Origin of the sequence: Actinomyces bowdenii (genome assembly GCF_017592395.1) — a bacterium.
In the GTDB taxonomy this organism is placed as follows: domain Bacteria; phylum Actinomycetota; class Actinomycetes; order Actinomycetales; family Actinomycetaceae; genus Actinomyces; species Actinomyces bowdenii.
Window position 1 is genome coordinate 57,672 of the sequence record NZ_JAGFOU010000006.1, and the last position, 56,944, is coordinate 114,615.

Here is a 56,944-nt window from a genome sequence, read left to right on the forward strand (position 1 = left end):
GCGGGGATGAGGCTGCGCTTGGGCACCGATCCACCAAGGATCCGCCCCCGGCACTCCCTCACAACGCCCCTGCCCCTGCGATCGTCGCCCTCGGAGCCCGGCTCGCAGCCCGACGGCGCCCCACCACGCGCCCACGGCCCCTCCGCCAGGAGCGGGAGGCGGCCAGCCGGCGCAGGCCCGCCAGCCCGGGCGCGGACCACCTACTCCACCCGGGCACCCACCGCGACAGCCCCAGGTCGATGAGCCCGTTGACGGCGGTGGCCGGCTTGAGCAGGAGCCGCTCCCCGAAGCGGTAGTCCTCGCCGCGCACCAGCCGCATCGCCAGGTCGGGGCGCTGTGAGGCCAGGAAGCGGCGGGCCTTGAGGGCGTGCACGGGATCCGAGACGATGATGATCCGCCCCGCATCCTCGATGAGCGGGGTGATCCCCACGATGTTCTCCCAGGTGGAGCGGCTGGCGGTCTCCATGAGCACCGGGCCGCGGTAGCCCAGCCCGCGGGCATGGCGGCGCATGAGCTCGGCCTCGGGCACGGGCCCCGCCACCGCGCCGCCGGCCAGGACGAGCACCGGCTCCCCCCGGACACCGGCGGGGCCATCGTGCCCCGTCCGGCGCAGGCTGCGCAGCCCGGCCCGCACCCGCGCCCGGTTCTCCCTGCCCGCCCGCGGCCCGGCGTCGGCGCGGCCCAGGACGATGACGGCCGTCGGCCCGTCCGCCATCGCCTCGCCCCCGGGCGCGCCTCCCGCCGCTGCTCCCGTGGCCGGCGCCCCCTGCGCTGATGGCCGATCGAGGGGCCCCAGCCCGGACCGGCTCGCCCACCAGTGCGCCAGCTCACCCGCGCCGAGCACGCCGCCGCACACCAGGGCCCCGCCCAGGATCACCCGGCGGCTGCGCCCCGCCCGGGGACGCCCGGCCCGGCCACGTGCTGACCAGCGCCGCACCGCCGGGCCCCTCAGCGCGGAGCCCCGCGCCGTCCGGCGCCGCGACCCCCGGCCCTGCGCGCGCCCACCGGTCATCCGGAGCCACTGGAGCCATCCGGGCATGCCCCGCACCCACTCCCCCACCATTGTCCCTGTCATCTTCCCTGTCATCGTGGCGCACCCCGCGTGGCACTCCACCGCGCAGGGTATCGCTTGGAGGCTCCCGCTCATCCGGCCAGGGTCGCCGCCGCCGTGGCGGCGCACACGCCCAGGAGCAGCAGGCCGAGCAGAATGGTCAGGATGTCGCCGGGCACTCTCCGCGTGAGGGAGCCGCCGAGCACTCCACCGCCCATGGAGGCCCCGGCGAAGAGCAGGACCACCGGCCAGTCAACAGCCACTCCCGTGCCCACCCGGGCAAGGAGCCCGGCACCGGCGGAGATCACCATGACCAGCAGGGAGGTCCCTGCCGCCTCCTTGATCGGGAAGTCCAGGGCCAGCGCGAGCATCGGCACCACAATGAACCCTCCCCCCACCCCGAAGAAGCCGGTGAGCAGGCCCGTGGTGGTCGCGGCCAGGGTGATAGCGAGCAGCCCGCGCCTCCTGCGCTCCTCCCGCACAGCCGCAGTGGCGGCCCCGTCGCCCGCCGCCCCGCCACCGGTCCCCAGGGCCCGCCGCGCAGCCACGCCTCGTCGAAGCATGATGAGGCCCACCACGCCCAGCAGGGCGCAGAACAGGCGCATGAGGAGCAGCTCGTCGAGCCGTACCGAGGTCCGCGCTCCCAGGACGGAGCCGGCGATGCTCAGCGCGCCGAACAGCAGGCCCTCGCGCCAGTGCACGCGGCGGTCCCGCGCGGCCGAGCGCAGGGCGGCCAGGGCGGTCAGTCCCACGATCAGCAGGCTGCCGGCGGCCGCATCATGCGCAGGCTGGCCCAGGACATAGGTGAGCACGGGCACGGAGAGCACCCCTCCACCTGCACCCAGTGCTCCGACGACCACGCCGATGAGCAGGCCCGCGACCGCGGAGGCGAGGAGCGTCATGGCAGTGTGACTCGGGGCCGTGCCGCAGCCCTGGGAGCGGGGCCCATGATCTCAGCAGGAGCCCGTCCGGCCCTGATGAGGCGCGCCATCGCCATGAGATCGGGCAGGGCGTGGGCGTAGAAGGCCTCGTACCCGGGGCACAGGTAGTTGTGCCCCGGCTCTCCGTCCACGGAGGAGGCGAAGCGGTCCTTGGGGCAGCCTCCCCAGCACAGGCCCAGCACGGGGCAGCGACGGCACTGGGCGGTCAGCTCGCGGTTCTTCTTCGCCGAGAAGCGCTGCATCGTCGGGGTCTCCACCAGGTCGGCGAAGCCGGCCTCGGCGATGCTGCCCAGCCGCCACGACGGCTCCACCCAGTGGTCGCAGGCGAAGACGTCCCCGTTGAACTCCATGGCCAGGTTGTTGCCGCACTCGGGGGCGTGGACGCATGCCGCATGGATGCCGAACAGGGAGGACAGGGCCGTATCGAAGTCCTGGACGAAGACCGTCGCGACATCGTGGTGGATCCACTCCTCGAAGACCTCGATGAGGAAGGCGCCGTAGTGCTCGGGGCCGACCGAGCGGGAGGTGGTGGCATCGCCCTGCTGGCGGTAGAGCAGGCGGCGCCCCCCGCCGGTCCTCCACCCGCTCTCGGCGGTGGGCAGGTCCGCGGCCCGCACCCGCTCGACGACGGGGATGAACTGGAGGAAGCGGGCCCCCAGCTCATCGCGGAAGTACCGGTAGACCTCCGCGCCCCGGTGCTGGTTGGCCGCGTTGACGGTGCACAGGATGTTCGTCCTGACCCCGGCGCCCTGGAGGTGGCCCCACCCGCGCAGCACCATGGCGTGGGTCCCCCGCCCGCCCCGGTTGACCCGGTAGGCGTCGTGCAGCTCCTCCGGCCCGTCCATGGACACGCCCACGAGCACGTCGTGCTCGGCCAGGAAGGCCGCCCACCCCTCATCGATGAGGGTGGCGTTGGTCTGGAGCGCATGGGTCACGACCTGCGTGGGCCGCCGGTAGCGCTCGCACAGGTCCATGGCGGCGGCGAAGAAGTCGATGCCGCGCAGCGTGGGCTCCCCGCCCTGCCACAGCACCGTCACCTCGCCGTCAGGGCTCGCCGCCAGGTACTGGGCCACAAAGGTCTCCAGTGTCTCGCGGCTCATCAGCTGGCGCGGGACGTCGTAGAGCAGCTCCTTGGACAGGAAGAAGCAGTACTGGCAGTCCAGGTTGCATCCCGCCCCCGTCGGCTTGGCGACGACGCTCAGGGGCAGGCGGCGCCGCGTCCCGGACGCCGTGGCCCGGCTCATCGCGCAGCAGGGGTCGGGGGGTGGGGGCGGGTGAGCACGGGGGTGGGCGGGCGGCCCGCCACGAGAGCGCCGTCGACGACGAAGCCCTCCTCGCGCCCCTCCAGCTCGGCCACGAGTGCCTGGCGCCCGTGAGCCAGCGCCTCGGCGTAGCGCTCCTGGCCGGCGCAGTCGATGAGCTCATCGGGATCCTCGCCCAGATCGAAGAGCTGCTCGCGGCCGGTGCCCGACCACCACACGTACTTCATCTGGCCACCGGGCCCCTGGGCGCCGTCGTGGCCGAAGCGGATCCACTGCAGGGACTGGCCCAGGACGAGATGCTCGCCATGGAGGTAGTCGCGCCACGGCTCCCCCGGCTCCTCACGGCCGCCGCGCAGCCGGGAGGCCAGGGAGCGGCCCTCGACGCCGTCGGGGACGGGCAGGCCGACCAGCTCCAGCAGTGTGGGCATGAGGTCGCGCAGCTCGACGATCTCCTCGCGGCGCGTGCCCGGCTCGATGCCCGGGCCGGAGATGATGAGCGGCACCCGTGAGGACCCCTCGTAGGGGTAGCCCTTGCGCCACAGGTCGTGGTCGCCCATCATGTCGCCGTGGTCGGAGACGAACACGATGTAGGTGTTCTCCAGGGCCCCGAACTCCCCCAGCGCCTGGAGGATGCGCGAGACCTGGCCATCGATGTGGGTCATGTGCCCGTAGTAGCCGGCGCGGGCCCGCTGGGCGTCCCGCTCCCGGTAGCGCGCCACGTGGCTGGTGGGGTCGTGGTCGCGGCGCAGCCCGCCCAGCGCCTCCTCCTCCCACTGGCCCACTCGGGGGCCGGCCAGGCCGCCGTGGTCGTAGCGCTCGAAGGCCCACCGGGGCGGGTCGTAGGGCGCATGGGGCCGGTGGAAGGACAGGTAGAGGAGGAAGGGGACGGTCGGGTCCCGGCGGTAGAGCCAGCGGATCGCCTGCGCGGCCACCCACGTCGTGGGGTGCAGGCGCTCGGGCTTGTCCCACGGGCGGGCGACGACGGAGTTGCACTCCAGGCCGGAGTCCAGGTAGTCCTCCACCGCCGTCGCCCCGGCCTGCTCGCGCAGCCAGCTCAAGTAGTCGTCGTAGAGCGCGGGGTCGCGCTGCCGGTCCCGCGAGTAGTGAAGGTAGCCGTCGTGGAGGATGACGTCATCGAAGCCGATGCGCACCCGCTCGGGCCAGTAGTGCATCTTCCCGATGGCCTGGGTGTGGTAGCCCGCCTCCCGGAAGGCGCGGGGCAGGGTGCTGGCCACATCGAAGTCGACGCCGTCCCTGTAGCCGACCCTCCTGTGGGAGCCCGGGCTCAACCCGGTCATGAGGCTCATGCGCGCGGGCACGCAGGTGGGTGCGGCCGAGTAGGCCTGGCCCATGAGCGCGCCCTGATCGGCCACCTGGTCCAGGTAGGGCGTCTCGACATCCGGGTGCCCCAGGATGGACAGGCAGTCACCACGCCACTGATCCGCGCAGATGAGCACGACATTGGGACGCGGGTCGGCCGGTTCCCTGCCCACCCCGGGGCCATGTGTCTCAGAGCTGTGCACGGCCCCTCCCCTACTTGATCCCGGTCATCGCGATGCCCTGGACGATATGCCTCTGGGTGAGCACGAACAGCAGGCACACCGGGATGAACAGCATGAGGGAGCCCATGGCCGTGAGGTTCCACAGGGTGAAGCTCTCCCGGTTGAACAGGGACAGCCCGATGGGGATGGTGCGCATGGCATTGGACTTGGTGACGATGAGGGGCCAGAGGAACTCATTCATCTGGAACACGAAGGTGAACAACCCCAGGACCACCAGGGCGGGCTTGGTCTGCGGCAGGACGATGGAGCGGTAGATGCGCAGCTCGCCGGCACCGTCGACCCGCCCGGCCTCGATGAGCTCATTGGGCACCCCGGTGATGAACTGGCGCATGAGGAAGATCGAGAAGGCGCTCATGAGGAAGGGCGTCACCAGGCCCTGATAGGTGTCCAGCCACCCGATCTGGCTGAACCAGACGTACAGCGGGATCATGCGCACGAAGAAGGGGATCATCATCGTGGACAGGATGAGGATGAACATGAGGCTCTTGCCGGGGAAGTCGAACTTCGCGAAGGCGTAGGCCACCACCGGCGCCAGGAGCAGGTGGGAGCAGGTGATGAGCCCCGCCACCAGCACCGAGTTGAGGAAGAAGCGTCCGAAGGGGGCGGCCTGGAACAGGCGGGCGATGTTGCCCCACTGGATCTCCTCGGGCCACAGCACGGCCCGCCCACCCGCGACCTCGGCGTCGGATTGGAAGGCCAGGGAGACCATGTAGACCAGCGGCGCCACGGCGATGAGTGCCGCCAGGGCCACGATGATGAGCGAGACCACGCGCGCCCCGGGGAACAGCTCCTCCTGCGTGAGCCTGCGGCGGGATGCGGCTTTTGCGGGTGCGGGCATCACAGTGCCTCCTTCCTGCGGCCCACGAGGAGCTGGATCATGGAGAGGATGAGGATGACCACGAGCAGGAGGAAGGACATCGCCGAGGCGTATCCCAGGTTCCCGCTGGTGAAGGTCTCCTGGTAGACCTGGTAGACGTACAGGGAGGTCGCGTTGCCGGGGCCGCCATTGGTCACGATGTAGGGCAGGCCGAACTGCTGCAGGGTGCTGGTCATCCCGATGAGCATGACGAACAGGGTGGTGGGCGCCAGCAGGGGCAGGGTGATGGACCGGAACCGCCGCCACACCGAGGCCCCGTCGAGCCGCGCCGCCTCATAGAGCTGCTGGTCGATGCCCTGGAGCCCGGCCAGGAAGAGCAGCATGACGTATCCCGACTCCTGCCACACGGTGATGCCCACGAGGGTGGCCAGGGGGTGGGTCGCCAGCCATTGCTGCTCGGGCAGGCCGACGGCCGACAGCACGGCATTGAGCACACCGGTGGTGGGGTCGAGCATGTTGCGCCACATGAGGCCGATGATGGCGATCGAGGTCATGTAGGGGGTGAGGATCATCGTGCGAACCACGGTGCGCCCCCGGAACTCCTGGTTGAGGATGAGGGCAAGGAGCAGGCCGATCACTGTGGACAGGGCCAGGCAGGCGAAGGCGTAGACCAGGGTGATGAGGAAGGCGTGTCGCACCACCGGGTCGTTGATGATCTGGGTGTAGTTGGCCGCTCCCACGGGCGTGAGCGTGGTGAATCCCCGGGTGAAGGAGAGCTGGAACTCACTGGCGATGGGCCAGAAGAAGAAGATCCCGAAGTACAGGACGGCGGGGAGCAGGAAGAGGTAGGCGGTCAGGCACTGTCTGCGCCGCATCCCCGTGCCCCGCCCGCCGAGGGCGGGCAGGGCACGGGAGCCTAGCGCACCGCGCCGGGCTGGGAGGCTCATCGCTCAGGCCTCCAGCAGCGGCTTGACCGTGGCCTGGTAGGTGGAGACGGCTGCGGCCGCGTCGCTGCCGTTGAGGATGACCTCCTCGTACATGACCTTCTCGGCGTCAGAGATCTTCGCAGTGCTGGTCGAGCCCCAGAAGGCCCGGTCCGGGGCGACGGCCACGTCGCGGGCCTTGGCCACCACCGAGAGGTTGGCGTCGTCCTTGACCGTCGCGGACTGCGCCCAGGACTTGCGCGAGCAGGCCATGCCCACGGACTTGGTGATCTCCTCCTGGACCTCGGTCTGGGTCATCGCCTTGATCAGCTCCCAGGCCAGGGCCGCGTTCTGGGACTTGGCGGGGATCATGAGGCCCGAGCCGGCAATGGTCGTGCTCTGCCCTGCCGCTCCGGTCAGGGGCATGCCGATGGTCAGGGGGAAGCCCGGGTCCTCGGTCCTGATCGGGCTGATGTCCCACGGGCCGGTGATGATCAGGCCCGCGCGACCGGTGGTGAAGGCCTTGCGTGGAGCGGAGTACTCGTTGGATGCCACTGGGACGGGGGCCAGGGAGTCGGTGTAGATGAGGTCCTTCTGGAAGTTCAGGGCCTGCTCCAGGGCGCTGGAGGGCGCCATGGGCTCCTCCCCCTCGCTGGTCCACTTCACCCCGTTCTGGAGGTACCACGGCCGGCCATAGGCCGAGTCGTTGTTCAGGGCGCAGCCGTACTCCACCCCGGAGTCCTTGATGGCCTGGGCGGCGGCCTTGAACTCCTCCCAGGTGGTGGGCATCTTCACGCCTGCGGCGTCGAGCATGCTCTGGTTGGCGAAGACCAGCCCGCCCATGGTCACGTGCAGGGGGATGCCGTAGGTCCTGCCGCCCTCCTGGCGCAGCGTCAGACCGGACTCGACGAAGTCATCGAGGAAGCCGTCCTCCTCCTCGGCGATGAAGTCGTCCAGGGACATGATGTTGCCGTCAGCGCCCCAGCGGGTCGACCACCAGCTGCCGTTCTCCTCGACCAGGTCCGGGGTCTGGCCGGACAGGAAGTCGGCGGTGAGCTTCTGCTGGAGGTCGGCCCACTGGAAGGTCTGGACAGTGACAGTGACGCCGTGCTCCTTCTCGAAGTCGGAGATGACGTCGAGGTAGGGCTGGTAGTCGTGGCCGGCCGAGAGGTAGAACTGGAGCTCCTTGCCGGTGCGCTCGCCCTCGATACCGCCACCGGAGGCGGTGGCCTGGCTATCAGGGGAGCCCACGCCCTGCGGGCTGGAGCAGGCCGCCAGGGTGGCGGCGGCCAGGGCGGCGCCACCAGTGAGGAAGGTGCGGCGGGGCATGGAGGGTAGGGATCGGGTACGCATCGTTGCGCCTCCTGATAGGGGTTGCTTTTTGATCGTGTGGTCGTCACCGCGTCGTGCGACGCGGGAACAGCCGCCATCTGCCGGTGATGACGGAAGCCGGTGGTGCTGGATCTGCCAGCCGTGCGATGAGTGCGTTGAGCACGGCGTCGATGGACTCGTCGCTGAGTCCCACACTGGTCAGGGGCTGCTCAAGCCTCAGGGCGTCGGAGGAGTTCCCCGTCCCCAGGATGCTGAGCTCCTCGGGCACCTCGATGCCCAGCTGGCCGGCCGCCATGGCCAGGCCGATGGCCACACGGTCAGACCCGCAGTAGACCGTGTCGGGCATCTGACCGCGGGCCCGGAGCTCGGGCAGGAGGCGGACTGCCTGCTCAAAGGCGCTGGGGATGGAGGCATCAACATGCATGAGCAGGATGGGCTCGGCCCCGCGACGGCGCTGGAAGTCCTCATAGGCGCGCCAGCGCACCGAGCGGCGGGCCTGGACCGGGTCCGCCTCCTGGGCGGCCATGGCGATGACACGCGAGCCGCGGTCGACCAGGACGGCCAGGGCCTCGATGACGGCGTCGTACTCCTCGTAGTGGACCTGGTCGTACCCGGTGGGATCGCCCTTCTCGGCACCGAGGACGACGGTGGGCAGTGGCGGGGTGGGCAGTGCCTCGAAGAGCCGGGCGAGCTGGTCCCGGGAGATGCTCACGATCCCGCCATCGCAGACGCCTGAGCGCAGGGCGTCGGTGATGATCCTGATGTCGCCGTCGATGACGGGCAGCGCGAGGATCTGGAGGCCGTGGCGCTGGAGCATCCTCGCCGCCCGCAGCAGGTAGCGCTCGACGAAGCGGTTCATAGGGGGCTCGTAGAACAGGACGACCGTGCTGGTCCGCCCCCGCCGCAGCGCCCGGGCGCTGCGGTTGCGGACATAACCCAGGTCGTTGGCGACGGCGCTGACCTTCTCGACGGTCTCCTCGCTCAGTCCACGCTCGGAGGCCTTGCCCGCCAGGACGTAGGACACGGTGGAGGCCGACACGCCGCAGGCGGCGGCGATATCGGTCAGGCGCACTCGGGTCGGGGTCACAGCATCCATGATGCATGGTGCCTCACGACACGACAAACGTTAATCTCAATCGTTTCGCGTGACTTGCGACACTAGATGAGTGGCACTATGCGCTGCATTGGCACGCGGAGCCCCCTCTGGAACCCTCCCGGGGCCCTGGCCGCCGCCCGGGGAACCGGGCACCCTGGGACCTGGGCGCCCCGGGAGTGCTGGGATCACTGGAGGCACGGCTCCATCCGGGCCAGCGCCTCATGACGGAGCCCATCGCGCGCCGACTCCTGGCCGCGCCGCCGACCCGCGGTGGACCCGGCCGGACTCGAACCGACGACCAACGCGGTGTAAGCGCGTTGCTCTACCAACTGAGCTACAGGTCCCTGGGCCGGCGCCCCCCCCCACAGCCCATCAGCCGCAGGGCCGCCGACCCGGAGCAGGCTACCGCACCGGCTGGCGCGCGCATATCCGCGCCCGCCGGCTCCGGCTCGCGCCCGCCGGCGCTCAGCGCTTGCGGGAGGAGACCCTGGTCCCGCTCCAGTGCTCGCCCAGGGACGCCGTCGAGGTCGCGTGCATCCCCGCCGTGGCCGCGGCCTCCTCCACCTCAGCGGAGGGCACGGCACCGGTGGTGCGGGCCCTGGGCGTGAGCACCCAGATGGTGCCGGCGCCATCGAGGTTGGCCTGGGCGTCCACGAGAAGGTCGGTGAGGTCGTCCACATCCCCGTCCTCGGCGCGCCACCACACGATGGCCGAATCCGCGACGTCCTCATAGTCCTCATCGACCAGCTCGGTGCCGGTCTCGGCCTCAACAGCCTGCCGCAGGGCGGGCTCGACGTCGTCGTCGTACCCGAACTCCTGGATGATGAGGCCCGAGGAGAAGCCGAAGGCCCCACCCGCTGTGCTCGCCACTTGTCCACACCGTCCTTCCGGGCCCTGGCCCGTCTGCCCGTCGTCAGGGCGCCCGCGGTCGGGCCCCGTGGCACTAGCCCACCGCACCAGCCGTCCGCGCGCAAGTGAGAACGCTCGCCCCGACGCCGGATCGGGCCGCTTCCTCATCCCGGGCCGATCACCCGGCGACACATCAGTGATCCACCACACACGTGACATGGGACCTTTTTCCTTCACCGGTGCATCCCTGAGACCACTGAGAACGTAGATTAGGATCGTCAATCACTGCGGCCTGACTCACCGGGCCCGCCACCGACGACGGGTCGGGGCGGGCCATGGCGAGCCGGTCCCCACCGCACGGACGCGAGGAAGAAGGAACCCGTGAGCCCCACCAGTGACTCCACTCCGCTCATCGACGGCCTCCTGACCAAGGTCACGGACAACGATCCCGAGGAGACCAGGGAGTGGCGCGAGTCCCTCAACGCCCTCATCGAGGAGAAGGGCGGCCCGCGGGCCCGCTTCATCCTGCTGTCGATGCTCGCCGAGGCCCGCCAGAAGAACGTCTCGGTGCCGGCCCAGCTGACCAGCCCCTACATCAACACCATCGACGTCGCCGATGAGCCCTACTTCCCCGGAGACGAGGACGCCGAGCGCACCTACCGCCGCTGGCTGCGGTGGAACGCCGCCGTCATGGTCACCCGCGCCCAGCGCCCCGGCGTCGGCGTGGGCGGGCACATCTCCTCCTACGCCTCCACCGCCACCCTCTACGAGGTGGGCTTCAACCACTTCTTCCGCGGCAAGGACCACCCCGGCGGCGGGGACCACCTGTTCTTCCAGGGCCACGCCTCCCCCGGCAACTACGCCCGGGCCTTCATCGAGGGCCGCCTGAGCGAGGCCGACCTCGACGGCTTCCGCCAGGAGGTCTCCCACCCCGCCCGCGGCGAGGGCCGGGGCCTGCCCTCCTACCCCCACCCGCGCCGCATGGAGGACTTCTGGGAGTTCCCCACCGTGTCCATGGGCCTGGGCCCCGCCGAGGCCATCTACCAGGCCTGGTTCGACAAGTACCTCACCGGCTCCGGCATCAAGGACACCTCCCAGCAGCACACCTGGGCCTTCCTGGGCGACGGGGAGATGGACGAGCCCGAGTCCCGCGGCATGCTCCAGCTCGCCGCGGGCCAGCAGCTGGACAACCTCACCTTCGTGGTCAACTGCAACCTCCAGCGCCTCGACGGCCCCGTGCGCGGCAACGGCAAGATCATCCAGGAGCTCGAGGCCTTCTTCAAGGGCGCCGGATGGAACGTCATCAAAGTGATCTGGGGCCGCGGCTGGGACCAGCTCCTGGCGGCGGACAAGGACCACGCCCTGGAGCACCTGATGATGGAGACCCTCGACGGGGACTACCAGACCTTCAAGGCCAACGACGGCGCCTATGTGCGCAAGCACTTCTTCGGCCGCGACCCGCGCACCGCCGCCCTGGTCAAGGACTGGAGCGATGACCAGATCTGGGCCCTGCAGCGCGGCGGCAACGACTACCGCAAGATGTACGCCGCCTACAAGGCCGCCATGGAGCACAAGGGCCAGCCCACGGTCATCCTGGCCCACACCGTCAAGGGCTACCTGCTGGGCGAGCACTTCGCCGGGCGCAACGCCACCCACCAGATGAAGAAGCTGGGCCTGGAGGACCTCAAGGCCCTGCGCGACCGCCTCCACATCCCGATCACCGACGCCCAGCTCGAGGCCGACCCCAAGCGCCCGCCGTACTACCGCCCCGCCGACGACGACCCGGCCCTGCTCTACATGCTGGAGCGGCGCCGCCAGCTCGGCGGCTTCCTGCCCGAGCGGCGCGACAGCGGCAAGCAGCTCGAGCTGCCCGGGGACAAGGCCTACGACATCCTCAAGTCCGGCTCGGGCAAGCAGGAGGTCGCCTCCACCATGGCCTTCGTGCGCCTGCTCAAGGAGCTGCTCAAGGACAAGGGCATCGGACGGCGCATCGTGCCCATCGTCCCCGACGAGTCGCGCACCTTCGGCCTGGAGTCCCTCTTCCCCACCAAGAAGATCTTCAACACCCAGGGGCAGAACTACACCCCGGTGGATGCCGACATGATGCTGTCCTACCGCGAGTCCGACTCCGGCCAGCTCATGCACACCGGCATCAACGAGGCCGGATCGGCGGCCCTGTTCCAGGTGGCCGGCACCAGTTACGCCACCCATGGCGAGCCCATGATCCCGGTTTACATCTTCTACTCGATGTTCGGCTTCCAGCGCACCGGCGACCAGTTCTGGGCCGCCGGGGACCAGCTGGCGCGCGGCTTCATCATCGGGGCCACTGCGGGGCGCACCACCCTGACCGGCGAGGGCACCCAGCACATGGACGGCCACTCCCCGATCATCTCGGCGACCAATGACGCCGTCATCACCTACGACCCCGGCTACGCCTACGAGATGCGGCACATCGTGCGCGACGCCCTGGAGCGCTGGTACGGCCCCGACTCGGGCCGCAACCGCGACGTCATGTACTACCTGACGGTCTACAACGAGCCGATCCACCAGCCGGCCGAGCCCGAGGGCGTCGACGTCGAGGGCATCATCCGCGGCCTGCACCAGCTGCAGGGCGCGCCCGAGGGCGATGGCCCCGAGGTCCAGCTGCTGGCCTCGGGCGTGGGCCTGCCGTGGATCCAGGAGGCACGTGACCTGCTCCAGCAGGACTGGGGCGTGCGCGCCTCGACCTGGTCGGTCACCAGCTGGAACGAGCTGCGGCGCGAGGCACTGGAGGCCGAGAGGCACAACCTCCTCCACCCCCAGGACGAGCCGCGCGTGCCCTACCTGACCGCCAAGCTGTCCCAGGCCCAGGGGCCCTTCATCGCCACCAGCGACTACGACCACCTGGTGCCCGACCAGATCCGCGCCTGGGTGCCCGGCGACTACCACACCCTGGGCGCCGACGGCTTCGGGTTCTCCGACACCCGCGCCGCCGCGCGCCGCCACTACCTCATCGACGCCCAGAGCGTGGTGGTCAAGGCCCTCCAGGCCCTCGCCGAGCAGGGCGCCATGGACCGCTCGGTCCTCGCCGAGGCCGTGGCCCGTTACGACCTGTCCAACGTCAACGCGGGCACCTCCGGCGGCCAGGGCGGGGAGGCCTGAGGGATGATCCGTCCTGTTCCCGGCCCGGCGCTCTGGCGCCGGGCCGTGGTGAGCGGCGCGTGCCTCATGAGCCTGGCCGCCTGCGGCCTCCTGCCGCAGGCGGGGGGCTCGGCGCCCGCCGCCCAGGCCCCTGAGGCACCGGCCGACCAGGCGGCGCAGGAGGCCGCGGAGCCGGACGGCTCGGTGGAGCAGGAGGGCTCCACCGGGCTCGACCCCCTGGAGTACGGCAACTGCACCTCCCTGGACATCGCCGATGCCGAGGGCCAGACCCCCGACCCGGAGGACCTGGACATCAGCAACGACCGCGCCAGCGCCCAGGCCGAGGTCGATCACACCGTGGCCGGCGCCGAGACCCTCACCATCCCGGTCGAGGCCGAGGAGTACGCCAGCGTGGTGTCGATCGGGCCCGGGACCCGAGACGCGGTCATCGAGGCCTCCCACCTCACCTACATCATCGACAGCGAGCTGGAGACCCTGACCATCCGGGGCAGCGGCAACATCGTGTGGGTGAACTCGGTGCGCAATGTCGTCTTCGAGAAGGGAACCGTCGTCAAGCACGGCCTCGTCGAGCTCGACTCGGGCTACTACAACCAGGTGTTCTGGCGGGACTCGGTGCCGCTGTCCGAGCAGGACGGCACCGACTCCAACGTGGTGGCCAGGGACTCGCTGGCCCACCTCGTCGCCTCCTGCTCCCCCGCGTCCTAGGGCCCGCGCCGTGCCCGTCGGCGCGCACCGCCGCGCCCCAGTGCCCGCCCCAGCGGCCGGGCACTGGTGGCCTGACGGTGCGGGGCCCCTAGAAGCTGTGGGAGCCCGCGGCGTCGGGAGCCGTGGGGATCGTGGGCGGGGTTGAGGGGTCGGTCCCGGTGTAGGTGGTCATGTCGCGGTAGTGGGGCCGCAGCAGGTTCTCCGGGCTCAGCAGCTCATCGAGGACCCTCTCCTCCAGCAGGCCCATCTCCAGGACGACCTCGCGCACGCTGCGCCCCGACCTCGCGCACTCGCGCCCGACCCGATCCCCATTGTGGTGGCCGATGACCGGGTTGAGATAGGTGACGATCCCGATGGACTCCAGCACGTTGCGGCGGCACACCTCCTCATTGGCCTCGATGCCGCTGATGCACAGCTCGCGCAACGAGGACATCGCGCGGGTGAGCAGATTGAGGGACTCGAAACTGGCCTGGGCGATGACCGGCTCCATGACGTTGAGCTGGAGCTGGCCGGCCTCAGCGGCGAAGGTCAGCGCCACATCATTGCCGAACACCTTGAAGCACACCTGGTTGACCACCTCGGGGATCACCGGGTTGACCTTCGCCGGCATGATCGAGGACCCGGCCTGCCGCTCCGGCAGCCGGATCTCCCCCAGGCCGGCGCGCGGCCCGGAGGACAGCAGGCGCAGATCGTTGCAGATCTTGGAGAGCTTGACCGCCAGGCGCTTGATCGCGGCATGCATGGAGACGTAGGCCCCGGTGTCACTGGTGGCCTCCAGCAGATCCTTGGCGCCGCGGATGTTGAGGCCGGTGATGGCCCTGAGATGGCGGACCACCGTGTCCTGGTAGGCGGGCGGGGTGTTCAGGCCGGTGCCGATCGCGGTCGCCCCGAGGTTGACCTCCAGCAGCAGCGCCGAGTTGTTGCGCAGGCGGGGCACCTCCTCCTCCAGGAGCACCGCGAAGGCCTCGAACTCCTGGCCCAGGCTCATGGGGACCGCGTCCTGGAGCTGGGTGCGCCCCATCTTCAGCACAGTGTCGAATTGCCGGCCCTTGGCGCGCATCGCCCCGATGAGACGGTCGAGCTCCTCGATGAGCCGCTCGACCAGGGCATACAGCCCCAGGCGAAACCCTGTCGGGTAGGCGTCATTAGTCGACTGCGACTTATTGACGTGATCATTGGGGTTGATGACGTCATATCGACCCTTGGGGTAGCCCAGGTGCTCCAGCGCCAGGTTGGCCACCACCTCATTGGTGTTCATGTTGACGCTTGTACCAGCACCGCCCTGGAACTGGTCGACCGGGAACTGGTCGAGGCACCGGCTCGACGTGAGGATCTGTCGGCACGCCCAGATGATCGCCTGCGCAATACCATCATCGAGGGTGCCCAGTTCCGCATTCGCCTGCGCCGACGCCTGCTTGACCTGCACCATCCCGTGCACGAAGGCCGTCTCATCGCCGACGCAGGAGCCCGAGAGGCGGAAGTTCTCCATGGCCCGCAGGGTGTGGATTCCCCAGTAGGCCTCACGCGGCACCTCCCGCGTCCCCAGCAGATCCTCCTCGGTTCGGGTGGCCTGTGACATCACTGCTCCTCCGGTAGTCCGCGCGAGCCTATAGTTGACAGGTACACAATAGGCCATGACAGGCCCGATCGCCCATTCATCCGGTATGAACCCACAATAAGGTCACAACTTAGTCACATGTAGCGCCGCGCCCGCCGGGCCGATCCCACGCCAGTTCCCCAGATTCAGCGGCAAACCCGTGTCGGATCACACGCCATGCCCAACGAGACGCTCCTGTGATTGAGGTTTTCCAGTATGTACCATCCCAGTCATGGACGAGTTGAGCACTCCGGGAGTGACTGCGCTGCGAGACGCGCAGGACACGATTATTGAGCACTCACTGGACCGCATCAGTTCGGCCCACGATTTCTACCGCACGCTGCCCGAGGGCGATCGGGAGCAAATTGCAGCGGTGGCACGCCTGGGCGTGACCATGTTCGTGGACTCCGCGGAGAACCCCGGGCAGTCCCTGTCCCCCTCCCAGATCTTCTCCGTGGCCCCGGCGGCCCTCACCGGCGTCATCACCCTGGAGCAGACACTGGCCCTGGTGCGCACCGTCCTGGATGTCGTGGTCGACGAGGCCCCCAAGGCGGTGCCCGACGAGGACCACGACGCCGTGCGCATCCTCGTGCTCACCTTCGGCCGGGACGTGGGCTTCGCGGCCGCCGAGGTCTACGCGCGCGCCGCCGAGGCCCGCGGCGCCTGGGACGCCCGCCTGGAGTCGGTGGCCGTGGACGCCATGCTCCACGACAGCCCCGAGGACGCCACCACCAGGGCCGGCTCCGCGGGATGGCGCGGGATCGGGCCCGTCGTCGGCATCGCGGCCAGGGCCTCCCTCGATGCCCTGGGCGTCTCCCGCCTGCGCCACGAGTGCCGCACCCTGGCCACCGACTGCCTGGTCTCCGTGCGCGGGGACTCCGTGCTCATCGTGCTGGGAGGCTCCCCCGAGTCCGACCACAGCACCGCCGCCTCGAAGTCCGAGCCCGCCGAGCGCGCCGTGGACAACGCGGCCATGCAGATCGCCGGGGGCCTGGGCGGCTCGGCCGTCGTCGGCCCCGTGGTCTCCGGCGTCTCCCAAGCAGGCCGGTCCCTGCGCTCGGCCCTGGCCGGCCTGCGGGCCATCCCCGGCTGGCAGGAGGCCCCCAACCCGGTCCACGCCGACGACCTCCTGCCCGAGCGCCTCCTGGCCGGCGACGAGCTCGCCGGCGAGCAGATCCTGTCCCTGGTGCACGCCCCCCTCCACGCCATGGGCGATCCCTTCGAGAGCACGGTGGCCACCTACCTCGCCCTGGGCGGAAGCCTGGAGGCCACCGCCCGCAGCCTCTTCGTCCACGCCAACACCGTGCGCTACCGCCTGGGGCGGGTCAGCGAGCAGGTCGGCTGGGATGCCACCAACGCCCGCGACGGCCTCATGCTCCACATGGCGATCATCGCCGGGCGCCTGGCCGCCGGGCGCGAGGAGTAGGACGCGGAGCAGGAGGAGTAGCCTTCCGGGAGTGCGCGCGGCGCCCCACGCTCCAGCGCCGCCCAGCCGCCCCCGCCACAGCGATAAGGAGATCGCCATGACCCAGAGCACCGAGGTCCTTGAGACCATCACCCGGATCGTCGCCGAGGAGGCGGGGGTGGAGGCCTCCTCCATCACCCGGGACAGCCGCTTCGCCCAGGACCTGGACATCGACTCCCTGGGTCTGCTGACCATCGCCACGCAGGTCGAGGAGCGCTTCTCCGTCACCCTGGACGACTCCCTCATCCCCACTCTGCCCACCGTGGGCTCCCTGGTGGACCTGGTCACCGCGCAGCAGGCCTGACCATGGCCGCCCCCGCACGGGGCGAGGGCCGCGCCGCACCGGGACCCGACTGCCGCCGGGTCGTCGTCACCGGCATGGGGACCGTCAACCCTCTGGGCGCGGACCTGCCCACCACCTGGCAGGGCCTGCGGCAGGGGCGCTGCGCGGTGACCGCGCTGGCCCCGGATCTGGTGGCCGGGCACAGCCTCCCCGTCTCCATCGCCGCGCCCCTGGCCCTCGACCCCGACGAGCTGCTGGCCCCCAGGCTCATGCGGCGCCTGGACCGGGCCTCCCAGTGCGCGCTCCTGGCCGCCAGGCAGGCCTGGGCGCAAGCCGGCGAGCCCGAGGTCGACGGCGACGCGCTGGCCGTGTCCCTCTCCCCCGGCATGGGCCCGGTGCTGTCGGTCATGGAGGCCTGGGACACCCTGCGCGACCGGGGCCCGAGGCGAGTCCTGCCCACCTCCATCCCGGCGCTCATGCCCAATGCCCCGGCGGCGGCCGTCGGCATCGAGCTGGGGGCGCGCGCAGGCATCCACGCCCCCGTCTCCGCCTGCGCCTCGGGTGCCGAGGCCATTGCCTATGGCGCGGACCTCATCGCCCTGGGCCGGGCCGAGGTGGTGGTGGCCGGAGGCACCGATGCGGCCCTCCACCCCATGACGATCGCCGCCTTCGCGGCGATGCGCGCCCTGTCCACCCGCGGCGAGGAGCCCGCCACCGCCTCCCGCCCCTTCGCCCCCGACCGCGACGGCTTCGTCCTGGGCGAGGGTGCCGGCGTCGTCGTCCTGGAGTCCGCCGAGCACGCCCGGGCCCGGGGAGCCCAGGCGCTGGCGGTCCTCGCCGGTGCCGCGGTGACGGCCGACGCCTACGACGTGGCCCGCCCCGAGCCCAGCGGCGCGCAGCAGGCCAGGGCCCTGCGCCTGGCCCTGGATCGCGCCGGCCTGGAGGCCGGCAAGGTGGGGCACGTCAATGCCCACGCCACCTCCACCCCGGCCGGTGATGCCGTCGAGGCCGCCATGCTCGCCGCCACCGTCCCCCAGGCCGCCGTGAGCGCCACCAAGTCGGCCACCGGCCACCTCCTGGGCGGCGCGGGCGGGCTGGAGGCGATCCTGGCCATCCAGGCGCTCCGGGACCAGTGGGCCCCGCCGACGCTCCTGCCCGCCGGGGTGGACCCCGGCATCGCCGCCCTGGGGCTCGACGTCGTCGGCCCCCAGGGCCGGGAGCTGGCGGGCCTGGAGGTGGCGGTGAGCACCTCCTTCGGCTTCGGCGGGCACAATGCCGCCCTCGTCCTCACCCGCCCGTAGATGAGCCCGCCGCCCTCGGCGACGGGAGGCACTGGGAGCCCGCAGCGCCGGAGCCGGTAGCCTGCCACCATGCCGATCCTCCGCCGCCGCGCCGCCGCCCGGCCCCCTGCCGACCTGCTCGCGCTCGTCGAGGAGCGCGTCCTGGGCGCCGTCCCACTCGCCCAGGACGACTCCTCCTGGGCCGTGGCCACCGCCCACCACCTGGTGGTCCTCAGCCGCGGCGCCGGCGCCGGGCGCGAGGACGATGCCCCCGGCCCCGGAGCCATCGGCCCCGGGCCCTACGCCGAGCGCCACGGCTGGGATGAGGTGGAGCACGGCTCCTGGGACGCCGGGGAGCGCGCCTTCACCCTGCGGTGGACGCGGATGGAGCGCCCCGATCTGGTGCTCCGCGTGCCCGCGGGGGTGCGGCGGGAGACCGGCTACGTGGACTGCGATGTCGAGCCCTTCGCCAGGGCCCTGCGCCAGCGGGTGGAGGCCGCCATCATCCACAGCGCCACCACCACCCTGCCCAGCGGCGCACCCGCCTCGGCCAGCATCCGGCGCGACGCCCGGGGGCGCCTGTACTCCATCACCCGACCCGCGCACTGCCCCGATGAGGCCGACGCCGCCGCGCTGCGGGAGCTGGAGAAACGGGCCGCCGACGGTGTGGGCCTGCCCACAGCCTGACCTTCGCGCGTCATTTCAAGGTTCTCCTGGGACGCGACGATTCGACGATCACACGGAATCGTTGCTACAGTTCAACCCGCACAACGCGCATTCCTGCGTAGCTCAATGGCAGAGCATCCGACTGTTAATCGGACGGTTGCTGGTTCGAGTCCAGCCGCAGGAGCCCCTCGGAAGCCCCGGCCCCCACGGCCGGGGCTCCGTCGTTCCCCGGACCGGTCGGGCTGCCACCAGTCACGAGTCAGGGAATGCCACGTGTGCGGGTTAGCGACATGGGCCCTGACACGGCTGTAGTGCCGACAGTCCAGGAGGCCTCGGACCTATCCGGGACGGCCTCAACCACCCGCCATAGCGCGGTGGAGGCCGGCCCTTGTCATGCTCTCTCAGGCGCGGACAGCGCGGCCCAGTGATACCGCAACCACCCTCTTGAACTCCCTGTCGAAGTCCGACTGCGTCCGGTAGGCCAGGACCTGTCCGACCTCTCGGAGATCCGCCAGGACGGTGCTGTCCCAATCCTCGGTGCTCTCCACGACCGCGTACCTGCGCTCCTGGTCGATCTGCGCCCGGCTGAACATCGTGAAGCAGCGCTCGAAGGCCCGCTCGCGCGCAGTGTCGTCACGACCGCCCACTGCCTGCAGAACGGCCAGCGTGCTCCCGTTGCGCTCGATGGAGGCGGTGACCCGCTTGGAGCGGCCCGACTGCAGGGTCAGGCTCCGCCCCCTGGTCAACCCGCGATCGACTAGTTCTGCGCTGTTGAGAAGGAACCCGATGCGCTTGCCGATCTTGGTCGCGAAGCGCTCTCCACCTTCGCGCTCGCGGATGAAGGCCAGGCCCTCGGCGCGCACGGCGGCCAGCGCGACGAGGTTGAGGGCGTCACCCAGACTGGTGTCGGTGGCCCATGCGGTGATCTCGCCATCCTCAGGCCCCTGATCCCCAGGGATGAAGTCCCCTGCGGGCCGTGCGAGCTTCCGCCAGGCCTCGGCGAACGTCGGGCTCTCGATGGCGGCGCCCTGGGTGTGGAGGTTGGACATGGTCGAACCGTCGTCGGTGATCATCCAGCCCCCGGCGGCACGGCGCACAGACAGGACCACTCCATCGCCGTCGCTGTAGTAGGCGGGCATCCACACGATGAACCCGTCGGGGGTCTGAAGGGCTTCGACCCCATCGTTGATGGCTGAGAGGTACTTGCTGGTCAGTGTCTTGACATCCATAGGGATCACCTCATCTCCTCCTTGGGTGGGTCGACCCATGTCAGTCCGCTGGCGTCCACGTGGCACAGATCGGCGAACGCTAGGAACATCTTGCACCGCTCATCGTTGGTCACGCTAGAGGAGATCCGGCACTCCGGGAACCCCTCCGCCGCCACGCACCGCTCTGACCCGTCAGCAGGCTGGTAGGTGTGCATATGGGTGCACCTGCCCAGGCCGTGTCCGTTGCCGTGGACGCAGACCCGCCGAATGGGGACCGCGGATCCCAGGTAGATCAGGCGGACCGCCCAGGGGCGCGGTGTGTTGTACTGCATCTGCAGGTAGGCCCCTTCCACCTCGATCGTGCCGGTGATGACCTCGACGTGGTTGCGCACGTCCTTGGGCTTGCTGGAGGTCCAGGTCATCATTCCCTCAGTACGGGCGGCGGAGCCGTCCCCCAGCAGGTGGGCCATGACCCCAGGCGGGATGACTCCAGCCGCATGCCTCGCACGTTCTCGTCGCACCACGTCTGCCTCCCACATCTCCCGCAGGTAAGAAGTTGGGTCCGTCACCGTAGAACGATCATAGGGCCGCAGGAGCCCCTCGGAAGCCCCGGTCCCCACGGCCGGGGCTCTGTCGTTCCCCGGGGCCCTCCGAGCCTCGTCGTGCGCCGGCCCGGCACCGGGGCCGGGCCGAGGCCGCATCCCCCAGCATCACCCCGCACCAGTCCCGCGCCGTGGTCGGGCCCCGCCCTCAGCCATGGGAGGATGGGCCCATGGCTTACCGCGACATCCGCATTATCGGCGACCCGGTGCTGCGCACCGAGTGCGACTGGATCACTGATATCGACGACTCCGTGAAGTCCCTGGTCGAGGACCTCCTGGAGACGGTGGACGAGGACGGCCGCGCCGGCCTGGCCGCCAACCAGATCGGGGTCAGCCTGCGCGCCTTCTCCTGGAACATCGACGGCGAGATCGGCTACATCCTCAACCCCAGGCTCGTGGAGGCCTCCACCGAGGAGTACCAGGACGGCGACGAGGGCTGCCTGTCCGTGCCGGGGCTGTGGTTCCCCACCCAGCGCGCCTGGTACGCCCGGGCCGAGGGCATCGACCTGGACGGCCGCAAGGTCGTCGTCGAGGGCGAGGAGCTCATGGGCCGCTGCATCCAGCACGAGCTCGACCACCTCGACGGCCACCTCTACCTCGACCGCCTGGACCGCAAGAACCGCGCCCAGGCCATGAAGGAGCTGCGCGCCCAGGGCCTGTAGCGGCAGGGCCCCACCGCCACGGGGCCCGACTCCTCAGCCGACCCGGTGGAGCCAGCGCACGGGGGCGCCCGCGCCCGCGTAGCGGAAGGGCTCGAGCTCGTCGTCCCAGGCCTGGCCCACGGCCAGGTCCAGCTCGCGGCGCATCCGATCGGGGTCGGCCGAGTGCATGAGCGCGGCTCGGATGCGGTCCTCGGGCACGACGACATTGCCGTGGACGTCGGTCTGGGCGTGGAAGATCCCCAGGTCGGGGGTGTGGGACCAGCGCCCGCCGTCGGTGCCGGCGCTGGCCTCCTCCGTGACCTCGTAGCGCAGGTTGGCCCAACCTCGCAGTGCGGAGGTCAGGGTGGCCCCCGTTCCGGCGGGGCCCACCCAGCTGGTCTCGGCGCGCATCATGCCGGGCGCGGCGGGCTGGTCGATCCAGTCCAGGTGGACGCGCGAGCCCAGCACCTCGGCGGCCGCCCACTCGACGTGGGGGCACAGCGCCCGGGGTGCAGAGTGCACGAAGATGACACCGCGGGTGTAGGCACCGATCATGACTATCGCCTCCTGATGTGGTTCGAGATTCGCCTTCCCCAACGGTCTCGATCCTCAGGATGCCTCTCATGACGCACGCGGCGTGCACGCACATTGTGCCCCACAGCCCATCGGCGGTCCAGCCCCATGGCGCCCCGCGCCGTCTCGATCGCGTCTCGGCGCCGGGGGCACGGCGGCCTCGGGCTCAACTCGCGCCAGGCGCCCCCGGGCAGCTACAGGCCCTGCTTGATGCGCATGCGGCGCTGCTCCAGCGAGGTGATCTCGGCGAGCAGCTCGCGGTCGTCCCCGTCCTGTCCCGAGACGCGGCGGTGGCGCGAGCGCAGCTCGGCCAGGCGCCGGTTGATGCCCATGACCGCCAGGGAGCTGAGCACGCCGGTGGCGTAGCGCTCCAGCGCCCCGGCATCGAGCTCTGCCCCGCGCCCGCGGATGGTGGGCAGTGGAAGCGGGGCGACGGCCAGCTCGGTGATGGCGGCGTCGATGATCCCCACGGCCCCGGCGCGCACCTCCTCGATCCACCGCTGAGTGGCGCGGCGCTCCGCCTCGGTCTCGGCCAGTCCCTCCGCCAGGGCCGCCCGGATCATGTCCTGGGCCCGCCCCGCCCCGCCCGCGGCCTCGATGGCCTCGTAGACGGCCCGGTGGGTGGACTGGCTGAAGGATCCCGCCCCGATCTCATCGGCACCCACCGCCGCCGCGGAGGCGGGGATCTGGATGATGACCGCCAGTGCCTCGCGCTCCAGGCGCTCGACCGGGTCGCTCACCGGCGCCAGCCCGCGGGACCGGGGCGGGCCCTGGGCGCCGTCGGGGCCCTCGATGGGCCACTGGCCCTCGGGCGCCGGGTGCGCTCCGCGCCGCTCGGCGGCCCTGACGGCCCCGACCACCTCGCCGTCGGGCAGTCCCAGCCAGCCCGAGAGGCGGCGGGTGTACTCGCGCTTGAGGGCCCGGTCCCGGATGCCGGCCACCACGGGCGCGGCCGCGCGCAGTCCCTGGATGCGACCCTCGGGGGTGTCGAGGTTGAGGCTGGCCAGGGAGGAGCGGATGACGAACTCGAACAGGGGCACGCGCCGCTCCAGCAGGCGGGGGATGCCCTGGTCGCCCTCCCTCATGCGCAGGTCGCAGGGGTCCATGCCCCCCGGGTCGACCGCCACGAAGGTCTGGGTGGCGAAGCGCTGGTCCTCGCCGTAGGCCCGCAGCGCCGCCTTCTGACCTGCCGCATCGCCGTCGAAGGTGAAGATGACCTCCCCGCCGCGCGCCTCGCGGCCCTGCCCGGTGATGACGCCCGCGGCCGGGTCGGCCACGTCGCCCAGCAGGCGCCGCACCACGCGCACGTGGTCGGCCCCGAAGGCGGTGCCGCAGGTGGCCACGGCCGTGGTCACCCCCGACAGGTGCGCGGCCATGACGTCGGTGTAGCCCTCGACGACGACCACGCGGTGGCCCCGGGCGATGTCCTTCCTGGCCAGGTCCAGGCCGTAGAGCACCTGGCTCTTGTGGAACACGGCGGTCTCGGGGGTGTTGAGGTACTTGGGGCCCTTGTCGTCCTCGGACAGGCGCCGCGCCCCGAAGCCCACGGTGGCGCCGGTGATGTCGCGGATGGGCCAGATGAGGCGGTCGCGGAAGCGGTCGTAGACGCGGCTGCCGTCCTGGCCGCCGCGGCTGCACAGCCCGGAGTCGACCAGCTCGGCCTCGGTGTAGCCGGCGCTTCGCAGGTGGCGGGCGAGGTTGTCCCATCCCGCCGGGGCGTAGCCGACGCCGAAGTGGAGGGCGGCGCGGCGGTCGAAGCCGCGGGAGGTCAGGAAGTCCCGGGCGGCCTGGGCGCCGGGGGTGGCCAGCTGCTCGGCGAACCAGGCCTCGGCCAGGCGGTTGGCGTCCATGAGGCGCTGGCGGGTACCGGGCTCCACCCCGCGGCGCACCTGCCCGCCCTCCTCGTAGCGCAGCTGGACCCCGGTGCGGTCGGCGAGGTACTCCACGGCCTCGGTGAAGCCCAGGTGGCTGATCCGCTGGATGAAGGTGATGACATCCCCGCCCTCGCCGCATCCGAAGCAGTGCCAGTAGCCCAGCTGGGGGCGCACGTGAAAGGAGGGGGTGCGCTCGTCGTGGAAGGGGCACAGCCCCTTCATGGATCCCACGCCCGCGCTCTTGAGGGTCACGTGCTCGCTGACGACATCCTCGATGCGGGCGCGCTCGCGCACGGCCTCGATGTCCTCGCGCTTGATCAGTCCCGGCACGGGCCCATGGTAGGCGAGGCCGGCACCGGAGCGCCCACCCCTCCCAACTTTCGACAATTTGCATGAGATCGGCGTTTTCCAGGCCTGGAGAAGTACGATCTCATGCAAATTGTCGAAAGGAGGGGGTTAGACCTGGGAGAACAGGCCGCAGAGGCTGGCGTGCCAGGCGCGGGCGGAGGTGTCGGTCAGCGAGGCGATCTGGTCCACCACCACGCGCAGCCGCTCGTCCTGGCTCTCGGCGCGCTGCCAGTCCTGGGCGAAGGCCGGGTCCAGGTGGGCTCCCCGGCCCTCCATGAGGGCGTCGGCCAGGTCGAAGATGACCGTGCGCTGGCGCAGGTAGACCGGCTCGTGCTCGCGCGGCGCCATGACGTAGCGCACCGCCGCGCCCTTGAGGACCAGGATCTCGGCCGCCGTGGCCTCGGGGATGACCAGGTCCGCCCCGTAGCGGGTCAGCCGCCCCTGCCCGTAGACCTCGCGGGTGGCCTGGGCCACTGAGGACACGAAGCGGCCGATGAGCTCGCTGGTGAGGTTCTTCAGGTCCGCGGCGTCGGCCCGCGAGCCGGTGTACGAGCGGATCCAGAAGGGCACGGCGGCCAGGCGATCCCAGGCGGCCCCCAGTGCATCGGCGCTCATGGCGCCCCCGTACCACTGCAGGGTCTCCTCCACCAGGCGGTCGACCTCGGCCTGGTCGCCCAGGCGAGCAGGGTCCATGCGGCCCAGGGCGATGGCGTCCTCGACGTCGTGGACGGAGTAGCCCACGTCGTCGGCCAGATCCATGATCTGGGCCTCCAGGCACCGCCGGCCCTCGGGGGCGCCCCGGCGCATCCAAGTGAAGACCTCGGCGTCCTCGGGGTAGGCGCAGTACTTGCGCCGGCTCTTGGACCGCCACTGCCCCGGCCCGCCGCCCTTGGCCCAGGGGTACTTGGCCACCGCATCGAGGCCGGCCCGGGTGAGGTTGAGGCCCACCGACCGGCCCGCGGCGTCCAGGGTCTTGGGCTCCAGGCGGGTCAGCAGCCGGAAGGTCTGGGCATTGCCCTCGAAGCCGCCGATCCCCTCGGCGACGACGTCCAGGGCCTTCTCGCCGTTGTGCCCGTACGGCGGGTGGCCCAGGTCGTGGCTCAGGCAGGCCGCATCGACGACGTCGGGGTCGCATCCCAGCGCCTGGCCCAGGGCCCGCCCCACCTGGGCGACCTCCAGGGAGTGGGTGAGGCGGGTGCGCACGAAGTCATCGGCCGAGGGCCCCAGCACCTGGGTCTTGGCCCCCAGCCGGCGCAGTGCCGAGGAGTGCAGGACCCGGGCCCGGTCGCGCTCGAAGGGGGTTCGCCGGGGGTCCTTGCCCGGCTCGGGCAGGAACCTCTCGATGTCGTGGGCGCTGTAGCCGCCGACCGGATCGGGGGCCGGCGGCCCGGGCCGGGGAGCGGGAGGAGGCACGGGAGGGTGCGCGGACATGGCCACAAGGTATCGCAGGGTCGGGTTACGATGTCCGAATCTGTAGGGACGCCCGCCTGGCATGAGGGAGACGCCTTCTGTGACCACGACCACCACGCTTGTCCACCGGTCGTATGACGGACCGGAGGAGTGGTGGCGCCACGCACTGGTCTACGAGTTCCTCGCACCCGATCTGGGCGCCGCCGAGCTGCGGCGCAGCGACTCCGTCCTGGACCACGTCGTCTCCCTCGGCTTCGAGGCGGTCCTGCTGCGCCCGAGCCTGATCGATGCGGCCACGCAGATGGGCGTCGTGGAGGACTTCATCGCCCGGGCCCACGAGCGGGGGCTGCGCGCCATCATCCGGGTCTCGGGCGCCCTGGGACCGATCACGGGGCCCCATGCCGGTGAGTGCACCGCCTTCCTCACCGGGCGCGAGCAGCCCGGCGAGGACATCCTGCACCGGGCTGAGGGCTATCTGCGCGCCGGCGCCGACGGCATCGACCTGGGAACCATCCTCCCGCCCTCGGTGACCAGGCAGACGGACCTGGGATCCCTGAGCAGGTATGTGGCGATCCTGCACGGCCTGGTGGCGGAGCACACCGAGGACGGCGTGGTGGGGGCCGACGTCACCGCCGATCACCCCGACTCCCTGCACCACCACCTCCAGGACGACTGGGTCCACCACCTGCGCGATGACCGCCTGGCACTGGCCCGCTGGGAACCCGGGTCGTTGACCGCCCGCCTGACCCAGTCCTTCGACGAGCGCTGCCGCTTCGGGGCGCCGCCGAGCTGGCGCTTCATGCCACCCCACGCGCTCCTGGAGGAGCTGCACCCCGGGGACGGCATGAGGTGGTACTCCACCGACCCCGCTGAGCGCCTGCGGCGTGCAACAGCCTTGCAAGCGATGATGCTGGCCCTGCCCGGCTCGGTCTACCTGCGCCAGGGGGACGAGCTCGCCATGGCCGACGCCGATAGGCCCGGCGACCCGCTGGCGCTGGCCGGCCTGGTGGCCTCCCTGGCCCAGGAGCAGCAGTCCAGTATCGGCTCGCCGGTGGACACGGTCCGCCACGCCACCCATGTGCGCCAGGAGCGCGGCCTGGCCTGCGCCCCGATGGCCTTCGTCACGGGCCTGGAGTGGAGCACCCCTGAGGCCCTGACCTTCCTGTCACGCGATGTGCTGGTGGTGGTCAATATGTCTGATGCCCCGCTCATCCTGCCCGCGGATGCGCGGGTGCTGCTGTCCTCCCAGCCGCTGGGGCGGGACGAGGGGCGGGTCATGGTCCCGCCGACGACGACGGCCTGGCTGGAGGCGACCACCGTGGCCTGACCCGGCGGCTGAAACCGGCCTGCAAACTTCGTGCAGTCCTTGCAAAGTTTGCACAACGGGGCTACATTCGGATCATCCTCAGGGGCGACCCGCCCCAACCTGATTCGAAGGAGAATCCTCGTGGCACTCAACCGCCGGTCATTCCTGACCATGACCGCCATCGCCACCACTCTGAGCGCCGTGGCGGCCTGCTCCGGCTCCCAGGGATCGGACCAGTCCAGCGGCTCCGGCAGCGCCGCAGGCGCCTCGGAGGGCGCCTCCGACGGCGCCATGGTGCGCGACGCCAACGCGGACCTGGTCATCTGGGCCGATGAGAAGAAGGCCGGCTCCCTCAAGGAGATCGCCGAGAAGTGGGGCAAGGAGCAGGGCATCACCGTCGCCGTCCAGGTCGTGGCCAAGGACACCCAGGACAGCTTCGTCACCGCGAACCAGGCCGGCAACGGCCCCGACATCGTCCTGGGCGCCCACGACTGGATCGGCAACCTGGTCCAGAACTCCTCCATCGCCCCGGTCACCCTGTCCAAGGAGGCCCAGGCCAACTTCGACGAGGTCGCCCTCAAGGCCGTGACCTATGAGGGCCAGACCTACGGGGTCCCCTATGCCGTGGAGACCCTGGCCCTGTACGTCAACAAGGGCCTGACCCAGGTCGCCGAGCCCGCCTCCATCGAGGAGCTCGTCGAGGCCGGCAAGGCAGCCGGCACCGACGTCGTGCTGTCCCTGCCCGTGGGCGAGGAGGGCGACGCCTACCACATGCAGCCCATCTTCACCGCCGGCGGCGGCTACCTCTTCGGCAAGGACTCCGAGGGCGCCTACAAGGCCGACGAGCTGGGAGTGGCCTCCGAGGGCTCCATCAAGGCCGCCGAGATGATCCAGCAGCTCGGGAGCGAGAAGGTCCTGCGAAAGTCGATCACCAATGACAACGCCATCGCCACCTTCACCGAGGGCAAGGCCCCCTACCTCATCTCCGGGCCCTGGGCCCTGGCCGACGTCAAGAAGGCCGGCATCGACTACGCCGTGGCCAAGATCCCCGGCTTCAAGGACATCGAGGGCAGCCAGGCCCGCCCCTTCGTGGGCGTCAACTGCTTCTACGTGGCCTCCAAGGGCCAGAACAAGGCCTTCGCCGAGAGCTTCGTGGCCGACGCCGCCAAGGACTCCACCTTCGCCGAGTCCATGTTCCCCTCCAACGAGCTCCCGCCGGCCCAGAAGGACCTGGCCGAGAAGCTGGCCTCCTCCAGCCCCGAGATGGTCACCTTCGCCAAGCTCGCCGCCGAGACCGACCCCATGCCCGCCATCCCCGCCATGGGCGCGGTGTGGAAGCCCCTGGGCCAGGCCCAGGCCAACGTCATCGACGGTGCCGACCCGACCTCGACGATGACCAGCGCCGCCGACGAGATCAAGAAGAGCATCAACGGCTGATCCAGCGCCTGCTGGGGGCCGGGTGACCGCCCGGTCCTCAGCGGGGCAGCGCCCCCGGGCCGGGGCGGCGCCATCCCGGCGATCGCCCCGCGGGGGCCTCCCCTCCCCGTTCCCCTCACCGCCCCCTCGTCGGCGCGCCCGTGCGCTGGGACCGACGGCGGCGCGCCCGGTTCCGTCCCTCCCCATCCGCCTGAGCTCCTACCGGAAAGGCCCCCGACAATGACGTCCGATCCCACCGCGCCCGTGCGGGAGAAGACCACCACCCTCCCCGGCATCCTGGGGCGGGTCGCCGTGCTCTCCGTGACCCTTGCCACGGCGATCTACCTGCTGCCCCTGCTCATCCACTTCCAGATGTGGATGTGGCTGGCGATCGTGGCCCTGGCCACCGCCGCCATGTTCGTGCTCTACTCCACCAAGAGGTTCGTCCCCGGCAAGTACCTCTTCCCCGGGTCCTTCTTCCTGGCCGTCTTCCTCATCGTCCCGATCATCCTGACCATCCAGACCTCCTTCACCAACTTCGGCGACGGCTTCCGCGGCACCAAGGAGGAGGCCATCACCTCCATCACCAACAACTCGGTGGTGCAGACCGACAACTCCCCCCTGTACAACCTCTCGGTGGGCACCACCGGAGATGCCGCTGAGGGCCCGTTCTCCCTGTTCCTGGTCGACCCCGAGACCCAGGAGGTGCTCTTCGGGGCCGACGGCGAGCACGTCCAGAAGGCCAAGGACTCCGAGGTCACCGTCAGCGACGGCTTCGTCACCGCCGCTGAGGGCTACACGATCCTGACCCCCAAGGAGATCAACAACGCCTATGAGGACATCTCCGCCCTGACGCTCTCGGTCTCCGAGACCAGCGCCATCAAGGTCCAGGGCGTGCGCGCCGCCTTCGAGGGAACCAAGCAGATGGTCTACGACGAGGCCGCCGACACCATCACCAACACCGCCACCGGCGAGGTCTACTCGGTGCAGAAGGTGGGCAGCTCCGACCGCTTCGTCAATGAGGCGGGCCAGAGCCTGCCCCAGTCCTGGAAGCAGAACGTGGGCCTGACCAACTACGAGCGGCTCTTCACCAGCAGCGCCATCAGCGCCGAGTTCTTCAAGGCCTTCGTGTGGACAGTCACCTTCGCCTTCTTCTCGGTCTTCCTGACCTTCATCGTCGGCTTCTTCCTGGCCCTGGTCCTCAACGACGACCGCATCAAGGGCCGGCGCCTCTACCGCTCCTTCCTGCTGCTGCCCTACGCGGTTCCCGGCTTCATCTCCCTGCTCATCTGGTCCAACTTCTACAACCAGGACTTCGGCCTCATCAACGAGAGCCTGAACCTGTCCATCCCGTGGCTCTCGGATCCCACCTGGGCCAAGATCGCGATCCTGCTGACCAACACCTGGATGGGCTTCCCCTACATGTTCATCGTGTGCACCGGGGCCCTGCAGTCCATCCCCGCCGATGTCAAGGAGGCCGCCAAGATGGACGGGGCCACCGGCATCCAGACCACCCTGCGCATCACCGCCCCGCTGCTGCTCGTGGCCGTCGCGCCCCTGCTGGTCAGCTCCTTCGCCTTCAACTTCAACAACTTCAACGCCATCGAGCTGCTCACCCAGGGAGGCCCCTTCGCCTCCGGGGAGTACACCCGCGGCGGCACGGACATCCTCATCTCCATGGTCTACCGCATCGCCTTCGGCGGCTCGGGCGCGGACTACGGCTTCGCCTCAGCGGTCTCCGTGGTCCTGTTCACCATCACCGGAGTGCTGGCCGCCGTCCAGTTCCGCGCCACCAAGGCCCTCGAAGACATCAACTGACCAGGCAGGATCCCCATCATCATGGCTACTGACACCGCACCTGCTCCCACGAGCGCCGTCACTGAGAACCGCATGTCCTTCGGGCGCTGGTTCCGCGAGATCGGCTGGCGCCACGTCGTGGGCATCATCGCCCTGGCCTTCGCCGCCTTCCCCGTGCTCTACGTCGTCTCCGCCTCGCTCAACCCCCTGGGCACGGTGGCCTCGACCCAGCTCATCCCCACCCGCTTCAGCCTGGTCCACTACCAGGCCCTGCTCTCGGGTGCCCATGGCCCCTTCCTGCAGTGGTACCTCAACACCATCATCATCTGCTCGGTGGTGGCCGCCACCCAGATCTTCTTCTCCCTGCTGGGCGCCTACGCCTTCTCCCGCTTCCGCTTCAAGGGCCGGCGCGGGGGCCTGCTGGCCCTGCTGCTCATCATGATGTTCCCCGCGATCCTGTCCGCGATCGCCATCTACAACATGATCTCCCAGATCGGTGAGGTCGTCCCCGCCCTGGGCCTGAACACCCTCACCGGCTACAGCCTGGCCCTCATGGGCGGCTGCCTGGGACAGGTCTGGCTCATCAAGGGCACCTTCGACACCATCCCGCGCGAGCTGGACGAGGCCGCCATCATCGATGGCTGCACCCACTGGCAGGTCTTCCGCATCATCCTGCTGCCCACGCTCAAGCCCATCATCGCCACCACCTTCCTGCTGGCCTTCGTGGGCATCATCAGCGAGTTCCTCCTGGGCTCCATCTTCCTGACCGACGACTCCACCAAGACCCTGGCGGTGGGCCTGTACGGGATGCTCTCGGGCAACCGCTCCAACAACCTCGGGCTCTTCGCCGCCGGCGCGGTGATGACCATGGTCCCGGTCATCGCCCTGTTCCAGTTCCTCCAGCGCTACATCGTCGGCGGCTCCACCGCCGGCGCCGTCAAGGGCTGAGGCCCCGATGGCCGGGGAGCGCGGGCAGGAGCGGGAGGCGCAGGCAGGCCGGCGACGGACGACCAGCCGCCAGGGCACCACCGCGCCCCCGCCCTGCCCGGCCACCGGCGCCGCAGCCCAGCTGGGGATCGGGATCGGATCCGAGCCGCACCACGACACCGGCCCGGCCTACCTGCTCGGGGAGCGGGCCGGGGGCGCCACGCTCACCGCCCGCCTGTGGGTGCCCACCACCGCCGACCACCGGGTGATCCTGCGCCAGGTGGTCGACGGCGAGCCGGTCAACACCGAGATGGAGCCGGCGGGGCGCAGCCGCGCCGGCACCTGGTGGCAGGGGCCGGTGCGGCTGGTCAACCCCGTCAACCGCTACCGCTTCCTCATCCTGGAGCCCGACTCGCCCACCCCCTACCGGTGGCTCCATGCCGCCGGCGTCAGCGACCACGACGTCCCCGACGCCACCGACTTCCAGGTGCTCCCACACGACGACGGCCCCGCATGGGTGCCCGACGCCGTGGCCTACCAGATCTTCCCCGACCGCTTCGCCCCCTCGGCCCGCGGCGCCCGGCGCCGGGCGCCGCAGTGGGCCCAGCCCCACGGGTGGCTCGATGAGCCGCCAGCGGAGGGCGATGCCACGGCGCAGGCGTGGTACGGCGGGGACCTGGACGGCATCGCCGAGCACCTGGACTGGCTGGAGTCCCTGGGGATCGACACCGTCTACCTCACTCCCGTCTTCCCCGCGGGCTCGGTGCACCGCTACGACTCGACCACCTTCGACGAGATCGATCCGCTCCTGGGCGGCGCCCCCGCCCTGGAGCGCCTGAGCCGGGCCCTCCACGCCCGGGGCATGCGCCTGATCCTGGACCTGACCACGAATCACACCGGGGAGGGGCACGAGTGGTTCCGATCGGCCCAGGCCAGCGCCACGAGTACTGAGGCGGGCTTCTACTCCTTCAGCCGGCATCCCGACCAGTACGCCTCCTGGTTGGACGTCCCCTCCCTGCCCAAGCTCGACCACCGCAGCCAGGAGCTGCGCCGGCGTCTGCTGCTGGGTCGCGACTCGGCGGTAGGACGGTGGCTGGCCCCGCCGGTGAGCGCCGACGGGTGGAGGGTGGATGTGGCCAATATGACCGGGCGCCTGGGCATGGTGGACCTGGCCCACCAGGTGGCCGGGGACATGCGCGCCACCATGGGCCAGGCCGAGGCCGACGACGGCCGCCAGCGCTGGCTGGTGGCCGAGCACGGGCACGATGCCTCGGCCGACCTCCAGGGGCCCGGATGGCACGGGACGATGAACTACCTGGGCTTCACCAAGCCCCTGTGGGCCTGGTTGTCCGACCCCGACCCGGCCGACGGCCTGACCTGGCTGGGGCTGCCCATGCCACTGCCCCATCTGGGCGGCCGGGCGGTGGTGGCGGGCATGCGCCAGTACCTGGCGCAGATGCCCACCAGCTCCCTGGAGCGCTCCATGAACATGCTGTGCTCCCACGACACTCCCCGGGTGCGCACGGTGGTCGGCTCGCGCCCGGCCCACCTGGTGGCGGCTACCGCCCTGTTCACCATGGCGGGGGTGCCCACGATCTTCTCCGGCGACGAGCTCGGCGCCCGCGGCCGCACCGGGGAGCACTCGCGCACCACCATCCCCTGGGCCCGGGACGAGCGCGGGGCCCTGCGGGCCGATGAGGTGGAGGAGACGGGGTCCTGGGGGCCGGTGGACCGGGTAGTGCTCGATCGCTACCGCCGGCTCAGCCGTCTGCGCCGCGACCTGGTGGCGCTGCGCCGCGGCGGCACGCGCTTCCTCGACGCCGGCCCGGACATGATTGTATGGTTGCGCACACACCCGCAGGGCGACGTCCTGGTGGCGCTCGCCCGCTCCGCATGCGATGAGCTGGTCGTCCCCCTGGAGCGGCTGCCCGCCCAGGGCCCGGACCGCACCTGGGCCTTCGACGCCGTCGAGATCGGGCTCACCGCTGGCGGGTCAAGCGCCCAGTTGAGCATCCGCGCTCACGGGCCCGGCTCCGCCGTCGCCGCCCTGCTGCCATGGGAGTAGGAGGGCGCCTCAGGCGGCGGCTGCCCGGGAGGGCCGCCCCTGCTACCGTCGAACCACCGTCGAACCACCGCACAAGGCGCCCATTGGAAGGACCATCCGTGAACCAGCGCATCACCCTGGCTGATATCGCCGAGCAGGCAGGAGTGTCCACCGCCACGGTCTCGCGGGTCCTCAACGCCAAGTCCAATGTGGCGGCCTCCACCCGCCACCAGGTGCTCGCGGCTCTGGATGTCCTGGGCTACGAGCGCCCCGAGTCCGTCCACCAGCCCTCCCGCGGGCTCATCGGCCTCATCGTGCCCGAGCTGAGCAACCCGATCTTCCCGCTCTTCGCCCAGGAGATCGAGCAGCTGCTGGCCCCTACCAGCCACACCCCCCTGCTGTGCACCCAGGCACCCGGGGGCATCAGCGAGGACGAGTACATCGAGATGCTGGTGGACCGGGGGGTGGAGGGCATCATCTTCGTCTCGGGGCGGCACGCGGACACCACGGGGGATGTCACCCGCTACCACCGGCTGCGCGAGCAGGGCGTCCACGTGGTGACGGTCAACGGCAACGCCCCCACCATCACCGTGCCGGGCTTCGCCACCGATGACAGCGCCGCCTCCCGCATCGCCGTCAACCACCTGGTCTCGCTGGGCCACCGCCGCATCGGCCTGGCCATCGGCCCCACCCGGATGGTCCCCGCGCAGCGCAAGCGCTCGGGCTACGCGCTGGCCATGGGGGAGGCCCTGCCGGATGAGCCCCTGCGCATCATGGAGAACCTCTACACCTATGAGGGCGGCATCACCGCGGGCACCCGACTGGTGGAGCAGGGCTGCACCGGGATCGTGTGCGGCTCCGATGTCATGGCCCTAGGCGTCATCCAGGCCGTGCGCAGCACCGGACTGGAGGTGCCCCGCGACGTGTCGGTCATCGGCTACGACGACTCCCCCCTCATCCCCATGACCAGCCCTCCCCTGACCACGGTGCACCAGCCCGTGGCCGCCATCTGCCGGGCGGCCGTGAGCACCATCCTGGGAGCCATCGCCGGGGAGGAGCCGGTGGAGGCCGAGATGCTCTTCGCCCCGGAGCTCATCGTTCGCAGCTCGACCGCGGTGGCCCCTCCCGGGAGCGAGTAGCACCGGCCGGCACGGCCGTGGCCGCCGCAGAGGGCCGGCCCCGCTCCACCGGGGCCGGCCGCAGTCCGCGGCGGGCTCGATGGGATGAGGGCGGGCTCAGCGCGACCAGGTTCGCGCCAGTCTGGCGCCCATGGCCTCGACCCGGGCCTCGACCTCCTCCACGGTGCCGTCGTCCCATCCGGCATCCCGGCGGTCATCGCGCCGGCCGGCACCCCGCCCGGCCATCTGCTCGACGGCGTAGGCCGCGCTGATGCCGGCGGCGGCCAGCTCGCCCCGCGGCACGGCGCAGCGCCCGGCCACCAGGATCGCGGGCAGAGCCCGGCCGGCAGCGCTGGCGCCCACCACGGCCACGAGGGAGTCGGCCAGCACGTCGTAGGCCTCGCCGCAGGCGCTCAGCACCACCTCACGGTCCGCCAGGGCGCCCTGAAGGCCGATGAGCCCGGCCATCACCAGCGCTCCCGGCCTGGCCCAGGCCCCCAGGGCGCGCAGGGCCAGCGCCGCGCCGCCACCGGCCCCCGTGCCCCAGCCGGTCACGGACAGGCGCGCCGGGGCGCCTCCCACCACCGGCAGCAGCAGGGGGCCGGAGCCCCCCGCCTGCCTGGCCAGGGAGAGCACCCGGGCGCCCTGGGCGCAGGCCGCCCGGTCCAGGTCCTGGGCCTCCTGGGCCCCGAGGCCGGCCAGGTGGACCAGGCCCGCGCCGGCGCCGGCCACACCGCCCAGGGCGATGGGGTCGGCCAGGGCCAGTCCCACGGAGCGCTCGCGCATGAGGGCGCGGGCCGCCCCCAGTCCGCCCAGGCTATCGGCCAAGGAGGTCAGGAGCCCGAGCCCGCCGTCGTTGACCGCCGATCGGGCCATGCCCACCACCAGGGTGTCCGCGGGCCCCAGGCGCTCCAGGGCCTGGGCCACCACCTGCCCCAGGCCCGCGGTCGTGCCCTCACGGGCCTCCTGCGCGGCCTGGTCGGGATCGGCGGGCAGGGCGGTGAGCCTGGCGGCGTCGAGGTACCAGGTGCCCCCGATCCCGTCACGGCCGCCGTCGCGCGCGCGAGTCGGGGCCGGCGCGGGCCCGCCCCCGGCGCCGGGGGGAGCCGCGGCGCTCAGGTGCACCAGGTCGATCTCGCGGATCTGCCCGGTGGGCCCGTGGCCCTGGAGCGCCTCACGGGCGAGGATGCGCCGGGCGGGCAGGCAGTGGGCGCTTCCGGGGGCGCCGTCGGCCATGGGCAGCTCGACGACGTCGTCCTGCGGCCTGGCCCCGGCCCAGCCGCGCGCCAGCGCGCCGGCCGCCCGGGGGGCGTCCAGGCCCCGGCCCGGGGCGTAGAGGGGCACGCCCGCGGGCTCGGGGCGCATCTGGCCGGGCGCCATGAGGACCCTCATGCGCCACCGGCCGGATGCGCACGGCGGTCAGGGACGGCCGGACCCGACCGGGCCCTTGGGGACGGTCCGCCCAGGGGCCCGGAGGCGGGGGCGCTCACGGCTCCAGCGCGCCGCCCAGGCGGGCCAGGAGCAGGGCCTCGGCCACGATGATGCGCTCGAGCTCGCCCAGGTGCATGGACTCGTCCTCGCTGTGGGCGCGGGTGTCGGGGTCCTCGATACCGGTGACCAGCACCTGCGCCTGGGGGAAGACCTCCTTGAGGGTGGCGATGAAGGGGATGGAGCCCCCCTGGCCGACACTGACCGCCTCGCCCTGCCAGGCCGTGGACATCGCCCACAGGGCCGCCCGGGAGGCATCGGTGGCCTGGGCCCCGTCGAAGGCCGGGCCGGCCTCCCGGCCGGTGATGGTCAAGCGGGCCCCGAAGGGCGTGTGGGCCCGCAGGTGGGCGGTGAGGGCCTCCAGGGCCTGGGCCGGGTCCTGCCCGGGGGCGATGCGCAGGGACAGGCGGGCGGTGGCCGAGGGGGCCAGCACATTGCCGGCCACCTCCAGGGGGGTGATGTCGGTGCCGATGAGGGTCAGGGAGGGCTTGGTCCACAGCCGGGCGGTCAGGTCACCGGTGCCGGTGAGCTCGACGCCGTCGAGCACCCCCGCGTCCTGGCGGAAGTCCTCCTCGGGATAGTCGGGGAAGCCCGGCTCGGCCTCGGGGCGGGAGATGAGGCCGGGGATGGCCACATCGCCGGCCTCGTCATGGCAGGAGGCCACCAGGCGGCAGATGGCGGTGGCGGCGTCCATGACCGGTCCGCCGTACTGGCCCGAGTGCAGGGCGTGGTCGAGCACATCGAGGCGGGCGTCGACCTGGACCACGCCGCGCAGGGTGGTGGTCAGGGCGGGCACGCCGACCTTCCAGTTCATGGAGTCGGCCACGATGATGACGTCGGCGTCCAGGCGGTCGCGATGGGCGGTGAGGAAGGCCTCGAAGGAGGGGCTGCCGATCTCCTCCTCCCCCTCGACGAAGACAGTCACCGAGCAGGGCAGCCCCCCGCCCAGGGCGGCCAGGGCCCGCAGGGCGTGGACGTGGGTGATGACCCCGGCCTTGTCATCGGCGGTGCCCCGGCCGAAGAGCCGATCGCCGCGGCGCTCGGCGCGGAAGGGGTCGTCCTGGACCCAGCCCTGGGGATCGCCCACGGGCTGGACGTCGTGGTGGGCGTAGAGCAGGACGTGGGGGCTGCCCGCCGGGCCGGCCCTGTGGGCCAGGACGGCGGGACGGCCGGGCACGCCGTCGGGGCCCTCGACGCTGAGGATCTCGGCGCTCAGGCCGGCCCCCTCCAGCAGCTGGGCGACGCGCGCGGCGGAGGCCTCCACATGGGACTGGTCGTGGCTGGAGGCCGAGACCGAGGGGATGGAGACCAGCCCGCTCAGGTCGGAGACGATGTCCTCGAAGGAGTCGTGGATGGTGGTGCGAAGGGCATCAGCAGTGATCATGATTTTCAGGGTATCGCGCCCGGGGCGCTAACCTGTGCCCCGTGAGCCTGCTCAAGAGAAACCGCCCGGAGCCGCCGAGCCCCCAGCCCGAGCCCGCTCCGGTCAAGCCCGGGGGCAAGGGCCGCCCCACGCCCAAGCGCAAGGATGCGCAGGCGCGCCGTGTGCGACCCGTGGTGCCCGCCGACCGCAAGGCGGCCAAGCGCGAGGCCAGGGCGGCGCGCGACGAGGCCTTCAAGCGCCAGCAGGAGGCGATGATCACCGGGGAGGACCGCTGGCTGCCGCCGCGCGACAAGGGGCCCATCAAGCGCTACATCCGCGACTACATCGACGCGCGCTACTGCGTCGGCGAGGTCTTCATGCCCCTGACCCTCGTCCTCATCGTGCTCATGATGATCTCCTCGTGGTGGACCAATCCCAGCGGCCTCTACCTGCTGCTCGCGGTCTACGGCGTGTTCTTCCTGGCCATGGGGGATGCGCTGGTGTGCTGGCTGCGGCTGCGCCGCCTGCTGCGGGCCAGGTTCGGGCAGGACAGGGTCCGCGATCAGGGCCCCATCTTCTTCTACGTCCTGGCCCGCTGCATGCAGCTGCGGCGCTGGCGCCGGCCCGCTGCGCTGGTGGAGCGCAAGGAGTTCCCCTCCTGACCCAGGGCTGAGTCGGGAGCGCTCGCGCGGCCCGGGGCCCGCCGGCCGGGCGCTCCCGGCGCCCGTGCCTGTCCGCGCGTGTCCGCACTGTGCGGACACGCGGTTCGACCGCCGTCCAGAGGTTCCCCACGAGCCGGCGCGCTCCTAGGCTGGTGCCATGGTCGCTTACCGATACCTTGGATCATCCGGACTGAAGATCAGCGAGATCACCTACGGCAACTGGCTCACCCACGGCTCCCAGGTCGAGGCGGACACCGCCATCGCCTGCGTGCACAAGGCCCTGGACCTGGGCATCACCAGCTTCGACACCGCGGACGTCTACGCCAACACCGCCGCCGAGGAGGTGCTGGGCCGAGCCCTGGCGGGGCAGCGCCGCGAGTCCCTGGAGGTGTTCACCAAGGTCTACTGGCCCATCGGCCCCAAGGGCCCCAACGACGTCGGGCTGTCGCGCAAGCACATCATGGAGGGCATCGACGGCTCCCTGACGCGCCTGGGCCTGGACCACGTCGACCTCTACCAGGCCCACCGCTACGACTACGAGACGCCGCTGGAGGAGACCATGCAGGCCTTCGCCGACGTCGTGCGCGCGGGCAAGGCCCTCTACATCGGGGTATCGGAGTGGACGGCCGACCAGATCCGTGACGGCGCCGAGCTGGCCCGCCAGATGGGCTTCTCCCTGGTGTCCAACCAGCCCCAGTACTCGGCGCTGTGGCGGGTCATCGAGTCCGAGGTGGTGCCCGCCAGCCAGGAGCTGGGCGTGGGGCAGATCGTGTGGTCGCCCATGGCCCAGGGCGTGCTCTCGGGCAAGTACCTGCCCGGCCAGGAGCCCCCGGCCGGGTCGCGCGCCACGGACACCAAGGGCGGCAGCCAGATGATCTCGCGCTGGATGAGCGATGAGGTCCTCACCGCCGTCCAGGCCCTGCGGCCCGTGGCCGAGAAGGCGGGCCTGACCATGCCCCAGCTGGCCATCGCCTGGGTGCTGCAGAACCCGAATGTCTCGGCGGCCATCGTGGGCGCCTCGCGCCCCGAGCAGCTGGAGGACACCGTCAAGGCCTCCGGCGTGGAGCTGGGCACCGAGGTCCTGGAGGCCATCGACGCCGCCCTGGACGGCGTCATCGAGCGCGACCCGGCCCTGACGGTCTCGCCGCAGACCCGCCCCTCCTGAGAGGCGGCGCCGGCCGCTCGGGCCGGCTCAGCCGGAGCGCACCCCGCCCGGGGGCAGCGATCCTGGATCGTGGCCCCCGGGCGCTGCGGGCTCACGCGCCGGTCGCCGCGGGCGGCGCGCTACCTGGCCGCCACGGTCGTGGCCAGGGCGCGGTTGAGGCGCCCGGGCCAGGCGGGCCCGTTGTAGATGAAGGCGGAGTAGGCCTGGAGCAGGTCCGCCCCGGCGTCGAGCATGAGCTCGGCGTCCATGATCGAGGAGATGCCCCCCACCCCGATGATGGTGGGCCCCTCCCCCAGGCGCTGGCGCAGGCGGCGCACGACCTCCAGGGCGCGCGGCAGCAGCGGGGCTCCGGACAGGCCCCCCTCCCCCAGGTCGTGCTCGATGGTGGTGTTGGTGGCCACCACTCCGTCCAGGCCCATGTCGAGCACGAGGCCGGCGACGGCGTCGATGTCCTCATCGGCCAGGTCGGGGGCGATCTTGACCAGGAGGGGAACGCGGCGCCCGGCCGCGGCATCCGCCGCCTGGCGCACGGCGGCCAGGATCGGGCGCAGGGCCTCCACGCTCTGGAGGCTGCGCAGGCCGGGGGTGTTGGGGCTGGAGACGTTGACCACGAGGTAGTCCACCCAGCGCGCCAGGCGGGAGGCGCTGTAGCGGTAGTCCTCCACGGCGTCGGCCAGGGCGGTGGCCTTGGTCTTGCCGATATTGGCGCCCACGACGATGGAGCGGCCCCGCACCGTCGAGCGCAGCTCGCACAGGCGCCGGGCGGCCTCATCGGCCCCGGAGTTGTTGAAGCCCATGCGGTTGCGGATGGCGCGGGTGGCCGGGTAGCGCCACAGGCGGGGGCGCTCGTTGCCGTCCTGGGCGCGGGCGGTGACAGTGCCGATCTCGATGAATCCGAAGCCGAGCATGTCCAGGCCCTCGACGGCCTCCCCCTCCTTGTCCATGCCCGCGGCCAGGCCCATGATGCCGGGCACCGGCCTGGCCAGGGGACCGCCCTGGCCCGCGCTGGGCACGGCGAAGGCAGGGCGGCGGCCCCACATCTGGCGCACGACGTCGCGCACGATCGGGACCCTGCTGGTGGCCCTGATGGCCCCCAGGCACACGTCGTGGGTGAGCTCGGGATCGATGCGGGTCAGGACGGTCTTGTACAGCAGGTCGTAGAGCACTGCTCCAGGGTACCCAGCCTCCTGGGCGCTCACAGGCAGGCGGGCTAGGCTGGAGGCCGACCACTCGTCCCGATGAGGTGCACATGTCCTTCAACCGCGATATCCAGCTCGACCCCAACCGCGTCTCCACACGCTCCGGCGGTGGGCGTGGGGTGGCCATCGGCGGCGGCTCGATCCTGACCGTCATCGCCGTGGTCCTCATCTCCCAGCTCACCGGCGTGGACCTCTCCGGGCTGGTGGGGGCCCAGCAGGCCCCGGCGGGCCAGTCCACCTCCTCGACCATCGACACCTCCATGTGCACCGATGGCCAGGCGGCCAACGACTACACCCAGTGCCGCATGATCGCCACCGCCGAGTCCCTGGACGCGGTGTGGGAGGGCCAGCTGCCCGCCCAGGGCGGACCGGGCTACCGGCGCCCCGACTTCGTGCTGTGGGACGGCTCCCAGGTCAGCTCGGCCTGCGGGACGGCCTCCAGCTCGGTGGGGCCCTTCTACTGCTCGGGCGATGAGAGCGTGTACCTGGACATGACCTTCTTCTCCGACATGGAGCGCACCCTGGGGGCCAAGGACACGCCCCTGGGCCAGGAGTACATCGTGGCCCACGAGTTCGGCCACCACATCCAGCACCTCACCGGCGCCATGGCGGCGGCGGACCGCTCGGGCACGGGCGCGAACTCCGACTCGGTGCGCCTGGAGCTCCAGGCCGACTGCTATGCGGGCATGTGGGTCTACTACGCCTCGACCACCCCCGATCCGGAGACCGGCCAGCCCTTCCTGGCCCGCCCCACCGCCGAGGAGATCACCGGGGCGATCAACGCCGCCGAGGCGGTGGGCGACGACCACATCCAGGAGCGGCATGCGGGCCGGGTCAACGCCGACTCCTGGACGCACGGCTCCTCCGAGCAGCGGGTGCGCTGGTTCACCACCGGCATGGAGCAGGGATCGCTCCATGCCTGCGACACCTTCGCCGTGCCCGCCGGCCAGCTCTGAGCGGCCCGCCCTGGCCGGCCCGCCCGCGGTTTCGCCCTTCTGGACGCGGCTTCATCCTTCTGGACGCGGTTTCGCCCGCTTGCAGGGTGCCGATCTGCGTCTAGAGGGGCAGAAGTGCGGCCAGAGCCCGGCGCTCCCGGCGCGCACCGCGGCCACCGGCCCTCCTGGAGGTGCGAGCGCGTGCCACACTGGGCGCGTGCGTGTTGCGGAGATCGCCGAGCTGACCGGGACGACGGTGCGCACCGTGCGCTACTACCACTCCCTGGGGCTGCTGCCGGTGCCCCCGCAGCGCGGAGGCTGGCGGGATTACGGGCTGGGCCACGTGGCTCGGCTCTCGCGCATCCGCTGGCTCGTCCAGGCAGGGGTGCCACTGGAGTCCATCGGCCGCATCCTCGACGACGAGGCTCCAGCGCCCATCACCGGGCGCGCCGAGCGGGCCGCAGCCGCTCCCGGCAGCGACGCAGGCAGTGCAGGAGGCGGCGCCGGCAGCGACCACGACGCCGCAAGGCGGGTGGCTGCGGACCTGACCGGGGCCCTGGAGGCCGTGGAGCGGAGCCTGGCCGAGGCGGCCCGTCAGCGCGACATGCTCCTGTCCCTGTTGGAGCGCGCCCGCGAGGGCCTGGCGGTCTGCCCCATGACGCCGCGCATGGCGGCCTTCTTCGACCGGTTGGAGGCCGCAGCCCCCGATGAGCGCACCCGCGCCGCGGTGCGCCGCGAGCGCGATGTCGTCGAGCTGGCCTGCTACCGGGGGCAGATGCCGCCCGAGGCCGAGGCGCTGTTCCTCGCCCCCCGGCCCCAGGACGAGGCGGATATTCTCAAGGCCTACGGGCAGGACGCCTCAGCGCTGTCCGAGGAGCAGATCGAGGAGCGGGTGGGCGCCAATGTCGCGCGCCTGGAGTCGATGCTGGGGCCTCAGCGCGCCAGGGCCCTGGCCCGGAGCGTGGACAGGGAGGCGGTGCGCGCCTTCTTCCGCCTGGCCTCGCGGCTCGAGCCCTTCGATGCGCGCATGGGCGCGGCGATGGAGCGGGGTCTCCTGGAGGCCATTGAGCGCTGGGGCGGGGCCGACTAGGGCCTCCCCGGCTCCCTGCGGTCTTCTGCGAGCGATGATTCCCCGGCAGGCCGTGCGCGCCGTCGGGCTTGCGTGTGACGCGGCGTCACACCTGAGAGTGGATTCATGAGCATCTCGACCCGCTTGCCCTCGCGCCCCTGCCCCGCCATTGACGTCGCAGGCCTGGTCAAGGCCTTCGGGCCGCTGCGGGCCCTCGATGGGCTCGACCTGAGCGTGACCGCCGGGCAGGTCCACGGCTTCCTGGGGCCCAATGGGGCCGGCAAGTCCACGACGATCCGGGTGCTGCTGGGCATGTACCGCCGTGATGCCGGGGCCGTGCGGGTCCTGGGCATGGATCCGCGCCATGATGCTGGGGCGATCACCCGGGCCACGGCCTATGTGCCCGGGGATGTGGCCCTGTGGCCGGGGCTGACCGGGGCCCAGACGCTTGATGCGCTGGCCGGGCTGCGCGGCAGGCGGGATCGGCGGCGCGAGGAGGAGCTGGTGGAGGCCTTCAGCCTGGATCCCTCCAAGCCGGTGCGCTCCTACTCCAAGGGCAACCGGCAGAAGGTGATGCTGGTGGCGGCCCTGGCCGCCCCCTGCGAGCTGCTCATCCTCGATGAGCCCACCAGTGGCCTGGACCCGCTCCAGTCGGGGGTGTTCATGCGCTGTGTGCGCCAGGCGGCCGATGAGGGCCGCACGGTGCTCATGTCCAGCCACATCATGGCCGAGGTGGACCGCCTCTGCGATGCGGTGACGATCATCAAGGACGGCCGGGCCGTGGAGTCCGGGCCGATGTCGGAGCTGCGCCACCTGCGGGCCTCGCGCCTGACCTGCCTGCTGCCGCCGGGCACGGTCCTGGCCCGGGGGCGGGCCGGGGCCTGCGGGCGCCTGCCCCGTCTGCGCCGCTCTGGCGGGCGGGGCGGCCCCAGGGGCGGGGGAACCGGTGGGGGGATGGGGGTCGCGGGGGTGCGGGCCCTGCCCCGGCCTGATGCGCAGGGCCGCTTCGCCGCCTCGGTGCCCGCCGATCAGGTTCCAGCGGTCCTGGGCGCGCTCATCAAGGCGGGGGCTCGGGAGCTGACCTGCGCCCCGGTCTCCCTCGATGAGGTCTTCCTGGAGCACTACGAGGCGGCGGCGCGATGAGCACCTCCTCTCGCACCGTGCGGCCCACCGCATCGCCGGATTGCCCACCGATCCGGCCTCCCGCCTGGCGGCCCTGGGCGGCACAGGCTCCCGCCCCGCCCCGGGCGGCTGCGGCCCCGGCCACCAGGTCCGCGCCGATGTCGGCGATGGCCCGGGAGGCGGCATCCGGCACGGCGCCGGATGCAGCGCCGGGCACTGGGAGGCGCGGTACGGCGCGCAGGCCGGCCCGTCTCGTGGCGACCGGCCTGCGCGCCGCCCGGCTCTCGGTGCTCCAGGAGCGGGCGTGGCTGATCGTGCTGCCAGTGGTCACGGCTGCGCTGACGGCGCTGCTCTGCCCGTCCTATGGCGACACCTTCCGCACACCGCAGGATCTGGCGGTGGCCGTGGCCTCGGCCCAGGGCTCCCAGACCTCGCGCCTGCTCTACGGCTCCCTGCCCGAGTCCGCCGGCCTGGTCCAGTTCGCCGCATGGGAGCTGGGGGCCCTGACCTGCCTCGTGCTGGGTATCGTCATGAGCCTGCGCGCGGCGGCCCGCTCCCGGGGGGATGAGGACCTGGGGCGTGCCGAGCTGCTCCACGCCGCGGGAGCGGGGCCCGGCATGCGCCTGGCCGGTCAGGCCGTGGCGCTGGGCCTGGAGTGCCTGCTCGTGGGAGCGGGCACGGGAGTGGGCCTGCTGGCGCTCGATGGGACCGGTGGCGCCGACGCCGTCGCCTATGGGGGTGCGGTCGCGGGGACCTGCCTGGCTCTGACCTGCCTGACCCTGCTGGTGGCCCAACTGGTCCAGGACGCCGCTGGAGCGCGAGGCCTGGCCTTGCTAATCATGGGCCTGGCCTTCATCGGCTGCGGGCTGGATGCCGCCGAGGACTGGCACTGGGCGGGGTGGGCCTCCCCCTTCCGCCTGCGCGCCGCGATGGACCCCGGTGGTGACAACGACTGGACCCCCTGCCTGTGGGCGGCCAGCGCCTGCGCGGTTCTGCTGGCCATGGCGGCGGCGGTGGCCGGCCGGCGGGACCTGGGCCTGGGGGCGCTGCGCCTTGCCCGGCCCTGGGCGGGGCGCAGGCTGCGCGTGGCCGGGCCGGTGGGCCTGGCCCTGGAGCTGGCCGCCGGCCAGTTCCTGGCGTGGGCCGCGACCAGCGCAGTCATCACCGGGCTCCTGGTGTCCATGGGAGAGGGGGTGGTGGATCTGGCCCGGGAAGGCGGCTACTCCGGTCACGGCCACCTCGGCTCACTGCGGGACGGCGCGGACGCCGGCCGGGCCTTCCTGGCCTATATCGGGGCGCTCACCGGGGCCCTGGCCTCATCCCAGGCGGTGAGCCTGGTGCGCCGGTACGGCGGAGACGAGCAGGCCGGGCGCCTGGAGTCGGCGTGCTCCACCGGCACCCGTCCCAGCCGACTGCTGATGGCGTGGTGGATCGCCGCCTGCCTGGGCGCTGGGGCCTGCCTGGCGGCGGGCTCCCTGGCGGCAGGGGCGGTGGGCGGCTCGGCCCTGGGAACCGATGCCGGGGACGCCCTGCGCCTGGTGGGCGGGCAGTGGCCGGCTGCGGCAGCGGCCGCGGGCCTGGGCGCGGCCCTATGCGGGTGGGCGCAGCAGTGGCGGGGGCTGGCCTGGCTGCCGGTGCTCATGGGCCTTGGCATCACCCAGTTGGGCGGGGTCATGGGCCTGCCGCAGGAGGTCAGGGACGCGGCGCCTTTCGCCCAGGCCGGCGAGCGGGGCTGCCTGTGGCTGGTGGCCATCGCCGTCGTGGGCCTGGCGGTGGGAGCCCTGGGGGCCGAGCGCCGAGATATCGCCTCATCCTCGCAGCGTCGCCGCTTCGGAGGCAGATCCGCTCCTCGATAGGGGGGGGCGCCTGCATCCTGCGGGGAGGATCGCCAGTGCTGCGGCTGAGCCGGAGTCCTTGCCTGAGCCGGGCCCGCTCGGACCAGGGCCCTGCCCTCAATGGGGATTGCGTGCGACGCGACGTCACACCTGAGGATCGGATCATGAGCACGACAGCGTTGATCATCGTGGAATCCTGCTTCGGAGGCACCCGGGCACTGGCGGAGCAGGTGGCCCTGGGACTGCGCGAGGGCGGCATCAGGGCCGGGCTGGTGCCCGCCGGCGAGGCGCCGCACCGGGTGGACGGCGATACCGGCCTCCTCATCCTGGCCGCCCCCACCCACAACCGGGGACTGCCCACCCCGGCCTCGCGCCGTCGGGCCATGAGCAGGGGCGGCGGCGCCGTGGACAGCGGCATCAGGGAATGGCTGGAGGAGGCCGGCATTCCACCGGGGACCAGGGTCATGGCCGTCGATACGGTCACCGGCCGGGGGTGGGTCAACGGCTCGGCCGCCAAGCAGATCTCCAAGGCACTGGCCAGGAGGCGGCCGCCGGTTCATGCCGCCACCCGCAGCTTCCTGGTCGACTCCCAGGGGCCGGTGGCCGGACAGGAGCAGGAGGCGCGCGCCTGGGGGCGCTCCATCGCCTCCGCGGTTTCACCCTCCTAGACGCGGATGGACACCCCTTCACCGGGACGATCCGCGTCTAGAAGGGGAGGATTGCAGGCGGGACGGCTAGGTGTAGCGCCACTGGCGCATATCGTCGTTGTAGACCTCGACGATCCGGGGGCGCAGGAGGGTGGAGGGCGGCATGGGCGTGGTGCCCACCGGGTGGTCGAGCATGATGAAGCGCAGCAGCTCCCGGTCCTGGTGGACCAGCCCCTGCGGCAGGGGGCCGGTCAGCAGCAGATCGGGCCGGCGGGTGGACAGCACGAAGCCCCACTCCCCGAAGGAGGGCACATTGATGCTGAAGGGGTAGGTGGAGCGCCCGGGCTGGGCGGCGGCCACAGTGCTGTCCACCGTGGAGAAGGCCCGGGGCGAGAAGAACGAGGAGGTCGCCTGGGTCACCATCACCCCGTCGTCGGACAGCAGCCGCTCCACCTGGCGGTAGAACTCCACCGAGTAGAGCTTGGCCAGCCGCTCGTTGGAGGGGTCGACCAGGTCGATGAGGACCACGTCGTAGCCCTGCCGGCCCGGCCCGTCCTGCCCGCGCCGCCCGGCCTCGGCGGTGAAGGCGAAGGCGTCCTGGTTGACCACCTCGACCCGGGGATCGGACAGGGAGTCGTTGTTGCTCTCGCGCAGCAGGCGGTTGGTGCGCGACAGCTCCGTCATGCGCGGGTCGATATCCACCAGGGTGAGGCGCTCCAGGCCCGGGTAGCGCAGGACCTCGCGGGCCAGCAGCCCATCGCCCCCGCCCAGGATAAGCACCCGGGCGGGGTCCTGCACGGAGGTCATCGCGCTGGCTGAGAGGGTCTCGTGGTAGCGGGCCTCATCCAGGCTGGAGAACTGGAGCTGGCCGTTGAGGTAGAGGCGCAGATCCTGCCCGTACTGGGTCAGGACGATCCTCTGGTAGGCGGTCTGCTCGTAGTAGACCACCGGGTCCCCATAGGTGCGGGTGTCGATGCTGCGCTCCAGGCGGTCGGCCCCCAGGAACAGGCCGGTCAGGGCCACCGCTGCGGCCACCCCGGCCACCAGGACCCGGCGCGGCGTGCCGACCTGGATGAGCACCACCATGGCCACCAGCACATTGAGCGCCCCCACCAGGTAGGCCCCGCGCATGAGCCCCAGCTGGGGCAGGAGCACCAGGGGGAAGATGAGGGAGGCCGCCAGTGCCCCGAAGTAGTCCAGGGCCAGGACCGTGCTGACCAGCTCCGCCGAGGAGGCCCTGCCGAAGCGCTGGAAGGTGCGCACCAGCAGGGGGATCTCAGCGCCGATGAGCACCCCGATGGTCAGGCTGATCGCCCCGAAGACCCACCAGTGGATGTCGGTCAGGCCGAAGGCCGCATACAGCGCGAGCACCGAGTTGCCGCCCACCAGGCCCAGGACGATCTCGTTGACCGCGAAGACCACGGCCGGGTCGCGCCTGACGCGGTTGACCAGCAGGGAGCCGATCCCCATCCCGAACAGGGTGATGCCCATGGCCAGGCTGAAGCTGAGCACCGAGTCGCCGATGAGGTAGGAGGCCGCCGTGCCCAGGATGAGCTCGTAGATGAGGCCGCCCACGGCCACCAGCAGCGCCGCGGCGAACAGGGCCGCGTTCTCCCGCCGGCCGTGACCCGATCGGCTCGCGCCGTCGGCCGGCGGGGGCGATGCCCGTCCAGCCCGGGCGGGGGGCGCGGCCGTGCCCACGGTCAGCTGAGGATGGTTGCCGCGATGATGATGGCGATGGCGATGGCCACGCCCGCGAAGGCGATCCCCAGGCCCGGGTTCTGGTCCTCGATGAGCTCGCGCCTGAGGTCCAGGCGGAAGATCCGGTTGAAGGCCCAGGCGAAGGCGATGAGCAGCGCCACGCCCAGCACCGCGTAGGCCACGGTGCTGAGCAGGGGCTGCCAGGCCAGAGCGGAGCCCGCTGCGCCCTGCTGGGCCAGGATGGTCAGCTTCATCATGTCTCCTTGATCCTCTTCGATGCTATTTGCCGACGCCGCCGCCCCCACCGCCGTGGACGGGGCGGTAGGAGCCCCCACTGCCGCTTCCACTGCCGCCCTGCTCGTCGTCACAGGCCGCCACGACGGCGATGGCGGTGACGATGCCGATGCCGCCGAGCAGCCACAGGGCCGCCCTGCGCCCCGACTCGGCCGAGGAGTCCGCCCCGGAGATGGGGTGATCGTCATGAGAGGCGGTGCGCCCCAGCCGGGGCCGGTAGAGCACCCGGCCGTAGCGCCGGCGCTGCTCGGAGGCCGGCAGGGGGATCTTGCGGTAGGACACGGCGTCGCGCAGGTGGTGGGAGTCGATGGTCGCGCGGGTGATCGCGCCCTGGGCGTCGGTCAGCTCCAGCTCGGCGTAGCCCAGGCGCTCGCCCCGCTGGATGCGCATATCCGCGGTGCCCATGATCTCCCGGAGCTCGCCGACCCCCACCTGGGTGACCCTGGCGGCGTAGACGACGCCACCGCTGGTGACGGTCAGGATCTGCCCCACGGCCAGGTAGCGCGCATTGATCGGCTCGGTGAAGGGCATGGGCTCGTAGAGGAAGACCTCGCCGGTGTCATGATCGACCTCCAGCCACACGTCCTGGGCGCCGGCCCCCGAGAGCAGCCACTCCTCCCAGGAGTAGAAGCACCCGTCCTCGCGGTCGCGCTCCCTGAGCATCAGGCAGCTCACGACGGCCAGGGTCCCGTCCTGGCCATCCAGGACGGCGCCGATCCTCAGCCTGGCCCTGGGAGCGGTCATCGCGGCCCCTCCTCGCTCAGCGACACCGCCCGGCTCTCCACCCCCGAGGCGCCCAGGCGGGCGGCCAGCTGCTCGCCCAGGGCCTCGATGGCCCGCCGGCTCATGGCCTTGCAGCTGGTGAGGGTCACGTAGGCCCGGCCGGTCTCGGGCCAGGTGTGGGCGGCGATGTGGGACTCCGAGAGCAGGACGACGGCGCTGAGCCCCTGGGGCTCGAAGGCGTGGTGGGTGGAGGCCACCGCCGTCAGGCCCGCCGATGCGGCCGCCTCGACCAGCGCCGCGTGGACCAGGCCGGGATCGTTGAGCCGGTCGTGCTGGGCGCCATGGAACCCGTAGGTCACGGAGCAGATCCCGGCGCGCATGCGTCGAACAGTAGCACCCCCTGGCACCGGCGCATTCGCCCTTCTGGACGCGGATTCGCCCCCTCCCAGGGGGCTGATCCGCGTCCAGAAGGGCGATACTGCAGCCGCAGTGCGCGGCCAGCCGTCACCGGGGGCCGGATCGGGCCGGGACGGGCCCGGATGAGCCGCTGGAGCGCTCAGACGTTGAAGCCCAGGGCGCGCAGCTGCTCGCGGCCCTCGGGGGTGATCTTGTCAGGGCCCCACGGCGGCAGCCACACCCACTGGATGCGCACCTGGTCGGCCAGGCCCACCAGGGCCTGCTGGGCCTGCTCCTCGATGACGTCGGTCAGCGGGCAGGCGGCCGTGGTCAGGGTCATATCCAGCACCACGGTGCCCTCGGGCTCGATGGACACCCCGTAGAGCAGGCCCAGGTCCACCACGTTGATGCCCAGCTCGGGGTCGATGACGTCGCGCAGGGCCTCCTCGACCGCCGCCACATCCACCTGGCCGCCGGCCGCCGCACCGGCGGGCAGGTGCTGGGCCGCCATGGGGTTGGCCGCCGCCTCGGGGGGCGCAGGGGCCGAGGGGGCCGAGGTACTGGCAGGGCCTGCGCCCGGGGTGTGCTCGTTCATGTCTTCTCCTTGGGGCGGTACGGTGCGTCAGGAGCCGGAGGGCTCGACGGCGGGCAGGGCGGTGCCGGACTTGGCCAGGGCGTCCTTGAGCGCCATCCAGCCCAGCAGGGCGCACTTGACGCGGTTGGGGTACTTCGAGGTCCCCTCGAAGGCGGCGGCGTCCTCGAGATCGTCGAGGATCGCCTCGTCCACCCCCCGGCCGCGCGAGTGCATGAGCTCGTTGAACTCCGCCTCCAGGCGGGCCACGGTGGCCAGGTCGGCGCCGGTGATGAGGTCGTGCATGACGGAGATGGAGGCCTGGGAGATGGAGCAGCCCTCCCCCTGCCAGCCCACGGCCACGATCCGCCCGTCGCGGACGCTGACCCCCAGGGTCACCTCGTCCCCGCAGGTGGGGTTGACCTGGTGGCTGGTGGCATCGGGGGCCTCCAGGGCGCCGCAGCCGTGGCGCTCCCGGGAGTGGTCGAGGATGACCTGCTGGTAGAGCTGATCGAGCTCGTTCATGCTCACCTCTGGAAGTAGCGCCGGACGTCGGTGACGGCCGACAGGAAGCGGTCGACCTCCCCCACAGTAGAGCAGGGCCCCAGGGATGCTCGAGAGGAGGCGTGGATGCCGGCGTGGGCGTGGATGGGCTGGGCGCAGTGGTGGCCGGTGCGCACGGCGACCCCGGCGGCGTCCAGAACCTGGCCGACGTCGTGGGGGTGGACGCCCTCGATGGTGAAGGCCACCACGCCCAGGCGCTCGCGGGTGTCGTGGGGGCCCAGGAGCCGGACCCCGGGGGTGCGCTCCAGGCCCTCCAGGAGCCGGCCGGCCAGGAGCGTCTCGGTGGCGTGGAGCCGGTCCAGGCCGATGCGCCCCACGTAGTCCACAGCGGCCCGCCAGCCGGCGGCCTGGGCCAGGGGCTGGCTGCCGGCCTCGAAGCGGGCGGGGCCGCTCATGTAGGTGGAGGAGGTCATGGTCACCACCTCGATCATGGATCCGCCGGTGAGCACGGGGGGCATGGCCTCCAGGAGGTCCTCGGTGGCCACCAGCGCCCCGATGCCGGTGGGCCCGCACATCTTGTGGCTGGACAGGACCATGGCGTCCACGCCGGCGGCGGCCAGGGCGGCGAAGTCCAGGGGCAGGTGGGCGGCGGACTGGCAGGTGTCCAGCACCACCAGGGCACCCGCCTCCCTGGCCCGTGGCAGGATCCGCTCCAGGGGCGTGATGGCCCCGGTAACATTGGAGGCGTGGGTCAGGGCCACCACCCGGGTGCGCTCGCTGATGACGCCCAGGGTGCCCAGGTCGATGCGGCCCTGGGAGTCCAGGTCGAGCCAGCGCAGGGCCGCCCCGGTGCGGGCGCACAGCTCCTGCCAGGGCACGAGGTTGGCGTGGTGCTCGGCGCGGCTGACGACGATCTCGTCGCCCGGGCCGATGGCCAGGCGGCGGGCGGGATCGGCCGCATCGCGCGTGAGTGCCCCGCTGGCGGCGCCCCGCCCCGCCGAGGCGTGCCCGATGCCCAGGGCCACCAGGTTGAGGGCCTCGGTGGCGTTCTTGGTGAAGACCAGCTCCCCGGGTCGGGCCCCCACGAAGCCGGCCACCGCCTCGCGGGCGTCCTCCCAGGCGGAGGTGGCCTCGTCGGCCAGCTGGTAGGTCGAGCGCCCGGCCGCCCCGTTGGAGCGGCGGTAGAAGTCCTCCTCAGCGGCGATGACGCCCCGCGGCTTCTGGCTGGTGGCGGCCCAGTCCAGGTAGGCCAGGGGCTCTCCGTTGCGGGCGGGGCGCGCCAGGTAGGGGAAGTCCGCGCGGATGCCCTCGATCTCCTGGGCGCTGAGCGGCTCAGGGGCGGGGGCCGACTGGGCGCCCGGGTGCGGGGTGGAACGGGTCATCTGCTGCCTTCCGGATCGTGGGCTCGTGGCGCCGGGCTCAGGGGGCGGGACCGGTGGGCCCCGCCCCGGGCGGCCTCAGCGCAGGTAGCGGTCGTAGCCCTCCTCCTCCAGGCGGTCGGCCAGGTCGGGGCCGCCCTCCTCGGCCACGCGCCCGTCGACGAAGACGTGGACGAAGTCGGGCTTGATGTAGCGCAGGATGCGCGTGTAGTGGGTGATGAGGAGGAATCCGGCGTCGGACTCGGAGTGGAGGCGGTTGACGCCCTCGGAGACGATGCGCAGGGCGTCGACGTCCAGGCCGGAGTCGGTCTCGTCCAGGACGGCGAAGCGGGGGCGCAGCAGCTCCATCTGGAGGATCTCGAAGCGCTTCTTCTCCCCCCCGGAGAAGCCGGTGTTGACGTCGCGCTGGGAGAAGGAGGGGTCGATGCGCAGACGCTCCATGGCGGCGTTGACCTCGCCCACCCACTGGCGGACCTTGGGGGCCTGGCCGTCGATGGCGGTCTTGGCGGTGCGCAGGAAGTTGGCCACGCTCACCCCGGGGACCTCCACGGGGTACTGCATGGCCAGGAACAGGCCGGCCCGGGCGCGCTCGTCCACGCTGAGCTCGAGCAGGTCGACGCCGTCGAGCAGGACCTGGCCGTCGGTGATCTCGTAGTCGGGGTGCCCGGCGATGGAGTAGGCCAGGGTGGACTTGCCCGAGCCGTTGGGGCCCATGATGGCGTGGACCTGGTTGGACTCGATGGTCAGGTCCACGCCCTTGAGGATGGGCTTGGGGCCGTCATTGGTCTCCACCTGGACGTGGAGGTTCTTGATCTGCAGGGTGCTCATCACTGTTCTTTCGGGTCTTGGGTCGGTGGTGGTCGGCGGGCGTGTCAGCCCTGCTGGGACTGGCGGGCCTCGATGACGCCGGTGAGCTCCAGCTCGTGCTCGATGGCGCTCATGAGGCGCTCCTCGACCTCGGGCACGCCGATCTCGGCGACGATCTCGTTGAAGAAGCCCAGGACCACCAGGCGCCGGGCCTCGGACTCGGTGATGCCCCGGGCCCGCAGGTAGAACAGCTGCTCGTCATCGAAGCGCCCGGTGGCCGAGGCGTGGCCGGCGCCCTCGATGTTGCCGTTCTCGATCTCCAGGTTGGGCACCGAGTCGGCCTTGGCGCCCGGGGTGAGCACCAGGTTGCGGTTGAGCTCGTAGGTGTCGGTGCCGCGGGCGGCGGCGCCGATGAGGCAGTCCCCCACCCACACCGCGTGGGCGCCCTCGCCCTGGAGGGCGCCCTTGTAGGTCACCCGCGAGTAGCAGTGGGGCTCGGTGTGGGCCACGTAGGGGCGGTGCTCCTGGTGCTGGCCGGCGTCGGTGAAGTAGACGCCGTAGGCGTCGATGCTGCCGCCCTCCCCGGCGAAGCCGAGGTCGGGGCAGATGCGCACGTCCCCGCCGAGGCTGACCACGACGTGCTTGAGCACGCCGCGGCCCTGGACCTGGACGCGGTGGTTGGAGGCGTGGACGGCGGCGTCCTGCCAGCCCTGGACGGTCACCAGGGTGAGCTCGGCGCCGTCGGCCACGGTGATCTCCACGCCCTGGGTCAGGGCGGCGGTGCCGGTGTGGTCCAGGATGACGGTGCCCCGCGAGCCGGCCTCGGCGATGACCCGGATGTGCTGGGCGGTGGGGCGGGCCAGCTCCTCGTCGCCGCCCACGATGTCCAGCCGGGCGGCGCGCTCCAGGACGGCGCCCTGGGCCAGGGTGAGCACGGTGGCGGTGGTGAAGGCGGCCCAGGCGGTGACGCCGGTGCGGTCCACGGGGGCGCCCACCACGCCCAGGCGGGGGTCCGTGCGCGGGGCGGTCTCCAGGGCGGCGCCCCGGGGCAGGTCGGCCTCGATGCTCAGCGCCTCGGCCTCGCGCGGGGCGGTCAGCGCCTCGAGGTCGAACAGGGGGGCGAAGCGCTTCATGGGGGTGAAGCGCCACTCCTCCTCCTTGCCCCGGGGCACGGGGATGTCGGCGGGGTCGAAGGAGGTGGGGCGGTCGGCGCGCGAGGAGACGTAGCGGGGGCCGCCGTGGGAGTGGTCGCCCTCCAGCACGGCGCTGGAGTGGTCGGTGGAGAGTTCAGGCATTGATGGCTCCTTGCCGCGGTGCGGCAGTGCGGGTGGGCGGGGTTGTTGATGATGGGGCGGTCGGCGGGGCCGGCGGGCTCAGCCCACGGAGTTCTCCATCTGGAGCTCGATGAGTCGGTTGAGCTCCAGGGCGTACTCCATGGGCAGCTCGCGGGCGATGGGCTCGACGAAGCCGCGCACGATCGTGGCCATGGCCTCGGTCTCGCTCAGCCCGCGCTGCATGAGGTAGAACAGCTGGTCGGCGCTGACCTTGGAGACGGTGGCCTCATGGCCCATCTCGACGTCGTCGTTGCGCACATCCACGTAGGGGTAGGTGTCGGAGCGGGAGATCTCGTCGACCAGCAGCGCGTCGCACAGCACGTTGGACTTGGAGTGGCGCGCGTTCTTCATGATCTGGACCAGGCCGCGGTAGGCCGAGCGGCCCCCGTGGCGGGCGATGGACTTCGAGACGATGTGGCTGGAGGTGTGGGGCGCCATGTGGACCATCTTGGCGCCGGTGTCCTGGTGCTGGCCCTCGCCGGCGAAGGCGATGGACAGGGCCTCGCCGCGGGCGTGGGGGCCCATGAGGAAGACGGCCGGGTACTTCATGTTGCGCTTGGAGCCGATGTTGCCGTCGATCCACTCCATGGTGGCGCCCTCGGCGCAGGTGGCGCGCTGGGTGACCAGGTTGTAGACGTTGTTGGACCAGTTCTGGATGGTGGTGTAGCGCACGCGGGCGTTCTTCTTGACCACGATCTCCACGATCGCCGAGTGCAGGGAGTCGGTGGAGTAGATGGGCGCCGTGCAGCCCTCGACGTAGTGGACGTAGGAGTCCTCGTCGGCGATGATGAGGGTGCGCTCGAACTGGCCCATGTTCTCGGTGTTGATCCGGAAGTAGGCCTGCAGGGGGATCTCGACCTTGACGCCCTTGGGCACGTAGATGAAGGAGCCCCCCGACCACACCGCGGTGTTGAGGGCGGCGAACTTGTTGTCCCCGGCGGGCACGACGGTGCCGAAGTACTCCTGGACCAGCTCGGGGTACTCGCGCACGGCGGTGTCGGTGTCCACGAAGATGACGCCCTGCTCCTCCAGGTCCCCGCGGATCTGGTGGTAGACGACCTCGGACTCGTACTGGGCGGCCACGCCCGCCACCAGCCTCTCGCGCTCGGCCTCGGGGATGCCGATGCGGTCGTAGGTGTTCCTGATGTCCTCGGGCAGGTCGTCCCAGGAGGTGGCGGGGCGGTCGGTGGAGCGCACGTAGTACTTCACCGAGTCCATGTCCAGGTCGGACAGGTCCACGCCCCAGGTGGGCATGGGCTTGCGCTCGAAGGTGCGGTAGGCCTTGAGGCGCTTGTCGAGCATCCACTGGGGCTCGCCCTTGATGGCGGAGATCTCCCTGACGACCTGCTCGTCCAGGCCGCGCTTGGCCTTGGACCCGGCTTCATCGGAGTCGTGCCACCCGAAGTCGTAGCTCGTCGAGATCGAGTCGATGATCTCGTCGTCGGTGCTGCGCACAGTCTCGGTGGTGGGCGTTGTCATCGGGTTCCTTCCGTTCGCTTGGCCTGCTGGCTGCGAGTCCTTGCGGCCCGCACGGCGCGCTTGCGCAGGGCGGGCATGGCGATGGGTATGTGGGTGGTGCACACGTGCTCGCCGCCGGCCAGGGTGGCCAGGCGCTGCACGGGGACACCGATGAGTCGTGAGATGGCCTGGGTCTCGGCGTCGCACAGCTCGTGGAACTCCCCGGCGACCTCGCGCACCGGGCAGTGCCCCTGGCACAGCTGGACGGCGTAGGAGCCGTCGCCGACGTCGCGCACCGAGGCCGCGTAGCCGTCCAGGGTCAGGGCATCGGCCAGGGCCCGGGCCCGCTCGCCGGGGTCCTTGCCGGCGGCCTCGACGACGGCGGAGTAGCGGCGCTCCAGGTCGCGGCCGCGGGCGGCGGCGAAGGAGTCCACCGCACTGTCCCCGGCGACCTGGGACAGGTAGCGCAGGGCCCGGTTGGCCAGGTCGGAGTAGCCCTCGGCGAAGGAGGTGCGGGCCGTGGGGGTGAGCACGTAGTGGCGGGCGGGTCGGCCGCGCCCGCGCTTGCCCGAGGCGGCCGGGGTATGGACCTCGATCTGCCCCTCCTCCTCCAGAGAGGTGATGTGGCGGCGCACGGCGGCCGGGGTGAGCTTGAGGACCCTGGCGAGCTGGGCCGCGGAGACCGGCCCCTTCTCCGCGATGAGGTCGAGCACCCGCGCCCGGGTCGACTCCTCTTCTGCCTGGACCATGTGCCCGCTGCCGCTCCTCTCGGTGAAGACGCCGTCCTTGGTGACCGTAGGGCCCCGGCGCCCCGGAGAGCCCCTGCGCGGGGCGCACCGGGACCGGCGAGGCCTTTAACCAAGATCATGCTTGCCGAATTCGCTGCTGGCAAGTTCACGACGCCGTGTCGTCGGGTGCGGTGGAACACTTCCCCTAATGGAAAGGTCTTCTTATGTAGGGGAACCTTACCAGACAGCCGTGGCCTGCACCGGGCCCGCCGACGGCGGCGGCGCCGCCCGGGCCGGCGCGCCACACCGGCCCGAGCGGTTGCGGGCAGTGGGATCCGGACGATCCGGGCGTGGCACTGCCCCATGGCGCCAGGAGCGCCAGTGAGGCAGAGCCGGCTGGCCGCGGCGCGCCGGCAGGAGCAGTCGTTAACAGGCGTTAAACGTTTGACGCCATCGTTTCAGGAGAGCCATACTCTCCCTATCCGCAGATGCAGCAACGGTGCTGGGAGGAGAGATCATGGCGACACTGGCAGAAGTGGCCGCATTAGCAGGCGTGTCAACCGCCTCGGCCTCCCTCGTGCTCTCCGGCAAGTCCGCCGGTCGCGTCTCCGCCGAGACGGCCCAGCGCATCCGGGACGCCGCGCAGTCCCTGGGCTATGTGCGTGACGCCCTGGCCAGCGGCCTGCGCTCCAAGCAGACCCAGACCCTGGGTGTCGTGGCGCACGAGCTTCTCCAGACCCCCTACGCCACCGACATGGTGGACACCATCGTCTCGACCTGCCGAGAACTGGGCTGGAGCCTACTGCTCACCGACGCGAGCGATCCGGCGGGAATCGAGGACGTCACCCGGGAACTCATCTCCCGCCGGGTGGACCGGGTGCTCCTGGCAGCCATGTACCACCATGTCGTGCGCGTGCCCCACAGCATGCCCGAGGGAACCATGGTCCTCAACGGCTATGCCGATCGCCCGGGCATTCCCGGTGTCGTCCCTGATGAGGTGCAGGGTGCGCGCGACGCCGTCGAGCACCTCCTGGGCCTCGGGCACCGCCGCATCGGGCACCTCACCCACGGTGAGCGCGGAGTCGCCGACGCCATCAGGCTGCGGCTGGGCGCTTACGCCGCGGCGCTGCGGGATGCGGGCATCCGCCCCGACCCCGACCTGGTCGTGGGCGGGGGCCTCAAGCCGGCCCAGGCCGACCGGTCCGCAGCCGCCCTGCTGGGGAGGTCAGACCGCCCCACCGCGGTGTTCTGCTACAACGACGCCCTGGCGGCCGGGGTCTACCGCCAGGCCGCACGCCTAGGGCTGTCCATTCCCCATGACTTGTCCGTC

50 protein-coding genes and 2 tRNA genes (1 of these 52 running past the window's edge) are annotated in these 56,944 nt (G+C 71.6%); 22 read left to right on the plus strand and 30 right to left on the minus strand.

Annotated features, from left to right (window positions below; genetic code table 11):
• Positions 1-58 precede the first annotated feature (58 nt).
• The 10 genes from J5X07_RS12875 to J5X07_RS04080 form a co-directional block, all read right to left on the minus strand.
• The gene (locus tag J5X07_RS12875) at positions 59-1,075 is read right to left on the minus strand and encodes a YdcF family protein (protein ID WP_243896435.1); all 1,017 of its coding nucleotides are present in this window, start codon (positions 1,073-1,075) and stop codon (positions 59-61) included.
• Positions 1,076-1,143: 68 nt separating this feature from the next.
• Positions 1,144-1,953, minus strand: coding sequence for a sulfite exporter TauE/SafE family protein (locus J5X07_RS04040; protein ID WP_208478766.1), 810 nt, complete (start codon positions 1,951-1,953; stop codon positions 1,144-1,146).
• Entirely contained in the window at positions 1,950-3,236 is a 1,287-nt protein-coding gene (locus tag J5X07_RS04045) for an anaerobic sulfatase maturase (RefSeq protein WP_208478767.1), read from the minus strand. Before J5X07_RS04045 ends, J5X07_RS04040 begins: the two co-directional genes overlap by 4 nt.
• Positions 3,233-4,777: an arylsulfatase gene (locus J5X07_RS04050; protein WP_341769402.1), complete on the minus strand. Its 1,545-nt coding sequence runs from the start codon at positions 4,775-4,777 to the stop codon at positions 3,233-3,235. The genes J5X07_RS04045 and J5X07_RS04050 overlap by 4 nt, the downstream gene beginning before the upstream one ends.
• A gap of 10 nt (positions 4,778-4,787) precedes the next feature.
• Positions 4,788-5,654 carry a carbohydrate ABC transporter permease gene (locus tag J5X07_RS04055; protein ID WP_208478768.1) on the minus strand — a complete coding sequence of 289 codons (867 nt, stop codon included), beginning with the start codon at positions 5,652-5,654 and terminating at the stop codon, positions 4,788-4,790.
• Positions 5,654-6,580, minus strand: coding sequence for a carbohydrate ABC transporter permease (locus tag J5X07_RS04060; protein ID WP_243896436.1), 927 nt, complete (start codon positions 6,578-6,580; stop codon positions 5,654-5,656). Before J5X07_RS04060 ends, J5X07_RS04055 begins: the two co-directional genes overlap by 1 nt.
• A gap of 3 nt (positions 6,581-6,583) precedes the next feature.
• A complete protein-coding gene (locus J5X07_RS04065; RefSeq protein WP_243896437.1) occupies positions 6,584-7,909 on the minus strand; it encodes an ABC transporter substrate-binding protein in 1,326 nt (441 codons plus the stop codon).
• A 43-nt stretch (positions 7,910-7,952) separates the two neighbouring features.
• On the minus strand, positions 7,953-8,975 hold the full coding sequence (locus J5X07_RS04070) for a LacI family DNA-binding transcriptional regulator (protein ID WP_208478769.1): 1,023 nt from the start codon (positions 8,973-8,975) through the stop codon (positions 7,953-7,955).
• 280 nt (positions 8,976-9,255) lie between these two features.
• Positions 9,256-9,328, minus strand: a tRNA-Val gene (locus J5X07_RS04075).
• Positions 9,329-9,449: 121 nt separating this feature from the next.
• A complete protein-coding gene (locus J5X07_RS04080; RefSeq protein WP_124933811.1) occupies positions 9,450-9,854 on the minus strand; it encodes a DUF3052 domain-containing protein in 405 nt (134 codons plus the stop codon).
• Positions 9,855-10,214: 360 nt separating this feature from the next.
• Between J5X07_RS04080 and aceE the strand changes: the two genes are divergently transcribed.
• Positions 10,215-12,974: a pyruvate dehydrogenase (acetyl-transferring), homodimeric type gene (aceE, locus tag J5X07_RS04085; protein ID WP_208478770.1), complete on the plus strand. Its 2,760-nt coding sequence runs from the start codon at positions 10,215-10,217 to the stop codon at positions 12,972-12,974.
• Between the two features lie 3 nt (positions 12,975-12,977).
• On the plus strand, positions 12,978-13,679 hold the full coding sequence (locus J5X07_RS04090) for a hypothetical protein (protein WP_124933809.1): 702 nt from the start codon (positions 12,978-12,980) through the stop codon (positions 13,677-13,679).
• 88 nt (positions 13,680-13,767) lie between these two features.
• On the opposite strand, the gene aspA is transcribed toward J5X07_RS04090, so the two are convergent.
• A complete protein-coding gene (gene aspA / locus J5X07_RS04095; RefSeq protein WP_208478771.1) occupies positions 13,768-15,258 on the minus strand; it encodes an aspartate ammonia-lyase in 1,491 nt (496 codons plus the stop codon).
• A 250-nt stretch (positions 15,259-15,508) separates the two neighbouring features.
• Between aspA and J5X07_RS04100 the strand changes: the two genes are divergently transcribed.
• From J5X07_RS04100 to J5X07_RS04120, 5 genes are all read left to right on the plus strand, one after another.
• Positions 15,509-16,702, plus strand: coding sequence for a PucR family transcriptional regulator (locus J5X07_RS04100; RefSeq protein WP_124933807.1), 1,194 nt, complete (start codon positions 15,509-15,511; stop codon positions 16,700-16,702).
• 97 nt (positions 16,703-16,799) lie between these two features.
• Positions 16,800-17,045 carry an acyl carrier protein gene (locus tag J5X07_RS04105; RefSeq protein WP_124933806.1) on the plus strand — a complete coding sequence of 82 codons (246 nt, stop codon included), beginning with the start codon at positions 16,800-16,802 and terminating at the stop codon, positions 17,043-17,045.
• 2 nt (positions 17,046-17,047) lie between these two features.
• On the plus strand, positions 17,048-18,325 hold the full coding sequence (locus J5X07_RS04110) for a beta-ketoacyl-[acyl-carrier-protein] synthase family protein (RefSeq protein ID WP_208478772.1): 1,278 nt from the start codon (positions 17,048-17,050) through the stop codon (positions 18,323-18,325).
• A 69-nt stretch (positions 18,326-18,394) separates the two neighbouring features.
• Positions 18,395-18,991: a hypothetical protein gene (locus tag J5X07_RS04115; RefSeq protein ID WP_208478773.1), complete on the plus strand. Its 597-nt coding sequence runs from the start codon at positions 18,395-18,397 to the stop codon at positions 18,989-18,991.
• A gap of 91 nt (positions 18,992-19,082) precedes the next feature.
• Positions 19,083-19,154, plus strand: a tRNA-Asn gene (locus J5X07_RS04120).
• 217 nt (positions 19,155-19,371) lie between these two features.
• Here J5X07_RS04120 and J5X07_RS04125 read toward each other — a convergent pair.
• Positions 19,372-20,199, minus strand: a complete 828-nt coding sequence (locus J5X07_RS04125) for a DUF1828 domain-containing protein (RefSeq protein ID WP_185732027.1) — start codon at positions 20,197-20,199, stop codon at positions 19,372-19,374.
• A gap of 5 nt (positions 20,200-20,204) precedes the next feature.
• A complete protein-coding gene (locus J5X07_RS04130; RefSeq protein ID WP_208478774.1) occupies positions 20,205-20,648 on the minus strand; it encodes a hypothetical protein in 444 nt (147 codons plus the stop codon).
• 302 nt (positions 20,649-20,950) lie between these two features.
• Between J5X07_RS04130 and def the strand changes: the two genes are divergently transcribed.
• Positions 20,951-21,442 carry a peptide deformylase gene (gene def / locus J5X07_RS04135; protein ID WP_124933801.1) on the plus strand — a complete coding sequence of 164 codons (492 nt, stop codon included), beginning with the start codon at positions 20,951-20,953 and terminating at the stop codon, positions 21,440-21,442.
• A 33-nt stretch (positions 21,443-21,475) separates the two neighbouring features.
• On the opposite strand, the gene J5X07_RS04140 is transcribed toward def, so the two are convergent.
• The 3 genes from J5X07_RS04140 to J5X07_RS04150 all read right to left on the minus strand — a co-directional run bounded on the left by J5X07_RS04140 (position 21,476) and on the right by J5X07_RS04150 (position 25,647).
• Positions 21,476-21,976, minus strand: a complete 501-nt coding sequence (locus tag J5X07_RS04140) for a DUF3145 domain-containing protein (RefSeq protein ID WP_124933800.1) — start codon at positions 21,974-21,976, stop codon at positions 21,476-21,478.
• 212 nt (positions 21,977-22,188) lie between these two features.
• Entirely contained in the window at positions 22,189-24,198 is a 2,010-nt protein-coding gene (gene dnaG / locus J5X07_RS04145) for a DNA primase (RefSeq protein ID WP_208478775.1), read from the minus strand.
• A 126-nt stretch (positions 24,199-24,324) separates the two neighbouring features.
• Positions 24,325-25,647: a deoxyguanosinetriphosphate triphosphohydrolase gene (locus J5X07_RS04150; RefSeq protein ID WP_208478776.1), complete on the minus strand. Its 1,323-nt coding sequence runs from the start codon at positions 25,645-25,647 to the stop codon at positions 24,325-24,327.
• A gap of 79 nt (positions 25,648-25,726) precedes the next feature.
• Here J5X07_RS04150 and J5X07_RS04155 point away from each other — a divergent pair, with 79 nt between their 5' ends.
• The 6 genes from J5X07_RS04155 to J5X07_RS04180 all read left to right on the plus strand — a co-directional run bounded on the left by J5X07_RS04155 (position 25,727) and on the right by J5X07_RS04180 (position 34,255).
• Positions 25,727-26,953, plus strand: a complete 1,227-nt coding sequence (locus J5X07_RS04155; protein WP_208478777.1) for an alpha-amylase family protein — start codon at positions 25,727-25,729, stop codon at positions 26,951-26,953.
• Positions 26,954-27,073: 120 nt separating this feature from the next.
• Positions 27,074-28,369, plus strand: a complete 1,296-nt coding sequence (locus tag J5X07_RS04160; protein ID WP_208478778.1) for a sugar ABC transporter substrate-binding protein — start codon at positions 27,074-27,076, stop codon at positions 28,367-28,369.
• A gap of 219 nt (positions 28,370-28,588) precedes the next feature.
• Positions 28,589-30,166, plus strand: a complete 1,578-nt coding sequence (locus J5X07_RS04165; protein ID WP_208478779.1) for an ABC transporter permease subunit — start codon at positions 28,589-28,591, stop codon at positions 30,164-30,166.
• A gap of 21 nt (positions 30,167-30,187) precedes the next feature.
• Positions 30,188-31,093: a sugar ABC transporter permease gene (locus J5X07_RS04170; protein WP_124933794.1), complete on the plus strand. Its 906-nt coding sequence runs from the start codon at positions 30,188-30,190 to the stop codon at positions 31,091-31,093.
• Between the two features lie 7 nt (positions 31,094-31,100).
• On the plus strand, positions 31,101-33,137 hold the full coding sequence (locus J5X07_RS04175; RefSeq protein ID WP_208478780.1) for an alpha-amylase family glycosyl hydrolase: 2,037 nt from the start codon (positions 31,101-31,103) through the stop codon (positions 33,135-33,137).
• Between the two features lie 98 nt (positions 33,138-33,235).
• Entirely contained in the window at positions 33,236-34,255 is a 1,020-nt protein-coding gene (locus J5X07_RS04180) for a LacI family DNA-binding transcriptional regulator (protein ID WP_124933792.1), read from the plus strand.
• Between the two features lie 96 nt (positions 34,256-34,351).
• On the opposite strand, the gene J5X07_RS04185 is transcribed toward J5X07_RS04180, so the two are convergent.
• Both J5X07_RS04185 and J5X07_RS04190 read right to left on the minus strand, forming a co-directional pair.
• Entirely contained in the window at positions 34,352-35,614 is a 1,263-nt protein-coding gene (locus J5X07_RS04185; protein WP_243896441.1) for a glycerate kinase, read from the minus strand.
• Between the two features lie 106 nt (positions 35,615-35,720).
• Entirely contained in the window at positions 35,721-37,106 is a 1,386-nt protein-coding gene (locus tag J5X07_RS04190) for a M20/M25/M40 family metallo-hydrolase (protein WP_124933790.1), read from the minus strand.
• 41 nt (positions 37,107-37,147) lie between these two features.
• Between J5X07_RS04190 and J5X07_RS04195 the strand changes: the two genes are divergently transcribed.
• A complete protein-coding gene (locus J5X07_RS04195; protein ID WP_208478782.1) occupies positions 37,148-37,747 on the plus strand; it encodes a DUF3043 domain-containing protein in 600 nt (199 codons plus the stop codon).
• A 157-nt stretch (positions 37,748-37,904) separates the two neighbouring features.
• Positions 37,905-38,912 carry an aldo/keto reductase family protein gene (locus J5X07_RS04200; RefSeq protein ID WP_208478783.1) on the plus strand — a complete coding sequence of 336 codons (1,008 nt, stop codon included), beginning with the start codon at positions 37,905-37,907 and terminating at the stop codon, positions 38,910-38,912.
• A gap of 119 nt (positions 38,913-39,031) precedes the next feature.
• On the opposite strand, the gene J5X07_RS04205 is transcribed toward J5X07_RS04200, so the two are convergent.
• Positions 39,032-40,078, minus strand: a complete 1,047-nt coding sequence (locus J5X07_RS04205) for a quinone-dependent dihydroorotate dehydrogenase (RefSeq protein WP_208478784.1) — start codon at positions 40,076-40,078, stop codon at positions 39,032-39,034.
• A gap of 83 nt (positions 40,079-40,161) precedes the next feature.
• Here J5X07_RS04205 and ypfJ point away from each other — a divergent pair, with 83 nt between their 5' ends.
• The 5 genes from ypfJ (at position 40,162) to J5X07_RS04230 (ending at position 45,740) form a co-directional block, all read left to right on the plus strand.
• The gene (ypfJ, locus tag J5X07_RS04210; protein ID WP_208478785.1) at positions 40,162-41,067 is read left to right on the plus strand and encodes a KPN_02809 family neutral zinc metallopeptidase; all 906 of its coding nucleotides are present in this window, start codon (positions 40,162-40,164) and stop codon (positions 41,065-41,067) included.
• A gap of 196 nt (positions 41,068-41,263) precedes the next feature.
• A complete protein-coding gene (locus J5X07_RS04215; protein ID WP_208478786.1) occupies positions 41,264-42,136 on the plus strand; it encodes a MerR family transcriptional regulator in 873 nt (290 codons plus the stop codon).
• 105 nt (positions 42,137-42,241) lie between these two features.
• Positions 42,242-43,258, plus strand: a complete 1,017-nt coding sequence (locus J5X07_RS04220) for an ABC transporter ATP-binding protein (RefSeq protein WP_208478787.1) — start codon at positions 42,242-42,244, stop codon at positions 43,256-43,258.
• 233 nt (positions 43,259-43,491) lie between these two features.
• Positions 43,492-45,093, plus strand: a complete 1,602-nt coding sequence (locus tag J5X07_RS04225; RefSeq protein ID WP_208478788.1) for a hypothetical protein — start codon at positions 43,492-43,494, stop codon at positions 45,091-45,093.
• 143 nt (positions 45,094-45,236) lie between these two features.
• A complete protein-coding gene (locus tag J5X07_RS04230; protein WP_208478789.1) occupies positions 45,237-45,740 on the plus strand; it encodes a flavodoxin in 504 nt (167 codons plus the stop codon).
• Between the two features lie 66 nt (positions 45,741-45,806).
• Here J5X07_RS04230 and J5X07_RS04235 read toward each other — a convergent pair whose 3' ends face one another.
• The 11 genes from J5X07_RS04235 to J5X07_RS04285 form a co-directional block, all read right to left on the minus strand.
• Positions 45,807-47,420: a polyamine aminopropyltransferase gene (locus tag J5X07_RS04235; RefSeq protein ID WP_208478790.1), complete on the minus strand. Its 1,614-nt coding sequence runs from the start codon at positions 47,418-47,420 to the stop codon at positions 45,807-45,809.
• A 2-nt stretch (positions 47,421-47,422) separates the two neighbouring features.
• The gene (locus tag J5X07_RS04240; RefSeq protein WP_185732026.1) at positions 47,423-47,674 is read right to left on the minus strand and encodes a DUF350 domain-containing protein; all 252 of its coding nucleotides are present in this window, start codon (positions 47,672-47,674) and stop codon (positions 47,423-47,425) included.
• A gap of 25 nt (positions 47,675-47,699) precedes the next feature.
• The gene (locus J5X07_RS04245) at positions 47,700-48,458 is read right to left on the minus strand and encodes a DUF4178 domain-containing protein (protein ID WP_208478791.1); all 759 of its coding nucleotides are present in this window, start codon (positions 48,456-48,458) and stop codon (positions 47,700-47,702) included.
• Positions 48,455-48,817, minus strand: coding sequence for an adenosylmethionine decarboxylase (gene speD / locus J5X07_RS04250; protein ID WP_124933778.1), 363 nt, complete (start codon positions 48,815-48,817; stop codon positions 48,455-48,457). The genes J5X07_RS04245 and speD overlap by 4 nt, the downstream gene beginning before the upstream one ends.
• A 176-nt stretch (positions 48,818-48,993) precedes the next feature.
• Positions 48,994-49,344 carry a metal-sulfur cluster assembly factor gene (locus tag J5X07_RS04255; RefSeq protein ID WP_124933831.1) on the minus strand — a complete coding sequence of 117 codons (351 nt, stop codon included), beginning with the start codon at positions 49,342-49,344 and terminating at the stop codon, positions 48,994-48,996.
• A 111-nt stretch (positions 49,345-49,455) separates the two neighbouring features.
• Complete coding sequence (sufU, locus tag J5X07_RS04260) at positions 49,456-49,929, minus strand: Fe-S cluster assembly sulfur transfer protein SufU (protein ID WP_124933777.1); 474 nt, start codon at positions 49,927-49,929, stop codon at positions 49,456-49,458.
• 2 nt (positions 49,930-49,931) lie between these two features.
• Positions 49,932-51,290 (minus strand): SufS family cysteine desulfurase, encoded by a 1,359-nt coding sequence (locus tag J5X07_RS04265; protein WP_208478792.1) that lies wholly within the window; start codon positions 51,288-51,290, stop codon positions 49,932-49,934.
• 75 nt (positions 51,291-51,365) lie between these two features.
• The gene (gene sufC, locus J5X07_RS04270) at positions 51,366-52,115 is read right to left on the minus strand and encodes a Fe-S cluster assembly ATPase SufC (protein ID WP_208478793.1); all 750 of its coding nucleotides are present in this window, start codon (positions 52,113-52,115) and stop codon (positions 51,366-51,368) included.
• Between the two features lie 44 nt (positions 52,116-52,159).
• The gene (gene sufD / locus J5X07_RS04275) at positions 52,160-53,389 is read right to left on the minus strand and encodes a Fe-S cluster assembly protein SufD (protein WP_208478794.1); all 1,230 of its coding nucleotides are present in this window, start codon (positions 53,387-53,389) and stop codon (positions 52,160-52,162) included.
• 78 nt (positions 53,390-53,467) lie between these two features.
• The gene (gene sufB, locus J5X07_RS04280; protein ID WP_124933773.1) at positions 53,468-54,907 is read right to left on the minus strand and encodes a Fe-S cluster assembly protein SufB; all 1,440 of its coding nucleotides are present in this window, start codon (positions 54,905-54,907) and stop codon (positions 53,468-53,470) included.
• Positions 54,904-55,635 (minus strand): helix-turn-helix transcriptional regulator, encoded by a 732-nt coding sequence (locus J5X07_RS04285; protein ID WP_124933772.1) that lies wholly within the window; start codon positions 55,633-55,635, stop codon positions 54,904-54,906. Before J5X07_RS04285 ends, sufB begins: the two co-directional genes overlap by 4 nt.
• A 496-nt stretch (positions 55,636-56,131) precedes the next feature.
• Between J5X07_RS04285 and J5X07_RS04290 the strand changes: the two genes are divergently transcribed.
• Positions 56,132-56,944: the 5' portion of a LacI family DNA-binding transcriptional regulator gene (locus J5X07_RS04290; protein ID WP_208478795.1), read on the plus strand. Its footprint extends 195 nt past the window's final position; the window shows 813 of its 1,008 coding nt (coding positions 1-813); the start codon lies at positions 56,132-56,134; the stop codon falls past the right edge of the window.

Bases quoted from the DNA above. Each gene is read 5' to 3' on its own strand.
- J5X07_RS12875 (WP_243896435.1), bottom strand. From the start codon at position 1,075: ATGACAGGGACAATGGTGGGGGAGTGGGTGCGGGGCATGCCCGGATGG.
- J5X07_RS04040 (WP_208478766.1), bottom strand. From the start codon at position 1,953: ATGACGCTCCTCGCCTCCGCGGTCGCGGGCCTGCTCATCGGCGTGGTC.
- J5X07_RS04045 (WP_208478767.1), bottom strand. From the start codon at position 3,236: ATGAGCCGGGCCACGGCGTCCGGGACGCGGCGCCGCCTGCCCCTGAGC.
- J5X07_RS04055 (WP_208478768.1), bottom strand. From the start codon at position 5,654: ATGCCCGCACCCGCAAAAGCCGCATCCCGCCGCAGGCTCACGCAGGAG.
- J5X07_RS04060 (WP_243896436.1), bottom strand. From the start codon at position 6,580: ATGAGCCTCCCAGCCCGGCGCGGTGCGCTAGGCTCCCGTGCCCTGCCC.
- J5X07_RS04065 (WP_243896437.1), bottom strand. From the start codon at position 7,909: ATGCGTACCCGATCCCTACCCTCCATGCCCCGCCGCACCTTCCTCACT.
- J5X07_RS04090 (WP_124933809.1), top strand. From the start codon at position 12,978: ATGATCCGTCCTGTTCCCGGCCCGGCGCTCTGGCGCCGGGCCGTGGTG.
- aspA (WP_208478771.1), bottom strand. From the start codon at position 15,258: ATGTCACAGGCCACCCGAACCGAGGAGGATCTGCTGGGGACGCGGGAG.
- J5X07_RS04100 (WP_124933807.1), top strand. From the start codon at position 15,509: ATGGACGAGTTGAGCACTCCGGGAGTGACTGCGCTGCGAGACGCGCAG.
- J5X07_RS04105 (WP_124933806.1), top strand. From the start codon at position 16,800: ATGACCCAGAGCACCGAGGTCCTTGAGACCATCACCCGGATCGTCGCC.
- J5X07_RS04110 (WP_208478772.1), top strand. From the start codon at position 17,048: ATGGCCGCCCCCGCACGGGGCGAGGGCCGCGCCGCACCGGGACCCGAC.
- J5X07_RS04115 (WP_208478773.1), top strand. From the start codon at position 18,395: ATGCCGATCCTCCGCCGCCGCGCCGCCGCCCGGCCCCCTGCCGACCTG.
- J5X07_RS04125 (WP_185732027.1), bottom strand. From the start codon at position 20,199: ATGGATGTCAAGACACTGACCAGCAAGTACCTCTCAGCCATCAACGAT.
- J5X07_RS04130 (WP_208478774.1), bottom strand. From the start codon at position 20,648: ATGGCCCACCTGCTGGGGGACGGCTCCGCCGCCCGTACTGAGGGAATG.
- def (WP_124933801.1), top strand. From the start codon at position 20,951: ATGGCTTACCGCGACATCCGCATTATCGGCGACCCGGTGCTGCGCACC.
- J5X07_RS04140 (WP_124933800.1), bottom strand. From the start codon at position 21,976: ATGATCGGTGCCTACACCCGCGGTGTCATCTTCGTGCACTCTGCACCC.
- J5X07_RS04150 (WP_208478776.1), bottom strand. From the start codon at position 25,647: ATGTCCGCGCACCCTCCCGTGCCTCCTCCCGCTCCCCGGCCCGGGCCG.
- J5X07_RS04165 (WP_208478779.1), top strand. From the start codon at position 28,589: ATGACGTCCGATCCCACCGCGCCCGTGCGGGAGAAGACCACCACCCTC.
- J5X07_RS04170 (WP_124933794.1), top strand. From the start codon at position 30,188: ATGGCTACTGACACCGCACCTGCTCCCACGAGCGCCGTCACTGAGAAC.
- J5X07_RS04175 (WP_208478780.1), top strand. From the start codon at position 31,101: ATGGCCGGGGAGCGCGGGCAGGAGCGGGAGGCGCAGGCAGGCCGGCGA.
- J5X07_RS04185 (WP_243896441.1), bottom strand. From the start codon at position 35,614: ATGGCGCCCGGCCAGATGCGCCCCGAGCCCGCGGGCGTGCCCCTCTAC.
- J5X07_RS04190 (WP_124933790.1), bottom strand. From the start codon at position 37,106: ATGATCACTGCTGATGCCCTTCGCACCACCATCCACGACTCCTTCGAG.
- J5X07_RS04200 (WP_208478783.1), top strand. From the start codon at position 37,905: ATGGTCGCTTACCGATACCTTGGATCATCCGGACTGAAGATCAGCGAG.
- ypfJ (WP_208478785.1), top strand. From the start codon at position 40,162: ATGTCCTTCAACCGCGATATCCAGCTCGACCCCAACCGCGTCTCCACA.
- J5X07_RS04220 (WP_208478787.1), top strand. From the start codon at position 42,242: ATGAGCATCTCGACCCGCTTGCCCTCGCGCCCCTGCCCCGCCATTGAC.
- J5X07_RS04230 (WP_208478789.1), top strand. From the start codon at position 45,237: ATGAGCACGACAGCGTTGATCATCGTGGAATCCTGCTTCGGAGGCACC.
- J5X07_RS04240 (WP_185732026.1), bottom strand. From the start codon at position 47,674: ATGAAGCTGACCATCCTGGCCCAGCAGGGCGCAGCGGGCTCCGCTCTG.
- J5X07_RS04245 (WP_208478791.1), bottom strand. From the start codon at position 48,458: ATGACCGCTCCCAGGGCCAGGCTGAGGATCGGCGCCGTCCTGGATGGC.
- speD (WP_124933778.1), bottom strand. From the start codon at position 48,817: ATGCGCGCCGGGATCTGCTCCGTGACCTACGGGTTCCATGGCGCCCAG.
- J5X07_RS04255 (WP_124933831.1), bottom strand. From the start codon at position 49,344: ATGGCGGCCCAGCACCTGCCCGCCGGTGCGGCGGCCGGCGGCCAGGTG.
- sufU (WP_124933777.1), bottom strand. From the start codon at position 49,929: ATGAACGAGCTCGATCAGCTCTACCAGCAGGTCATCCTCGACCACTCC.
- J5X07_RS04265 (WP_208478792.1), bottom strand. From the start codon at position 51,290: ATGACCCGTTCCACCCCGCACCCGGGCGCCCAGTCGGCCCCCGCCCCT.
- sufC (WP_208478793.1), bottom strand. From the start codon at position 52,115: ATGAGCACCCTGCAGATCAAGAACCTCCACGTCCAGGTGGAGACCAAT.
- sufD (WP_208478794.1), bottom strand. From the start codon at position 53,389: ATGCCTGAACTCTCCACCGACCACTCCAGCGCCGTGCTGGAGGGCGAC.
- sufB (WP_124933773.1), bottom strand. From the start codon at position 54,907: ATGACAACGCCCACCACCGAGACTGTGCGCAGCACCGACGACGAGATC.
- J5X07_RS04285 (WP_124933772.1), bottom strand. From the start codon at position 55,635: ATGGTCCAGGCAGAAGAGGAGTCGACCCGGGCGCGGGTGCTCGACCTC.